Origin of the sequence: Streptomyces sp. NRRL S-455, assembly GCF_000717875.1 — a bacterium.
In the GTDB taxonomy this organism is placed as follows: domain Bacteria; phylum Actinomycetota; class Actinomycetes; order Streptomycetales; family Streptomycetaceae; genus Streptomyces.
In genome coordinates this window covers 114,834-171,787 of sequence record NZ_JOCT01000018.1, presented here as the reverse complement: position 1 = coordinate 171,787, position 56,954 = coordinate 114,834, and the positions used below count along the sequence as shown (strand labels likewise).

General features: G+C 71.4%; 55 protein-coding genes (1 of these 55 only partly in view). 44 read left to right on the top strand and 11 right to left on the bottom strand.

Annotated elements, in window-relative coordinates:
- Positions 1 to 227 precede the first annotated feature (227 nt).
- The 5 genes from dop to prcA all read left to right on the top strand — a co-directional run bounded on the left by dop (position 228) and on the right by prcA (position 4,154).
- Positions 228 to 1,739: a depupylase/deamidase Dop gene (gene dop / locus IE97_RS0123570; protein ID WP_420706131.1), complete on the top strand. Its 1,512-nt coding sequence runs from the start codon at positions 228 to 230 to the stop codon at positions 1,737 to 1,739.
- Positions 1,740 to 1,928: 189 nt separating this feature from the next.
- Complete coding sequence (locus IE97_RS0123565; protein ID WP_030244016.1) at positions 1,929 to 2,147, top strand: ubiquitin-like protein Pup; 219 nt, start codon at positions 1,929 to 1,931, stop codon at positions 2,145 to 2,147.
- Between the two features lie 167 nt (positions 2,148 to 2,314).
- Entirely contained in the window at positions 2,315 to 2,530 is a 216-nt protein-coding gene (locus IE97_RS43640; protein WP_324605880.1) for an endonuclease domain-containing protein, read from the top strand.
- Positions 2,482 to 3,327: a proteasome subunit beta gene (gene prcB, locus IE97_RS0123560; protein ID WP_037836658.1), complete on the top strand. Its 846-nt coding sequence runs from the start codon at positions 2,482 to 2,484 to the stop codon at positions 3,325 to 3,327. The genes IE97_RS43640 and prcB overlap by 49 nt, the downstream gene beginning before the upstream one ends.
- A 68-nt stretch (positions 3,328 to 3,395) precedes the next feature.
- A complete protein-coding gene (gene prcA / locus IE97_RS0123555) occupies positions 3,396 to 4,154 on the top strand; it encodes a proteasome subunit alpha (protein WP_030244010.1) in 759 nt (252 codons plus the stop codon).
- A 322-nt stretch (positions 4,155 to 4,476) separates the two neighbouring features.
- Here the strand turns inward: prcA and IE97_RS0123550 are convergent, their stop codons facing one another.
- On the bottom strand, positions 4,477 to 5,496 hold the full coding sequence (locus tag IE97_RS0123550; protein ID WP_030244007.1) for a LacI family DNA-binding transcriptional regulator: 1,020 nt from the start codon (positions 5,494 to 5,496) through the stop codon (positions 4,477 to 4,479).
- A gap of 94 nt (positions 5,497 to 5,590) precedes the next feature.
- Between IE97_RS0123550 and IE97_RS0123545 the strand changes: the two genes are divergently transcribed.
- The 16 genes from IE97_RS0123545 (at position 5,591) to IE97_RS0123470 (ending at position 22,099) form a co-directional block, all read left to right on the top strand.
- The gene (locus IE97_RS0123545; RefSeq protein WP_030244005.1) at positions 5,591 to 6,844 is read left to right on the top strand and encodes an MFS transporter; all 1,254 of its coding nucleotides are present in this window, start codon (positions 5,591 to 5,593) and stop codon (positions 6,842 to 6,844) included.
- Positions 6,845 to 6,853: 9 nt separating this feature from the next.
- Positions 6,854 to 8,215, top strand: coding sequence for a Pup--protein ligase (pafA, locus tag IE97_RS0123540; RefSeq protein WP_030244001.1), 1,362 nt, complete (start codon positions 6,854 to 6,856; stop codon positions 8,213 to 8,215).
- Positions 8,216 to 8,344: 129 nt separating this feature from the next.
- Positions 8,345 to 9,346 (top strand): FKBP-type peptidyl-prolyl cis-trans isomerase, encoded by a 1,002-nt coding sequence (locus IE97_RS0123535; protein WP_030243998.1) that lies wholly within the window; start codon positions 8,345 to 8,347, stop codon positions 9,344 to 9,346.
- 61 nt (positions 9,347 to 9,407) lie between these two features.
- The gene (locus IE97_RS0123530) at positions 9,408 to 9,779 is read left to right on the top strand and encodes an FKBP-type peptidyl-prolyl cis-trans isomerase (RefSeq protein WP_030243994.1); all 372 of its coding nucleotides are present in this window, start codon (positions 9,408 to 9,410) and stop codon (positions 9,777 to 9,779) included.
- 127 nt (positions 9,780 to 9,906) lie between these two features.
- Positions 9,907 to 10,884 (top strand): helix-turn-helix transcriptional regulator, encoded by a 978-nt coding sequence (locus IE97_RS0123525; protein WP_030243990.1) that lies wholly within the window; start codon positions 9,907 to 9,909, stop codon positions 10,882 to 10,884.
- A 19-nt stretch (positions 10,885 to 10,903) separates the two neighbouring features.
- A complete protein-coding gene (locus IE97_RS0123520; RefSeq protein ID WP_078603356.1) occupies positions 10,904 to 11,992 on the top strand; it encodes a helix-turn-helix transcriptional regulator in 1,089 nt (362 codons plus the stop codon).
- A gap of 94 nt (positions 11,993 to 12,086) precedes the next feature.
- Entirely contained in the window at positions 12,087 to 12,380 is a 294-nt protein-coding gene (locus IE97_RS0123515; RefSeq protein ID WP_030243985.1) for a hypothetical protein, read from the top strand.
- 44 nt (positions 12,381 to 12,424) lie between these two features.
- The gene (locus IE97_RS0123510) at positions 12,425 to 12,619 is read left to right on the top strand and encodes a hypothetical protein (protein ID WP_030243983.1); all 195 of its coding nucleotides are present in this window, start codon (positions 12,425 to 12,427) and stop codon (positions 12,617 to 12,619) included.
- Positions 12,620 to 12,879: 260 nt separating this feature from the next.
- Positions 12,880 to 13,164, top strand: coding sequence for a Sec-independent protein translocase subunit TatA (gene tatA / locus IE97_RS0123505; RefSeq protein ID WP_030243981.1), 285 nt, complete (start codon positions 12,880 to 12,882; stop codon positions 13,162 to 13,164).
- A gap of 48 nt (positions 13,165 to 13,212) precedes the next feature.
- Positions 13,213 to 14,166: a twin-arginine translocase subunit TatC gene (gene tatC / locus IE97_RS0123500; RefSeq protein WP_030243978.1), complete on the top strand. Its 954-nt coding sequence runs from the start codon at positions 13,213 to 13,215 to the stop codon at positions 14,164 to 14,166.
- A 147-nt stretch (positions 14,167 to 14,313) separates the two neighbouring features.
- Positions 14,314 to 17,163 (top strand): DEAD/DEAH box helicase, encoded by a 2,850-nt coding sequence (locus IE97_RS0123495; protein WP_030243975.1) that lies wholly within the window; start codon positions 14,314 to 14,316, stop codon positions 17,161 to 17,163.
- 278 nt (positions 17,164 to 17,441) lie between these two features.
- Entirely contained in the window at positions 17,442 to 19,085 is a 1,644-nt protein-coding gene (locus tag IE97_RS0123490; RefSeq protein ID WP_078603355.1) for a sensor histidine kinase, read from the top strand.
- Complete coding sequence (locus tag IE97_RS0123485) at positions 19,082 to 19,489, top strand: roadblock/LC7 domain-containing protein (protein WP_030243970.1); 408 nt, start codon at positions 19,082 to 19,084, stop codon at positions 19,487 to 19,489. Before IE97_RS0123490 ends, IE97_RS0123485 begins: the two co-directional genes overlap by 4 nt.
- A complete protein-coding gene (locus tag IE97_RS0123480) occupies positions 19,486 to 19,890 on the top strand; it encodes a DUF742 domain-containing protein (protein WP_030243968.1) in 405 nt (134 codons plus the stop codon). The genes IE97_RS0123485 and IE97_RS0123480 overlap by 4 nt, the downstream gene beginning before the upstream one ends.
- On the top strand, positions 19,871 to 20,491 hold the full coding sequence (locus IE97_RS0123475) for a GTP-binding protein (RefSeq protein ID WP_030243964.1): 621 nt from the start codon (positions 19,871 to 19,873) through the stop codon (positions 20,489 to 20,491). The genes IE97_RS0123480 and IE97_RS0123475 overlap by 20 nt, the downstream gene beginning before the upstream one ends.
- A 69-nt stretch (positions 20,492 to 20,560) precedes the next feature.
- On the top strand, positions 20,561 to 22,099 hold the full coding sequence (locus tag IE97_RS0123470) for a cytochrome P450 (RefSeq protein WP_030243962.1): 1,539 nt from the start codon (positions 20,561 to 20,563) through the stop codon (positions 22,097 to 22,099).
- Here IE97_RS0123470 and IE97_RS0123465 read toward each other — a convergent pair.
- Complete coding sequence (locus tag IE97_RS0123465) at positions 22,093 to 23,082, bottom strand: RluA family pseudouridine synthase (RefSeq protein WP_030243960.1); 990 nt, start codon at positions 23,080 to 23,082, stop codon at positions 22,093 to 22,095. The two genes, IE97_RS0123470 and IE97_RS0123465, sit on opposite strands and share 7 nt — an antisense overlap.
- Before the next feature lie 80 nt (positions 23,083 to 23,162).
- On the opposite strand from IE97_RS0123465, the gene IE97_RS0123460 reads away from it, so the two are divergent.
- The gene (locus IE97_RS0123460) at positions 23,163 to 23,744 is read left to right on the top strand and encodes a GNAT family N-acetyltransferase (RefSeq protein WP_030243957.1); all 582 of its coding nucleotides are present in this window, start codon (positions 23,163 to 23,165) and stop codon (positions 23,742 to 23,744) included.
- A 21-nt stretch (positions 23,745 to 23,765) separates the two neighbouring features.
- Here IE97_RS0123460 and IE97_RS0123455 read toward each other — a convergent pair whose 3' ends face one another.
- Both IE97_RS0123455 and IE97_RS0123450 read right to left on the bottom strand, forming a co-directional pair.
- The gene (locus tag IE97_RS0123455) at positions 23,766 to 24,608 is read right to left on the bottom strand and encodes a siderophore-interacting protein (protein WP_030243954.1); all 843 of its coding nucleotides are present in this window, start codon (positions 24,606 to 24,608) and stop codon (positions 23,766 to 23,768) included.
- Positions 24,609 to 24,728: 120 nt separating this feature from the next.
- A complete protein-coding gene (locus IE97_RS0123450) occupies positions 24,729 to 25,658 on the bottom strand; it encodes a 5'-3' exonuclease (RefSeq protein ID WP_234310819.1) in 930 nt (309 codons plus the stop codon).
- Positions 25,659 to 25,830: 172 nt separating this feature from the next.
- Here IE97_RS0123450 and IE97_RS0123445 point away from each other — a divergent pair, with 172 nt between their 5' ends.
- From IE97_RS0123445 to IE97_RS0123425, 5 genes are all read left to right on the top strand, one after another.
- Positions 25,831 to 26,922, top strand: coding sequence for a quaternary amine ABC transporter ATP-binding protein (locus IE97_RS0123445; protein WP_030243948.1), 1,092 nt, complete (start codon positions 25,831 to 25,833; stop codon positions 26,920 to 26,922).
- Positions 26,915 to 29,530 carry an ABC transporter permease/substrate binding protein gene (locus IE97_RS0123440; RefSeq protein WP_030243945.1) on the top strand — a complete coding sequence of 872 codons (2,616 nt, stop codon included), beginning with the start codon at positions 26,915 to 26,917 and terminating at the stop codon, positions 29,528 to 29,530. The genes IE97_RS0123445 and IE97_RS0123440 overlap by 8 nt, the downstream gene beginning before the upstream one ends.
- 258 nt (positions 29,531 to 29,788) lie before the next feature.
- A complete protein-coding gene (locus IE97_RS0123435; RefSeq protein ID WP_030243943.1) occupies positions 29,789 to 30,364 on the top strand; it encodes a helix-turn-helix domain-containing protein in 576 nt (191 codons plus the stop codon).
- Positions 30,361 to 31,080, top strand: a complete 720-nt coding sequence (locus tag IE97_RS0123430) for a helical backbone metal receptor (protein WP_030243941.1) — start codon at positions 30,361 to 30,363, stop codon at positions 31,078 to 31,080. Before IE97_RS0123435 ends, IE97_RS0123430 begins: the two co-directional genes overlap by 4 nt.
- A 74-nt stretch (positions 31,081 to 31,154) precedes the next feature.
- On the top strand, positions 31,155 to 32,084 hold the full coding sequence (locus IE97_RS0123425) for a LysR family transcriptional regulator (protein WP_030243939.1): 930 nt from the start codon (positions 31,155 to 31,157) through the stop codon (positions 32,082 to 32,084).
- Between the two features lie 134 nt (positions 32,085 to 32,218).
- On the opposite strand, the gene IE97_RS0123420 is transcribed toward IE97_RS0123425, so the two are convergent.
- The 3 genes from IE97_RS0123420 to IE97_RS0123410 form a co-directional block, all read right to left on the bottom strand.
- Positions 32,219 to 32,905 (bottom strand): gamma-glutamyl-gamma-aminobutyrate hydrolase family protein, encoded by a 687-nt coding sequence (locus IE97_RS0123420; protein ID WP_037836664.1) that lies wholly within the window; start codon positions 32,903 to 32,905, stop codon positions 32,219 to 32,221.
- A gap of 34 nt (positions 32,906 to 32,939) precedes the next feature.
- Positions 32,940 to 34,382, bottom strand: a complete 1,443-nt coding sequence (gene eat / locus IE97_RS0123415; RefSeq protein ID WP_030243935.1) for an ethanolamine permease — start codon at positions 34,380 to 34,382, stop codon at positions 32,940 to 32,942.
- 147 nt (positions 34,383 to 34,529) lie between these two features.
- Positions 34,530 to 35,264, bottom strand: coding sequence for a FadR/GntR family transcriptional regulator (locus IE97_RS0123410; RefSeq protein WP_030243931.1), 735 nt, complete (start codon positions 35,262 to 35,264; stop codon positions 34,530 to 34,532).
- An 82-nt stretch (positions 35,265 to 35,346) separates the two neighbouring features.
- On the opposite strand from IE97_RS0123410, the gene IE97_RS0123405 reads away from it, so the two are divergent.
- From IE97_RS0123405 to IE97_RS0123390, 4 genes are read left to right on the top strand one after another with little or no spacing between them, the layout of a single operon-like run.
- Complete coding sequence (locus IE97_RS0123405) at positions 35,347 to 36,711, top strand: glutamine synthetase family protein (RefSeq protein ID WP_030243928.1); 1,365 nt, start codon at positions 35,347 to 35,349, stop codon at positions 36,709 to 36,711.
- Between the two features lie 8 nt (positions 36,712 to 36,719).
- Complete coding sequence (locus IE97_RS0123400; protein ID WP_030243914.1) at positions 36,720 to 38,093, top strand: aldehyde dehydrogenase family protein; 1,374 nt, start codon at positions 36,720 to 36,722, stop codon at positions 38,091 to 38,093.
- On the top strand, positions 38,090 to 38,875 hold the full coding sequence (locus tag IE97_RS0123395; protein WP_030243911.1) for a 3-oxoacyl-ACP reductase: 786 nt from the start codon (positions 38,090 to 38,092) through the stop codon (positions 38,873 to 38,875). Before IE97_RS0123400 ends, IE97_RS0123395 begins: the two co-directional genes overlap by 4 nt.
- A 47-nt stretch (positions 38,876 to 38,922) precedes the next feature.
- Positions 38,923 to 39,825, top strand: a complete 903-nt coding sequence (locus IE97_RS0123390; RefSeq protein WP_030243909.1) for a DUF2510 domain-containing protein — start codon at positions 38,923 to 38,925, stop codon at positions 39,823 to 39,825.
- A gap of 19 nt (positions 39,826 to 39,844) precedes the next feature.
- Here IE97_RS0123390 and IE97_RS0123385 read toward each other — a convergent pair whose 3' ends face one another.
- Positions 39,845 to 41,047: an amino acid deaminase/aldolase gene (locus tag IE97_RS0123385; RefSeq protein WP_030243906.1), complete on the bottom strand. Its 1,203-nt coding sequence runs from the start codon at positions 41,045 to 41,047 to the stop codon at positions 39,845 to 39,847.
- A 1,382-nt stretch (positions 41,048 to 42,429) separates the two neighbouring features.
- Between IE97_RS0123385 and IE97_RS0123380 the strand changes: the two genes are divergently transcribed.
- The 3 genes from IE97_RS0123380 to IE97_RS0123370 are packed head-to-tail and all read left to right on the top strand — an operon-like array spanning position 42,430 to position 45,190.
- Positions 42,430 to 43,242 carry a hypothetical protein gene (locus IE97_RS0123380; protein ID WP_030243904.1) on the top strand — a complete coding sequence of 271 codons (813 nt, stop codon included), beginning with the start codon at positions 42,430 to 42,432 and terminating at the stop codon, positions 43,240 to 43,242.
- Positions 43,239 to 44,417, top strand: coding sequence for a type VII secretion-associated serine protease mycosin (mycP, locus tag IE97_RS0123375; RefSeq protein ID WP_030243902.1), 1,179 nt, complete (start codon positions 43,239 to 43,241; stop codon positions 44,415 to 44,417). The genes IE97_RS0123380 and mycP overlap by 4 nt, the downstream gene beginning before the upstream one ends.
- 44 nt (positions 44,418 to 44,461) lie before the next feature.
- Positions 44,462 to 45,190: an SseB family protein gene (locus IE97_RS0123370; RefSeq protein ID WP_030243899.1), complete on the top strand. Its 729-nt coding sequence runs from the start codon at positions 44,462 to 44,464 to the stop codon at positions 45,188 to 45,190.
- A 40-nt stretch (positions 45,191 to 45,230) separates the two neighbouring features.
- Here the strand turns inward: IE97_RS0123370 and IE97_RS0123365 are convergent, their stop codons facing one another.
- Positions 45,231 to 45,587 (bottom strand): DUF1844 domain-containing protein, encoded by a 357-nt coding sequence (locus IE97_RS0123365; protein ID WP_030243897.1) that lies wholly within the window; start codon positions 45,585 to 45,587, stop codon positions 45,231 to 45,233.
- 407 nt (positions 45,588 to 45,994) lie between these two features.
- On the opposite strand from IE97_RS0123365, the gene infC reads away from it, so the two are divergent.
- The 9 genes from infC (at position 45,995) to IE97_RS0123320 (ending at position 55,806) form a co-directional block, all read left to right on the top strand.
- Positions 45,995 to 46,633 (top strand): translation initiation factor IF-3, encoded by a 639-nt coding sequence (gene infC, locus IE97_RS0123360; RefSeq protein ID WP_234310820.1) that lies wholly within the window; start codon positions 45,995 to 45,997, stop codon positions 46,631 to 46,633.
- A 108-nt stretch (positions 46,634 to 46,741) separates the two neighbouring features.
- Positions 46,742 to 46,936 (top strand): 50S ribosomal protein L35, encoded by a 195-nt coding sequence (rpmI, locus tag IE97_RS0123355; protein WP_003989075.1) that lies wholly within the window; start codon positions 46,742 to 46,744, stop codon positions 46,934 to 46,936.
- A 94-nt stretch (positions 46,937 to 47,030) separates the two neighbouring features.
- The gene (rplT, locus tag IE97_RS0123350; protein WP_003989074.1) at positions 47,031 to 47,414 is read left to right on the top strand and encodes a 50S ribosomal protein L20; all 384 of its coding nucleotides are present in this window, start codon (positions 47,031 to 47,033) and stop codon (positions 47,412 to 47,414) included.
- Positions 47,415 to 47,507: 93 nt separating this feature from the next.
- Positions 47,508 to 48,362: a TrmH family RNA methyltransferase gene (locus IE97_RS0123345; protein WP_030243893.1), complete on the top strand. Its 855-nt coding sequence runs from the start codon at positions 47,508 to 47,510 to the stop codon at positions 48,360 to 48,362.
- A gap of 53 nt (positions 48,363 to 48,415) precedes the next feature.
- Entirely contained in the window at positions 48,416 to 49,567 is a 1,152-nt protein-coding gene (locus IE97_RS0123340) for a sensor histidine kinase (RefSeq protein ID WP_030243892.1), read from the top strand.
- Between the two features lie 137 nt (positions 49,568 to 49,704).
- On the top strand, positions 49,705 to 50,832 hold the full coding sequence (pheS, locus tag IE97_RS0123335) for a phenylalanine--tRNA ligase subunit alpha (protein ID WP_030243891.1): 1,128 nt from the start codon (positions 49,705 to 49,707) through the stop codon (positions 50,830 to 50,832).
- A complete protein-coding gene (gene pheT, locus IE97_RS0123330) occupies positions 50,832 to 53,345 on the top strand; it encodes a phenylalanine--tRNA ligase subunit beta (RefSeq protein ID WP_030243888.1) in 2,514 nt (837 codons plus the stop codon). Before pheS ends, pheT begins: the two co-directional genes overlap by 1 nt.
- A gap of 467 nt (positions 53,346 to 53,812) precedes the next feature.
- A complete protein-coding gene (locus IE97_RS0123325; protein ID WP_030243884.1) occupies positions 53,813 to 55,153 on the top strand; it encodes a hypothetical protein in 1,341 nt (446 codons plus the stop codon).
- Between the two features lie 107 nt (positions 55,154 to 55,260).
- On the top strand, positions 55,261 to 55,806 hold the full coding sequence (locus tag IE97_RS0123320; protein ID WP_030243882.1) for an NUDIX hydrolase: 546 nt from the start codon (positions 55,261 to 55,263) through the stop codon (positions 55,804 to 55,806).
- A gap of 11 nt (positions 55,807 to 55,817) precedes the next feature.
- Here the strand turns inward: IE97_RS0123320 and IE97_RS0123315 are convergent, their stop codons facing one another.
- The gene (locus IE97_RS0123315; protein WP_030243880.1) at positions 55,818 to 56,075 is read right to left on the bottom strand and encodes a hypothetical protein; all 258 of its coding nucleotides are present in this window, start codon (positions 56,073 to 56,075) and stop codon (positions 55,818 to 55,820) included.
- A 219-nt stretch (positions 56,076 to 56,294) separates the two neighbouring features.
- Here IE97_RS0123315 and IE97_RS0123310 point away from each other — a divergent pair, with 219 nt between their 5' ends.
- The gene (locus tag IE97_RS0123310) at positions 56,295 to 56,525 is read left to right on the top strand and encodes a hypothetical protein (protein ID WP_030243878.1); all 231 of its coding nucleotides are present in this window, start codon (positions 56,295 to 56,297) and stop codon (positions 56,523 to 56,525) included.
- A gap of 16 nt (positions 56,526 to 56,541) precedes the next feature.
- Here the strand turns inward: IE97_RS0123310 and IE97_RS0123305 are convergent, their stop codons facing one another.
- Positions 56,542 to 56,954: the 3' end of a 3-hydroxybutyryl-CoA dehydrogenase gene (locus IE97_RS0123305; protein ID WP_030243875.1), read on the bottom strand. The gene runs 460 nt beyond the window's last position; 413 of the gene's 873 nt are visible here — the last part of the coding sequence; its start codon lies beyond the right edge, outside the window; its stop codon occupies positions 56,542 to 56,544.

Here is a 56,954-nt window from a genome sequence, read left to right as displayed (position 1 = left end):
GGCGGCTGCGGGTGCCCTCGGCGGGTACCCGCAGCCGACTGTTTTTCAGGCCACGGCTGGAGCAACGCAATGACGCAAATGATCTCCCCACCAGCGCAAAGGCGTTCTAGGCTCTTGCGTACCGCCGAGTCGCGCAGTGCGGGGACGGGTACCGCACACGCAACCGAGCGCCAGCGGTATCTGAGCGGCGCCCACGACCGAGGGCGCCGCCGGGCAAGGAGGGCCGCATGACCGTACGGCGAGTAATGGGCATCGAGACGGAGTACGGGATCTCCGTCCCCGGCCACCCCAACGCCAATGCCATGCTCACCTCGTCCCAGATCGTGAACGCCTACGCGGCGGCGATGCACCGGGCCCGCCGGGCCCGCTGGGACTTCGAGGAGGAGAACCCGCTGCGGGACGCGCGAGGCTTCGACCTCGCCCGCGAGGCCGCCGACTCCAGCCAGCTCACCGACGAGGACATCGGCCTGGCCAACGTGATCCTCACCAACGGCGCACGGCTCTACGTCGACCACGCGCACCCCGAGTACAGCGCCCCCGAGGTCACCAACCCCCGGGACGCCGTCCTCTGGGACAAGGCCGGCGAGCGGATCATGGCGGAGGCCGCGGAACGGGCCGCCCAGCTGCCCGGTGCCCAGCCGATCCACCTGTACAAGAACAACACCGACAACAAGGGCGCGTCCTACGGCACGCACGAGAACTACCTGATGAAGCGGGAGACCCCCTTCTCGGACATCGTGCGCCACCTGACGCCGTTCTTCGTCTCCCGTCAGGTGTTCACCGGAGCGGGCCGCGTCGGCATCGGTCAGGACGGGCACGAGCACGGCTTCCAGCTGAGTCAGCGAGCCGACTACTTCGAGGTCGAGGTCGGCCTCGAGACCACGCTCAAGCGCCCCATCATCAACACCCGCGACGAGCCGCACGCGGACGCCGAGAAGTACCGCCGTCTGCACGTGATCATCGGCGACGCGAACCTGTCGGAGATCTCGACCTACCTGAAGCTGGGTACGACGGCCCTCGTCCTGTCGATGATCGAGGACGGCTTCATCGCGGTGGACCTGGCGGTCGACCAGCCCGTTCGTACGCTGCACCAGGTCTCGCACGACCCCTCGCTCAAGCGCCTCGTCACACTCCGCAGCGGCCGGACGCTGACCGCGGTCCAGCTGCAGATGGAGTACTACGAGCTCGCGCGCAAGTACGTGGAGGAGCGGTTCGGGGCGGACGCCGACGACCAGACCAAGGACGTGCTGTCCCGCTGGGAGGACACCCTCACCCGTCTGGAGCACGACCCGATGAGCCTGGCCGGCGAGCTGGACTGGGTCGCCAAGCGGGAACTCATGGAGGGCTACCGGCGCCGGGACGACCTGGACTGGGACGCGGCACGGCTGCACCTCGTCGACCTCCAGTACGCCGACGTGCGCCCCGAGAAGGGCCTGTACAACCGTCTGGTGGCCCGCGGGCGCATGAAGCGCCTGCTGGGCGAGGCGGACATCGAGCGGGCCCGTACGGCGCCTCCTGAGGACACGCGGGCGTACTTCCGCGGCCGCTGCCTGGAGCAGTACGCGGACGACGTCGCGGCGGCCTCCTGGGACTCCGTGATCTTCGACCTGCCGGGCCGGGACTCCCTGCAGCGCGTTCCAACCCTGGAACCGCTTCGCGGAACGCGTAATCACGTCAAGGAGCTCCTGGACCGCTGCCGCACCGCGGAAGACCTGGTCAGGGTCCTGTCCGGCGGGTGAGCGCGGTTCGCGGGTACTCGCGGGTACTCGGGAGAAGCCGGCCGGGCAGGGTGGAAAGTCCCTGGTCCGGGAATCATCGAGGTGGTCCCCGTACGTTGGAGAAACTGCGGGGCCATTGTCAGACCCGGCGAGTAGGGTCTGATCTTGACCGAGCAACTGTGTCGGGCGAAACCGAGCGGGGTGAGGGATATGGCGACCAAGGACACCGGCGGCGGACAGCAGAAGGCCACCCGGTCCACCGAGGAGGTCGAGGAGCAGGCCGCGGAGGCGCAGGCTTCGGAGGACCTCAAGGAGCGTCAGGAGAAGCTGAGCGACGACGTGGACTCCGTCCTCGACGAAATCGATGATGTGCTCGAAGAGAATGCCGAGGACTTCGTGCGCTCCTTCGTTCAAAAGGGTGGACAGTAAGGCGCCTGTGCCTTCATTCCGAAGGTGAATGGGTGCTTGGGTGACGGACGGGCGGAGCGTGGAGCGCTGTGCGCGGGGCATTCGGCGATTGACGCCCTCGTGCGCGGCGCTCCCGGCGTCAGCGGTAGTCCGTGCCCGGCGGCCCGCCGGTCGTGAGGGGCCGGTAAGTGCGGCGTCGCTCCGGCGGAGTTGGTGCCGCCGGGCATGTGGATCACCGCCGACGGACGGGTAGGGTCCGAGGCATACCGTGCCCCCGGTCGCAACCGGACCGGGGTTGTTCCAAGGATCGGCCCGACGTCACAGGGCGGGCTGTCACATACGTGGAAGGAATCGCGTGGAAGCCAACACTCGTAGCACCGGGCGTCTACCAGCTGCCTTCCTGACGCCAGGGTCCTCCTCCTTCATGGACTTCCTGTCCGAGCACCAGCCGGAGATCCTGCCCGGCAACCGGCAACTGCCTCCTACCAAGGGTGTGATCGAGGCACCGCACGGGACCACGATCGTCGCCGTGTCCTTCCCCGGTGGTGTCGTGCTCGCCGGTGACCGGCGGGCCACCATGGGCAACGTCATCGCGCAGCGGGACATCGAGAAGGTCTTCCCGGCCGATGAGTACTCGGCGGTGGGCATCGCCGGTACGGCGGGCCTGGCCGTGGAGATGGTGAAGCTGTTCCAGCTGGAGCTGGAGCACTTCGAGAAGGTCGAGGGCGCGCAGCTGTCGCTGGAGGGCAAGGCGAACCGGCTGTCGACGATGATCCGCTCGAACCTGGGGATGGCCATGCAGGGACTGGCCGTCGTTCCGCTGTTCGCCGGGTACGACGTGGACCGGGAGAAGGGGCGGATCTTCTCCTACGACGTCACGGGCGGGCGTTCCGAGGAGCAGGGCTACGCGGCCACCGGATCCGGGTCGATCTTCGCGCGCGGTGCGATGAAGAAGCTCTTCCGGGACGACCTGAGCGAGGCCGAGGCCACGACACTCGTGGTCCAGGCGCTGTACGACGCGGCAGACGACGACTCGGCGACCGGTGGTCCCGATGTCGCCCGCCGGATCTATCCCATCGTCACCGTGATCACCGAGGACGGCTTCCGCCGGCTCTCCGAGACCGAGGCGTCTGAGATCGCCCGCTCGGTCCTGGAGCGGCGACTGGAGCAGCCGGACGGTCCGCGGGCCGCGCTGCTGTAGGCGCCGGGCTGTCTCGTGAGGGTGGTCCAGTGAATCGACGGAATTCTGAAGAGAGGGACGGATAACCGGTGTCGACGCCGTTCTATGTCTCACCCCAGCAGCAGATGGCCGACCGGGCGGAGTACGCCCGCAAGGGCATCGCTCGTGGTCGCAGCCTGGTCGTGCTGCAGTTCGCCGACGGCATCGTGTTCGTCGGGGAGAACCCGTCCCGTGCGCTGCACAAGTTCAGCGAGATCTATGACCGGATCGGCTTCGCGGCCGCCGGCAAGTACAACGAGTACGAGAACCTGCGGATCGGCGGTGTGCGCTACGCCGACCTGCGGGGTTACACCTACGACCGGGACGATGTGACGGCCCGGGGCCTGGCGAACGTGTACGCGCAGACGCTGGGCACGATCTTCTCGAGTGTCGGGGAGAAGCCGTACGAGGTGGAGCTGGTCGTGGCCGAGGTCGGGGAGACCACGGAGCAGGACCAGATCTACCGGCTGCCGCATGACGGCTCCATCGTGGACGAGCACGGCTCGGTCGCGGTGGGGGGCAACGCTGAGCAGATCAGCAGCTACCTGGATCAGCGCCACCGGGACGACATGACGCTGGCCGAGGCGCTGAAGCTGGCGGTGCAGTCCCTGTCCCGCGACACGAACGGCAGTGAGCGGGAGATTCCCGCGGAGCGGCTGGAGGTGGCGGTGCTGGACCGTACGCGCCCGCAGAAGCGCAAGTTCAAGCGGATCAGTGGGCGTCAGCTGTCGAGGCTGCTGGAGGCGGACGGCGCGGGGTCGGCGACGGCCTCGGAGGCGGACGAGTCCGAGTCCGGAGACGACGAGTAGTCGCCTGTTGACGCGCGCCCCGGTCTTTCCTGGCCGGGGCGCGCGTCGCGCGTTGCGCCGGGTGGTGGGTCGGGGCCGCGCCGGGGGGTGTCCGTCCTCGGAACGGCGCGATGGGCTTGCCAACCAACCAACTGTCCGTTGACGCGCCAACCAGCTGCGGGCGGACACCCCCCGACACGTCCCCTTCCGTGCGTGCGCGGGTGCAGGCCGTCCTAGCTGCGGGCAGTCGTGCCGCTGGGGCGGCACGGGTGGGCGCAGCGGCACCCCGCTCCGCCGGGCTGCGGACCCACCCCCGGCCCCAGCACCAACACCGAGCACCTGCCTACGGCCGCGTCGGCGGCGCCGTAGAGCCCCGTACGACCAGCCGTACGGGAATGTCCCCACCCTCGGGCTCCCGGCCCTCCAGTACGGCCAGCAGCGCCCGCATACCCCGTTCCCCGAAGAGCTCCGCGTCCAGACGGACCGTCGTCAGTTCGGGATCGATCGCCGTGGCCAGGGCGAGGTCGTCCAGGCCCGTGACCGAGAGGTCGTCCGGGATGCGCAGACCGAGACGGCGAGCCGCCTTGTACGCCCCGGCAGCCAGTTTGTCGTCGTCGCAGACGAGGGCGGTGGGGTGGTGGGGGGCGGCCTCGGACAAGGCGCTCTCGGTCGCGGCGACGGCGCCCTCGATGGAGATCGGTGCGCGCACCGTACGGATCGACGTACCCGGCACCTGGTCCAAGCGCGCCGCCAGCTCTCGGGCTCGTACCTCGAAGGTCCAGGACGGCACGTCCGCCGCCAGGTGGAGGAAGTGGCGGTGGCCGAGGGAGAGCAGGTGTTCCGCGACCTGGCGGACACCGTCGGCGATGTCCAGGTTCACCGTGGCCGCCCCCAGGCTCCCCTCCGGGTCGCTGTCCAGCATCACCAGTGGCAGCTGGTCGCCGCGGATCGCGGTCAGTGCGTCGGCGGCCATGGACGAGGCGATCACGCCGTCCAGCGCGGCCTGGGCGGAGGCGAAGGGGTCGCGCGCGGGGCCGATGCCCTCGGGGGAGGGGTAGAGGACCACGCCGAAGCCGTGCTCGGCGGCGACGCGGGCGGCGCCGGTGTAGACGCCGGCGAAGAACTCCGTGGTGAGGGCGGGGACGACCAGGAGGACCGTGCGGGTGCGGCCCAGGCGCAGGTTGCGGGCGGCCAGGTTCGGGCGGTAGCCCAGGTCGCGGGCGGCCTCGCGGACGCGCTCGGCGGTCGTCTCCGAGACGCGTCCGCGCCACTTGTCCCCGAGGACCAGGGAGACCGCCGCCTGGGAGACGCCGGCGGCCTGGGCGACGTCCCGGCTCGTGGGTCGGGTGCTGCCTCGTGCCACCGTCGGCCTGCTCCTTCGTCTGGACTCCCGAACAGCGGACATGGTACGTATGGGAGCCGACGTTATACGTAAAACTTAGGGCGGGGGCACGGTTGTGGGATACCTGGAGATCCTTCGGGCGCGACACGCCGCCCGGCTGCTCGTCGGCACGCTGGTGGGCCGGCTGCCCAACGCCACGGCGGCCATCGCGATCCTGCTGTTCGTCCGGGCCGAGGGCGGTTCGTACAGTCTCGCGGGGGCGCTCGCGGCCGTGTACGGCGTCGCCAACGCCGTGGGGCAGCCGGTGCTGGGCAGGCTCGTGGACCTGCGTGGGCAGCCGCGTGTGCAGTTGCCCGCGGCGGTCCTGTCGGGGCTGGCGATGGCGGCCTTCGCCTTCGCCGGTATCGGGTCGCTGCCCCTCGCGTATGCCGCCGTGGCGGCTGCCGGGCTCTTCACGCCTCCCCTGGAGGGCGGGCTGCGGGCGCTGTGGCCCTCGGTCCTCCGGAAGGAGAACCAGGTGCACACCGCGTACGCCATGGACGCCGTGGCGCAGGAGGTGATGTTCACCGTCGGGCCGTTGCTGGTGACGCTGTGCGTGTCCCTGTGGTCGGCCCAGGCCGCGCTGCTGGTGCTGAACGTGGTCGGGGTGCTGGGGGCGCTGTCCGTGGTCGTGTCGCCGCCCTCGCGCGCCTGGCGGTCGGCGCCGCGCGAGGCGCACTGGCTGGGTGCGCTGCGCTCGGCGGGGCTGCTGGCGCTGCTGGCGGCGTTCCTGTTCGTGGGGATGGCGCTCGGGTCCATCACGGTCGCCTCGGTGCCCTACGCGGACGAGCACGGCGGTGACGTGGTGTACGGCTGGCTGATGGCGGCGCTGGGGTTCGGGGCGCTGGTCGGCGGCACCGTCTACGGGGCCCGGCAGTGGGCCGGTGAGCCGGCGCGGCGACTGACGGTGCTGGTCGCGCTTCTGGTGGTGTGTTACTTGCCGCTGATGCTGATGCCGGAGGCGGTGCCCATGGTGGCGCTGACGGCGCTGGCCGGGGTTTTCCTCGCCCCCGCCATCGCCTGTGCGTTCGTCCTGGTCGACCGGCACGCGCCGCGCGGCACGGTCACCGAGGCGTTCTCCTGGCTGGTGACGACGTTCACCGTGGGCCACTCGGTCGGAACGGGTGTCGCGGGGACCGTCGTCGAGGCGGGCGGGGCCCTGTGGGGCTTCGCCGTGCCGGGTGCCGCCGGTGGCGTGTCCCTGCTGGTTTTGATCGCCACGGCACGGGTACTCGCAGCTCCCGGCCAGGGTGCGGTCGTTGCGGCCGGTTCGGAAAATGATCCGAACCGTGCCCTCGAACCCCGTTTCAGTTCAGGGGATCGGGCGTAATGTTCCCTCATGGACCGCCGCATTTTCGGGCTGGAGAACGAGTACGGCGTCACGTGTACGTTCAGGGGACAGCGCCGCCTGTCTCCTGACGAGGTGGCGCGGTACCTCTTCCGCCGTGTCGTGTCATGGGGCCGCAGCAGCAATGTCTTTCTGCGAAACGGCGCCCGCCTCTATCTCGACGTGGGCTCACATCCGGAATACGCCACTCCCGAATGTGACAACGTGATCGAACTGGTCACCCACGACAAAGCGGGCGAGCGCATTCTCGAAGGACTCCTGGTGGACGCCGAACGACGCCTGCACGAGGAGGGAATCGCGGGCGACGTCTACCTCTTCAAGAACAACACCGATTCGGCGGGCAACTCCTACGGGTGCCACGAGAACTATCTGGTCGCCCGGCACGGGGAGTTCTCCCGGCTCGCGGACATTCTCATTCCGTTCCTGGTGACGAGGCAGCTGCTGTGCGGTGCCGGCAAGGTGCTGCAGACGCCGCGCGGGGCCGTGTACTGCGTCAGCCAGCGGGCCGAGCACATCTGGGAGGGCGTCTCCTCGGCGACGACCCGCTCCCGGCCGATCATCAACACGCGTGACGAGCCGCACGCGGACGCCGAGCGCTACCGCCGGCTGCACGTCATCGTGGGCGACTCCAACATGTCCGAGACGACCATGCTGCTCAAGGTCGGTGCCACCGACCTGGTGCTGCGCATGATCGAGGCGGGCACGGTGATGCGTGACCTGACCCTGGAGAACCCCATTCGGGCGATCCGTGAGGTCAGCCACGACATCACCGGGCGGCGGAAGGTCCGCCTGGCCAGCGGCCGGGAGGCCTCCGCACTGGAGGTGCAGCGCGAGTACTACGAGAAGGCCCTGGACTTCTGCGAGCGCCGCGGCATCCGCACCGGCACCGTCGAGCGCGTGCTGGAGCTGTGGGGCCGGACGCTGGACGCGATCGAGACCGAGGATCTCGACCGCATCGGCACCGAGATCGACTGGGTCATGAAGTACAAGCTCATCGAGCGGTACCGCAGCAAGAACAACATGACCATGTCGCACCCGCGGGTCGCGCAGATAGACCTCGCCTACCACGACATCCACCGCCGTCGTGGCCTGTACTACCTGCTGGAGAAGAAGGGGCAGGCGGCGCGCGTCTGCGACGACCTGAAGATCTTCGAGGGCAAGTCCGTACCGCCGCAGACCACTCGGGCCCGGCTGCGCGGTGACTTCATCCGGCGCGCCCAGGAACAGCGCCGCGACTTCACGGTCGACTGGGTCCACCTCAAGCTGAACGACCAGGCCCAGCGCACGGTGTTGTGCAAGGACCCGTTCCGTTCCGTGGACGACCGGGTGGAGAAGCTTATCGCCGGAATGTGAGGAAACGCGCCGGCGCGGAAATCGCCGGAACGCCACACGGGCGCCGTACGTTACAAGTACGGCGCCCTGCTCACGCCGTAGAGTTGCGCGCACGCCATCAGAAGATCGATTGATTACGAGGCCCCCACAGTGCGCCGACGCTCACTTCTCATCGCCGTTCCCGCAGGACTGGCCACGCTCGCCGCATGCGGTGACGACAAGTCCGACTCGAGCAAGGCCAGCGACAGCCCGTCGCCCTCGGCGTCCGCCCCGTCCTCGGCCCCGCCGCCGAAGATCGTGGACGGTCCGCTGCCGGCGGTCACCGCGGGCACGAAGTTCGACGAGAAGCCGACGGTGGCCAAGGGCAGCGGCGAGCCGTCGAAGCAGCTGGCGGTGAAGACGCTGATCGCGGGCAGCGGCAAGGCCGTCGCGGAGAACGACTTCGTCGTGGCGAACTACCTGGGCCAGGTCTGGAACACCGCCAAGGTCTTCGACAACTCCTACGACCGCAAGGCCCGGCTGGCCATCCAGCTCACCCAGGGCCGGATCATCGACGGCTGGCGGTACGCGCTGGCGGGCAAGAAGGCCGGCAGCCGCGTCGAGATGGCCGTCCCGCCCACCTGGGGCTACGGCTCGCAGGGCAACCCGCAGGCGGGCATCAAGGGCACCGACACCCTGGTCTTCGTCGTCGACGTGCAGGACACCTTCAACGCCACCAGCTCCGCCAAGGGCGAGGAGGTCCCCCAGGAGAACGCGGACCTGCCCAAGGTGGGGACCAACACCGACGGCAAGGCGCCCTCCATCGAGGTGCCCGAGGCGACCGCCCCGAAGAAGCTCGTCGCGGAGTACGTCCTGGAGGGCGACGGCGAGAAGGTCGCCGCCGAGGACAGCGTCCTCGTGCAGTACAAGGGCGTGCTGTGGGACGGCGGCAAGGAGTTCGACTCGTCCTACGCCAACAAGCAGCTGGTGTCGTTCTCGCTGCAGCAGGTCGTCAAGGGCTGGGCGCAGGGCCTGACCGGCAAGAAGGTCGGCAGCCGGGTCCTCATCGTGATCCCGCCGAAGCTGGGCTACGGGGACAACCCGCCGCAGGGCAGCGGCATCAAGAAGGACTCCACGCTGGTCTTTTCGGTGGACATCCTCGCGAAGCTGTGACGCGCGTGGGATGTAAGACTGTGCGTGTTCGCCTTTTCGCAGACAAGCAGGAGCTAGAGACGTGAGCATCGACAAGCCCGAGATCGACTTCCCGGGCGGCGAGCCCCCGGCGGACCTCGAGATCAAGGACATCTGGGAAGGCGACGGCCCGGTCGCGCAGGCTGGCCAGACCGTCACCGTGCACTACGTGGGTGTCTCGTTCAGCACGGGCGAGGAGTTCGACGCCAGCTGGAACCGCGGCACCCCCTTCCGCTTCCCGCTGGGCGGCGGCCGGGTCATCAAGGGCTGGGACCAGGGCGTGCAGGGCATGAAGGTCGGCGGCCGCCGCCAGCTGACCATCCCCGCCCACCTCGCCTACGGCAACCAGAGCCCGACCCCGGCGATCAAGCCCGGCGAGACGCTGATCTTCGTGGTCGACCTGCTCGGGGTCTGAGCAAGGTCCGACAGACTCGATCACGTGGGGCCCATGCCTGTTCGGGCATGGGCCCTCGGCTTTGCCGCGCCCCCGCGGGGCGGTACGGTCAACGTCGTCAAGCACCATAGGGAGGCGAAGGGCGTCGATGGCCATTGCCAAGGCCGAGCGGCTGATGAACCTGGCGCTGTGTCTGCTCGGGACGCGACGTCCGCTCAGCAAGCGCGAGCTGCGCGACTCCATCGAGGCCTACGTCGAGGCCTTCGGGCCGGGCAACGGCGCGAGCGGCAACGACGACTCCTTCAACCGCATGTTCGAGCGTGACAAGGACGACCTGCGGGAACTCGGACTGGTCATCGAGACCGTCGAGAGCCTCGAGGGCGAGATCGGCTACCTGGCCCGCCGCGACAGCAACCGCCTCCCGCCCATCACCCTGGACGCCGAGGAAGCCGCCGCGCTGGGACTCGCCGCCAAGGTGTGGCAGCAGGCCCGGCTCGCCGGCGCGGCCAGCGGCGCCCTGCAGAAGCTGCGCGCCGCGGGGCTGCCGGAGGACGTCGACCCGTACGGGCCGCACGGCGCGCTGGAGCCGCGCATCCCCGTGCACGAGGCGGCGTTCGAGCCGCTGATGCTCGCCTGCCGGGACCGCCGGCCGGTCGTGTTCGACTACCGCAAGGCCACCGCCGCACGTCCCGAGCAGCGGCACGTGGAGCCGTGGGCGCTGGAGTGCTGGCGGGGCCACTGGTACCTGGCCGGGTGGGACCGCGACCGTGGCGCCGAGCGGGTCTTCCGGCTCTCCCGGATCACCGGCAAGGTCCGCTCGCGGGGCGGCCGGTACACGGCCCCAGTGCCGGACGTCGTCACGGTCCGTGAGACCGTCGCGAGCTGGGCCGGGGAGATCGCCGACCGGTCGGCCCGGATCCGGCTGCGCTCGGACGCGGGTTACCCCCTTCGGGCGAAGGCCACCGCTGTCCGGGAACTCGGCAACGGCTGGGACGAGTTGGAGATTCCGTACGGCCACGGGCTGGACGCCTGGCTGGTGGAGTTCGGGCCGGACGTGGTCGTCCTGGAGCCCGCCGAGCTGCGGGCCGACGTGGTGGACCGGCTGCGGGCCGTGGCCAAGGGCTGAGGGGGAGCGGAGCAAGACAGTGGCAGGCAAACCGGTCAGGCCCGTGAACGCCATCGACCAGACCCGGCGGATGCTCTCCTTGGTGACCTATCTGAGGGAGCGGCCCGGGGCGCGGGTCGAGGACGTCGCGCGCGCCTTCGGCATCACCGAGGACGAGCTGGTCTCCGACCTGGACGTGCTGCCCATGTGCGGTACCAGCTTCCGCGGCGGCGACCTGCTCGACATCGACACCGACGGTGAGCGCATCTGGTGGCACAACCCGGCCGCCCTCGCGGCGGAAGCGGCCGAGCCGCTCAGACTCGCCGCCGACGAGGCGACCGCCCTGCTCGTCGCCGCCCGGGCGGTGGCCACGCTGCCCGGACTGCGCGAGAGCGACCGGCAGGCGCTGCTGCGGGCGACGGCCAAGGTGGAGACCGCGGCCGGCGAGGCGGCGGGTGCCAGCTCGCGCCTGTCGGTGACCTTCGAGTCCGAGGGCGGTGTCTTCGCGGACGTCGACCGGGCGATCGCGGAGCGCCGTCGCCTGTGGATCCGCTACTACTCGCCCGCGCGCGACGAGGTCACCGAGCGGGAGATCGACCCGATCCGCCTGGTCAGTGTCGGCCACACCTACGTGGAGGCCTGGTGCCGCCGCTCCGAGGCGCGCCGCACCTTCCGGCTCGACCGGGTCGCCGAGATCAGGATCCTGGACGAGCCGTCGGCGCCGCCGGAGATCGAGCTGCGGGATCTGTCGGAGGGGCTGGTGCAGCCCGCGGCCGAGGACCCGGAGGTCGTGGTCGAGGTCGGACCCGGCGGCCGCTGGGTCGCCGAGTACTACCCGCACGACAGTGCGGATGAACTCGCGGACGGCGGGCTGCGTATCACTCTGCGGACCCCCGACCCGGCATCGCTGCGGCGTCTGGCGCTGCGGCTCGGGCGGGACGGCCGCATCGTGTCGCCGCACGAGCTCGCCGACAGCGCCCGGCAGGCGGCGCGTGAGGCGCTCGCGGCGTACGACGGGATCGAGTCGGCCGCGGCGGCCGACACCGTGGAGGCGGCCGGGGCAGCCGGGCCGCACGCGCCGCGTTCGGCGCACACCACTCCGGCCGGGCCGAACGGCGGGCGTGCGTGAGCCGTCGCGGCGGGCGGTGCCGCGGGGCCGGCCGTTCCGCGTCCGGACTCTGGCGTCCCGGGGGCGGATCACCCGAGGATGAGGAGCGAGGGCTGTGAGCGAGTCGGTGACGTCCGGTGCGCGGGGCTTGACGGTGGAGTCGGCGTTCGCCGGGATGAGGAGCGTGCCCCCGGTGGTGTTCCGGGCGGGCTGCCCGGACTGCCGTGAGCGCTTCGAGCTCTCCGCGAGCGCTCTGCGCCTCGCCATCGGCGCCACGAGCCGCACCACCTTCTACTCGTTCACCTGCCCGGAGTGCGGCGCGTCCGTCCGCAAGCCCGCCGGGGAGCGAATCGTGGAACTGCTCACCGGCGGCGGCGTACGGACCCTGCGGCTGCACTCGACCCTCTGAGGGTCTGGTCTTCGGCCGCACCGGGACGGTCTAGGCTCGGCGTCATGTTCTGGCCGATGTTCGCGATTGCCGTGGGGTTTGTGGGACTCGCCGTGCTGGGGGTGCTGTCCGTGCGGGTCTTCATCGAGGCGCAGCGTCTGGGCAGGCAGGTCACGGACTCGGCGCGGCGCATCAACCGGGCCGCCGAGGACCTGGAGCGGGCGGCGGAGAGCGCGGCCCGGTCCGTTGACGCCCTGTGAGCCGCCCAGGCGGGAGGCTGTGAGTCGTGCTTTGGGCCGGTTCGCCCTGTCACCTCGGTGGTTTCGACAGGTACTCTGCTGGTCGCGGCCCGGTTAACGAGGCACTGGCCGCGGACGGGAGTACGCACAGGGGATGCAGAGGGATTGCCTCACGTTTACCCCTGAGCGTTACGATCGCTGTCAGCACGATCGTTCGGACACTTGTCCGACCGGTCGGACAGCACCCCACCACAGCCGCCTCGGTGAGAAGGTAAAGACTTATGTTCGGAAGGCTCGGAGCCCCCGAGATCATTCTCATCCTCGTCGTCATCATCCTGCTGTTCGGCGCGAAGAAGCTTCCGGACATGGCGCGGTCGCTCGGCAAGTCCGCCCGCATCCTCAAGAGCGAGGCCAAGGCGATGAAGGACGACGGCAAGTCGTCCACGACCCCGGCCGGCCCGCCCAACAACGACGAGCAGCCCGCGCAGCGCACCATCCAGGCCGCGCCCGGTGACGTGACCAGCTCCCGCCCGGTCAACGAACCGACGGACACGACCAAGCGCTGACGCAGGGCCGGTGACCTCCCGGCCCGCCGCACGAGATGGGAACGTGGGTTGCTGAAGTCTGCCCGCAAGCAGGAGAAGGATCCCGAGGGGCGGATGCCCCTTGCGGAGCACCTTCGCGAGCTCCGCAACCGGCTCGTGAAGAGTCTGCTGGCGATCGTTGTCACGACGGTCGTCGCCGCCTTCTTCTACAAGGACATCATCCAGTTCTTCACGGATCCCATCCTTGAGGCGGTGGGATGCCAGTACAGCTTCGCCGAACTGGCGAAGGGCACCGAAGAGACCCAGTGCGCGCGAATCGTCCAGAACGGTCTGCTGAGCCCGTTCACGCTCGCTCTGACGGTGTCGCTGTCCGCCGGTGTGGCCCTTGCGGCTCCGGTGTGGCTGTACCAGTTGTGGGCCTTCGTGGCGCCAGGCCTGCACCGGCATGAGAAGAAGTACTCACTCGCCTTCGTGGCCGCGGGGTTCCCGCTGTTCCTCACGGGGGCGTACTTCGCGTACTGGTCGCTGCCCAAGATGGCGTCCGTGATGCTCGAGTTCTCGATCATCGGCAGCGACAACCAGCTTCCCCTCGACGATCTCCTGCAGCTGGTCATGCGGATGATCATCGTCTTCGGCCTCTCCTTCGAGCTGCCGCTGTTGCTGGTCATGCTGAACTTCGGCGGCGTCCTCTCCGGCAAGAGGATGGCCGGCTGGTGGCGGGGCATGATCATGGGCATCACGTTGTTCGCCGCGATCGCCACCCCCAGCACCGACCCGATCTCCATGCTTGCCCTGGCAGGCCCCATCTGGATCATGTACTTCGGCGCGAGCGCGATCGCCCTCGCGAACGACAGGCGGCGTGCCCGTCGTGAGGCGGAGGAGCCCGCCGACGACGAGGCCTCGGAGCTCGATCTCACCCCGGAAAGCGTCGGCGAGGTTGAAGCGGTGACGGCTGGCCCCGCCCTTCCGAAGCAGGCGGACACCGCCCGGGATCGTGTGAACGGCTACGACGACGTCACATAGCCGTCGAGGCAGGGGCGGGTCGAGACAAGAACGCAGCGGTAACGAGCAGGTGCCCCACCCAGCGAAGGTGGGGCACCTGCTCGTGAGTCGGGTGAAGCGGTTTCTGGTCGGTTGTGCATGGCTGACTGCCGCGCAGTGATCCGGATAATGATCGTCCTGTTGTCAGCGCGGCCCGGTACGCTCGAAAGCACGATGACAGAGGATCTCTCACCGGCCGAGCGGTACGCGGCAGCCCGTAGGCGCGCTGCCGAGCAGGCCACCGCGCTCGCCTCCTTCCGCGAGATGTACGACTTCGGCCTCGACCCCTTCCAGATCGAGGCCTGCCAGGCGCTCGAAGCGGGGAAGGGCGTGCTGGTCGCCGCGCCCACCGGTTCCGGCAAGACGATCGTCGGCGAGTTCGCCGTCCACCTCGCCCTCCAGCAGGGCAAGAAGTGCTTCTACACGACGCCCATCAAGGCGCTGTCGAACCAGAAGTACGCCGACCTGTGCCGCCGTTACGGCACGGAGAAGGTGGGCCTGCTCACCGGCGACAACAGCGTCAACTCCGACGCCCCCGTGGTCGTGATGACCACCGAGGTGCTGCGGAACATGCTGTACGCCGGTTCCCAGACCCTCCTCGGCCTCGGCTACGTGGTCATGGACGAGGTGCACTACCTCTCCGACCGGTTCCGGGGAGCCGTCTGGGAGGAGGTGATCATTCACCTTCCCGACTCGGTCACCCTGATCTCGCTCTCGGCGACCGTGTCGAACGCCGAGGAGTTCGGTGACTGGCTCGACACGGTCCGCGGGGACACCGAGGTGATCGTCTCCGAGCACCGGCCCGTGCCGCTGTTCCAGCACGTGCTGGCGGGGCGGCGGATGTACGACCTGTTCGAGGAGGGCGAGGGCCGGAAGAGGGCCGTCAACCCCGATCTCACGCGCATGGCGCGCATGGAGGCGAGCCGGCCGTCGTACCAGGACCGTCGGCGCGGCCGGTCCATGCGCGACGCCGACCGCGAGCGTGAGCGCAGGCAGCGGTCCCGGGTGTGGACACCGAGCCGGCCCGAGGTCATCGAGCGGCTCGACGCCGAGGGGCTGTTGCCCGCGATCACCTTCATCTTCAGCCGCGCCGCCTGTGAGGCCGCCGTCCAGCAGTGCCTGTACGCGGGGCTCCGGCTCAACGACGAGGAGGCCCGCGAGCAGGTGCGCTCGCTGGTCGAGGAACGCACGGCGTCCATCCCGGCCGAGGACCTGCACGTCCTCGGCTACTACGAGTGGCTGGAGGGCCTGGAGCGCGGCATCGCCGCCCACCACGCGGGCATGCTGCCGACCTTCAAGGAGGTCGTCGAGGAACTCTTCGTGCGCGGCCTGGTGAAGGCCGTGTTCGCCACCGAGACCCTCGCCCTCGGCATCAACATGCCCGCCCGCTCGGTCGTGCTGGAGAAGCTCGTCAAGTGGAACGGCGAGCAGCACGCGGACATCACGCCGGGGGAGTTCACACAGCTGACGGGGCGTGCGGGGCGCCGCGGTATCGACGTCGAGGGCCACGCCGTGGTGCTCTGGCAGCGCGGTATGAACCCCGAGCACCTGGCGGGGCTCGCGGGCACGCGCACGTACCCGCTGCGCTCCAGCTTCAAGCCGTCGTACAACATGGCGGTCAACCTGGTCGAACAGTTCGGGCGGCACCGTTCGCGCGAGCTGCTGGAGACGTCCTTCGCACAGTTCCAGGCGGACAAGTCGGTCGTCGGCATCTCCCGTCAGGTGCAGCGCAACGAGGAGGGGCTCGAGGGCTACAAGGCCTCCATGACCTGCCACCTCGGTGACTTCGAGGAATACGCGCGACTGCGCCGCGAACTGAAGGACCGGGAGAACGAGATCGCCCGGCAGGGCGCGGCACAGCGGCGCGCCGAGGCCGCCGTCGCGCTGGAGAAGCTGAAGCCCGGTGACGTCATCCACGTGCCCACCGGCAAGTACGCGGGCCTGGCGCTGGTGCTGGACCCGGGCCTGCCCGCGGGCCGTTCCAACGGACACCGCGGTTTCGAGCACCACGACGGGCCGCGCCCGCTGGTGCTGACCGCCGAGCGGCAGGTGAAGCGGCTGGCGTCCATCGACTTCCCGGTGCCGGTCGAGCCGCTGGAGCGGATGCGGATCCCGAAGTCCTTCAACCCCCGTTCCCCGCAGTCCCGCCGGGACCTCGCCTCCGCGCTGCGCACCAAGGCCGGGCACATCCCGGCCGAGCGGCATCGCAAGCGGCGCTCCCAGGCGGCCGACGACCGCGAGATCGCCCGGCTGCGCACCGCGCTCCGCGCCCACCCGTGCCACGGGTGCAACGACCGGGAGGACCACGCCCGTTGGGCCGAGCGGTACCACCGGCTGCTGCGGGACACCTCGCAGCTGGAGCGGCGGATCGAGGGCCGTACGAACACGATCGCCCGGACCTTCGACCGTATCGTCGCGCTGCTGACCGAGATGGACTACCTGCGCGCCGACGAGGTCACCGAGCACGGCAAGCGGCTCGCGCGGCTGTACGGCGAACTGGACCTGCTCGCCAGCGAGTGTCTGCGCGAGGGCGTCTGGGAGGGGCTGGCGCCGGCCGAACTCGCCGCATGCGTCTCGGCGTTGGTGTTCGAGTCGCGCGTCGCGGACGACGCGATGGCGCCGAAGCTGCCTTCGGGGAAGGCCAAGGCCGCGCTGGGCGAGATGGTGCGGATCTGGGGCCGGCTGGACGCGCTGGAGGAGGAGTTCCGGATCACCCAGACCGAGGGCGTCGGGCAGCGCGAGCCGGACCTCGGTTTCGCCTGGGCCGCGTACATGTGGGCCTCCGGGAAGGGGCTCGACGAGGTGCTGCGCGAGGCGGAGATGCCGGCGGGGGACTTCGTGCGGTGGTGCAAGCAGGTCATCGACGTCCTGGGTCAGATCGCGGCGGCCGCGCCGCAGGGGTCCTCAGTGGTGAAGAACGCCCGCAAGGCCGTTGATCTGTTGCTGCGGGGTGTTGTCGCCTACTCGTCGGTGGGGTGAGCGGCAGAACAGCGCTGTACTGAAGCCCATTCACCCGTTGTGGTGAGTGGGCTTTCGTACGCTCGTCCGCTGTTACGTAAAGCATTCGATCAGTGTCGCAGCGTATAAACGGCCGAGCGTACTATCCCTCCGCGTCCGGTTTCCGGCGGATGCTGAATATGACACGGCGATGATCCGGTCGGACTAAGCTCGCCCGCAGCGCACCGGCTTGAGGTGAATTCGTGCGCTTGTTCCCCAATGTGCGGAAGCCCCCAGTTGACTCCTGTCAGAAGGCCTACATGGTGAGTGTCCAATCCCCGCCCGGTCGCGGTGAACTTCCCTACGCCCGCGTGCTGTTGCTGCCGGCCATAGTGATGGCGGCGGCGACCGGCGCCGCCGTCGCCCTGGTGACGGCGCCGGCCCGGCTCGCCGTCGGCTGGTGCGGTGGCCTCGCCACCGTGCTGGTGATCGCGACGGCGGCCGAGGCGGTGCGCCGTGGCCGTGCCCTGCGGCGGCAGCGGGGCGAGCACGCCCGGCACAGCGCGTATCTGGAACAGCGGATCGCCGCCCACGAACACGAGTTGGTCCGCTTCTCGAGGGAGATCATCCCCGCTGCGCTCGATCTGCTGCGCGCCGGAGAATCCCCCAGGGAGGCGATCCGCAAGCTCGGCCTGGCCAACCCCGCCTACCGGGATCTCCCCGCTCCGCAGCACGAGACGCTGCTGAAGCTGCTCAAAATCGTCGACTACGAAGTCACCATGCGGGACGCCGCCGCGCGCTCCTTCGTCAGTGTCGCCCGTCGCGTCCAGGCGATCATCCATCAGCAGGCCGAGGAACTGAGGGAGATGGAGGAGGACCACGGCCGTAACCCCGAGGTCTTCGACGACCTGCTGCGCATCGACCACGGCAACGCCCTGATCGGCCGTCTCGCCGACTCCGTCTCCGTCCTCGGCGGCGGGCGTCCCGGACGGCAGTGGCCCGAGCCGGTGTCCCTTTACAGCACGCTGCGCGGCGCCATGTCCCGCATCCTGGAGTACCGGCGCATCCAGCTGTCCTCCATCGCCAAGGTCAGCGTGAAGGGCATCTACGTCGAGCCGGTCATCCACGCCGCCGCCGAACTCCTCGACAACGCCACGCGCTACTCGCCGCCGCAGACCAAGGTGCACGTCACGGCCACCGAGGTGCAGACCGGCGTCTGCATCGAGATCGAGGACGGCGGTGTCAACCTCAACGAGGAGGCACGGACCCGGATCGAGGGCATGCTGGAGGCCGCCAAGGCGGGCGTCGACCTCCAGGACATCGGTGAGCACCCGCGCCTGGGCCTGGCCGTCGTGGGCCGCCTCTGCACGGCGTACAACATGCAGGTCTCGCTGCGCGCCTCCGCGTACGGCGGCGTCCGCGCCATCCTCATCGTGCCGAGCGAGATGATCACCCACGAGCCCGGCGTCGGACTCGCCCACGGCATCGGGGCCACCGGCATCCCCATGACGGTCGGCATCCCCGAGGGACCGAAGCGCGCCCCCAAGCGGCGCCGCCCCACCAGCCCGAAGATCCCCGCGACGGTCTCCCTGGAGGACGACGACGTCCCCGAGGTCACCGAGTGGACGGCGAACGGCCTGCCGCAGCGCCGCAGCCGCGTGAAGACGCCGCTCGCCGAGCGGCTCGCCCAGCAGGCCGCGAACGAGAAGGCCGACCGGGAGGCCGCCGAGCGCGGCGAGTACAACCCGTGGGCTGCGACACAGGAACCCGAGACCAAGCCCCTGCGCGACATGTCGGCGCCCGACGCCCCCGGCAAGGGCCTCGAAGCCTTCTGGGAGGGACTGAAGCAGGGCATCGAACCCGGCACGCACCCGACCGACTTCATCCGGAACCCGACCAAGTACCTGCACCTGCTCAACGACCCGGCCCCCACCGAGGCCGACGACGAGGGGGACCTCAAGTGATCCAGCAGCGAGGCAACTTCGACTGGATGCTCAAGCAGCTCGCCGACGGCGTGCCGGGCATCGAGATGATCGTGGTGCTCTCGGCCGACGGACTGCGCATCGCCCGCCACGGCGGCGAGCCCGACGCGGCCGACCGCGTGGCCGCGGCCTGTGCCGGCCTGCAGTCCCTCGCGAGCAGCATCTGCCAGGAACTCACCGTCGGCGACGGCGAGATGAAACTGGTCATGATCGAGATCGACCGCGGCTACTTCTACCTGATGAACGCCGGAGCCAACGCCTTCCTCGCGGTGCTCTCCGACGTGCGGTGCGAACCCGGCCGGATGAGCGCCATGATGCGCGATCTGGTCGTCCGGATCGGCGGCCATCTCACCAGTCCGCCGCGGCGGAACGGGCAGACCGTATGACGCCTCCGCAACGCCAGAGGCGCAGCTCCGCACCGGAATCGCCTCCCCAGCCCTCCCAGGAGGGCGAAGGCCACGTCAGGAACCCGGAGCGGATGTACGTGGTGGCCGGCCCGGACGGGGAGCGGGCCGAGCTCGACCTGGTGACTCTGATCGTGGCACGTGTCGCGGACCCGCCGCCCTCCGCCTCCCCCGAGCAGGCGGCGCTGCTCCGGCTCTGCGCCGCCCCCCTGTCCGTGGCCGAGCTGTCGGCCTACCTCCACCTGCCGTTCAGCGCGATGGGCGTCCTGCTCACCGAACTGCTGACGGCGGAACTGGTGCAGGCGCGCGCCCCGATCGTCCGCCAGTCACGCACCGACCGTTCCCTTCTCGAAGCGGTGATGAATGGACTTCAACGGCTCTGACACCATCCCGGGCCCCCGGGCCGAGGACCAGCTGCCCCACACGGCGCAGTCCGCGGCCAAGATCGTGATCGTGGGAGGCTTCGGCGTCGGCAAGACCACCATGGTCGGCTCGGTCAGCGAGATCACACCGCTGACCACCGAGGAGACCATGACGCAGGCCGGCATCGGTGTGGACGACAACTTCGGCTCCGCGTCCAAGACGGCCACCACCGTGGCCATGGACTTCGGCCGGATCAGCATCACCGAGCAGCTCGTGCTGTACCTCTTCGGCACGCCCGGCCAGCAGCGCTTCTGGTTCCTGTGGAACGGCCTGTTCGAGGGCGCGCTCGGCGCGGTGGTGCTGGTCGACACCCGCCGGCTGGAGGTCAGCTTCGACGTCATGGGGCGACTGGAGGAGCGCGGCGTGCCGTTCGTGGTCGCCGTCAACTCCTTCCCCGACGCGCCCCGTTACGCCGTCGAGGAGCTGCGCACGGCCCTCGACCTCACCCCGGACATCCCGATCATGGAGTGCGACGCGCGGCGCCGGGCCTCCAGCCGTGACGTGCTGATGACCTTGATGCGCTTCCTGCACTCCCTCGCGATGACCGGCAGGCGCGCCTGATCCCGGGCCCGCGCCCGCCCCACCCTCTCCCCCCATACACCGATCCACCTCAGTTTCGGAGCGACCACTGTGACGCCTGAATCCCACGCCCCGCCCCCCGCCTGCCCCGCGCACGGCCTCGGGCCCGGAGGACTGCACCGGCTGCACGAGTCGGAGGACCTGGGAGCGCTGTACGAACAACTGCGGGAGGAGCACGGCCCCGTCGCGCCGGTGCTGCTCCACGACGACGTGCCGATGTGGATCGTCCTCGGCCACGCCGAGAACCTGCACATGGTGCGCTCGCCCTCGCAGTTCTGCAGGGACAGCCGTATCTGGACGCCCCTGAGGGACGGCCTGGTCAAGCCCGACCACCCGCTGATGCCGCACATCGCCTGGCAGCCCATCGCCTCGCACGCCGAGGGCGACGAGCACAAGCGGCTGCGCGGCGCCGTCATGGGCGCCATCTCGACCATCGACTTCCGCAGCCTGCGCCGCTACATCAACCGCAGCTCGCAGGCCATCGTCAACCGCTTCTGCGAGGAGGGCGAGGCCGACCTCGTCAGCCAGTTCACCGAGCACCTGCCGATGGCCGTGATGTGCGAGATCCTCGGCATGCCCGACGATTACGACGACCGTCTGGTCGAGGCCGCCCGCGACGCGCTCAAGGGCACCGAGACCGCCATCGCCAGCCACTCCTACGTCATGGACGCCCTCAGCCGGCTCACCGCCCGGCGCCGCGCCCAGCCCGAGGAGGACCTCGCCAGCTACCTGATCAGCCACCCGGCCCGCCTCACCGACGACGAGGTCAGGGAGCACCTGCGCCTGGTGCTCTTCGCCGCCTACGAGGCCACCACCAACCTGCTGTCCAACGTGCTGCTCACGGTGCTGATCGACCCGCGCTTCAGAGCCCAGCTCAACGGCGGCCAGATGACGGTGCCGGAGGCGGTGGAGCAGTCGCTGTGGAACGAGCCGCCGTTCAGCACGGTCTTCGCCTACTTCGCCAAGCAGGAGACCGAGCTCGGCGGGCAGCGCATCCGCCGGGGCGACGGGCTCCTCTTCGCCCCGCTCCCGGCCAACGTCGACCCGCGGATCCGGCCGGACCTGTCCGCCAGCATGCAGGGCAACCGCTCCCACCTCGCGTTCGGCGGCGGCCCGCACGAGTGCCCCGGGCAGGACATCGGCCGCTCCATCGCCGACGTCGGTGTGGACGCGCTGCTGATGCGGCTTCCGGACGTCGAACTCGACTGCGACCAGGACGAGTTGCGCTGGACGGCGTCCATCGCCTCCCGCCACCTCGTGTCCCTGCCGGTGCAGTTCTCGCCCAAGCCACCGCAGGACGTGTCGGAGACGCCCCACCACAACGCCGTCCCCAAGCAGCGCGACTGGCAGATCGGCGCCGGGCCGGCGCAGCCCCGGCCCGCGCCGGCTGCCGCGCGGGTGCCGCAGCCGACCCCTGCCCAGCCGCAGCCGACCCCTGCCCAGCCGCAGCCGACCCCTGCCCAGCCGCAGCCGACCCCTTCCCAGCCGCAGCCGGTCCCCGTGCACCCGCAGGCGCAGCCGGCGGCGGAGGAGCCCGTCCGCCGCAGAGGCGTCTGGCAGCGCTTGCTGCGCTGGTGGCAGGGCTACTGACGGCCGGTCGGGCCGTCGTACGTTCCGGCGGCCCACCGGTCGTACGACGTCCACGCGGCGAGCTCCCGGCCGCTGCGGAACCGGCGCTCCCCGCCCGTGACCGGGTCGGTGAACTCCAGGGCCCGTGCCAGCAGCTGCAGCGGGCGCCGGAAGTCACCGGCCGGCACGGGGCCGGTCACCTCCGGGTAGAGCGGGTCGCCGAGGATCGGCACGCCCAGCGCGGCCATGTGGACGCGCAGCTGATGGGTCTGCCCGGTGCCGGGTGCCAGCCGGTACCGGGCGAGACCGCCGTTCCCGTCGGAGCGGTGCTCGACGAGCTCGACGCGGCTGACGGCGTTGGGCTCGCCCGCCACCTCCCGGGCCGTGAGCACCCCGCGCTCCTTCACGATCCGGCTGCGTACGGTCCGGGGCAGCTCGAGCCCTGGATCGTACGGGGCGACGGCCTCGTACTCCTTGCGCACCCGCCGGTCGCGGAACAGCGTCTGGTACGCGCCGCGTTCCTCAGGGCGCACGGTGAACAGCACGAGTCCGGCGGTGAGCCGGTCCAGGCGGTGGGCGGCGGTGAGCGCCGGGATCTCCAGCTCCCGGCGCAGCCGGGCCAGCGCGGTCTCGGCGACATGGCTGCCGCGCGGGGTGGTGGCGAGGAAGTGGGGCTTGTCGACGACGACGATGTGCTCGTCCCGGTGCACGACCTCCAGCGGGAACGGCACCGGTACCTCGTCGGGCAGGTCCCGGTGGAACCACACGAACATCCCCGGCACGTAGGGCGCGTCGGCGGCCACGGCCCTCCCGTCCGCCCCGACGATCAGCCCCGCGTCGAACATCCCGTCGACGACCCCGTCACCCGCCCCGGTGAGCCGTTCCACCAGATGCTCACGCACCGTGGCCCACGCGCCCTCGGCGGGCAACCGCACCCGCACCGGATCCACCCCGTGGCGCTGCGGCAGGGGAGAGGGCGGGAGCACGGTTCTGCGTCGTCTCATCGCGGCCCAGCGTACGAGGCGGTCACACCCCGGTGGAAAACCACTGGGACCGCCCACCGGGCCCTTGCCAGGATGCGGGCATGCCTTTTCTCACCAGCCCGGTCCTGAGCGACGGGACCCTCGCCGGCCGCCCGCAGCCCACCGTGCCCACCGGCGACGGGCTCCTCCTGCGCCCCTGGCGCGACGCGGACGCGCCCGCGGTGCACGAGGTCTTCCAGGATCCCGTGATGCACCAGTGGCACGCCCGCTCCGCCGACACCGTGGCGGAGGTCGCCGGCTGGATCGGTGACTGGCGGCGGGCGTGGCAGGAGGAGCGTGCGGCGCAGTGGGCCGTCGTCGGCGCGGACACCGACTCGCTGCTGGGGCGGGTGGCGCTGCGCGAGATACGGCTCGTCGACGGCAGTGCGGAGATGGCCTACTGGACCGTCCCGGCCGCCCGGGGCCGGGGCATCGCCGTCCGGGCCGCGGACGCCCTCGCCCGCTGGGCCCTCGACGAAGTCGGTTTCCACCGGCTTGAGCTGCTGCACGCCGTGCGGAACGAGGCGTCCTGCCGGGTGGCGACCAGGACCGGCTTCGTCTTCGAGGGCATCAAGCGCAAGGCCGTTCTGCACCCGGACGGCTGGCACGACATGCATCTGCACGCGCGCCTGCGGGGCGACTGAGGGGCCTCCTCACGGCCGGGCTCAGGCGGCCGGCGTGTTCTCCTGCTCGGCCTCGATACGGGCGTTCCACTCGCGCTTCGAGGCCTGCCAGCCGTCCTCGTTGTGGCCGAGCCGCCAGTAGCCGGAGATGGACAGGTCCTCGCGTGCGATGTGGCGCTCGACCCGGAGCAGATGACGCAGTTCCTTCACGAAGTGCGCCTCGCCGTGGACGAAGGCGTGCACCCGGCCCTCGGGGAACTCCAGGTCCCGTACGGCCTCGACCAGCGCCTCGCCGAGGGGCCGGTCACCGCGGTGCAGCCAGACGACCTCCACATCCGAGTCGATCTTCTGTTCCTCCTCGGGCCCGGAGACCTCCACGAAGGCGTGCGCCCTGGCCCCGCGCGGCAACGTCTCCAGGGCGCGGGCGATCGCGGGCAGCGCGCTCTCGTCGCCGGCCAGCAGATGCCAGTCGGCCTCCGGATCGGGCGCGTACGCCCCGCCGGGCCCCATGAACCGGACGGTCTCGCCCGGCTGGACCCGCGTCGCCCACGGGCCGGCCAGGCCCTCGTCACCGTGGATGACGAAGTCCAGCGTCAGCTCGCGGTGCTCGGCGTCCCACTGGCGCACTGTGTACGTCCGGGTCACCGGCCACTGTTCGCGCGGGAACTCGTCGCGGACGCGCTGCAGGTCGAAGGGTTCCGGATAGGTCACGCCCGCCGGCGGGAACAGCAGCTTCACATAGTGGTCGGTGCAGGTGTCCGCCGCGAAGTCGGCGAGGCCCTCGCCACCGAGCACCACGCGCTGCATGTGCGGGGTCAGCCGCTCGGTGCGGACGACCTGAGCGGAGCGCGTTCTGCGCGGCTGGCGTCCCGGTCGCTCTGCCATGAGGACCTCCCGGTTCACATAGTTAGGGTTACCTAAGTTAGCACCTCGGGCCCAGTGAACACCTCTTGGGTAAGAGGTTCATGAGAGCCCGTGTCCTCAGGAACCCGCCGGCCCCGCCCGTCACACTCCCAGTGTCGCGAGCAGCCGCTCCAGCGACCCGCCCAGTCCCCACCGGACCGCCAGCGTCTGAAGCCCCGCCGGGTCACGCGGTGCCCCGGGCAGCGCCGTCGAGACGTCCGGCAGCGGGACGTCGTCCGCGACCCGGACCACCTTCGGCGCGACCGCGAGGTACGGGCGCGCCTCGTCCAGCCTCCTGCGCTGCGTCGGTGTCAGCTTCGACCGCCGGTCCTCGACCGCCGCCATGATCCCGGCCAGGTCGCCGTACTCGGCCAGCAGCTTGGCGGCCGTCTTCTCGCCGATGCCCGGCACGCCCGGCAGGCCGTCGCTCGGGTCACCGCGCAGCAGTGCCAGATCCGCGTACCCGCTGCCGTCGACCCCATACTTCCCCCGCAGCACGGCCTCATCGGTGAGCTGCAGCGTGCCCACGCCCTTCAGCGGGTACAGCACGCGCACGCCGCGCGCGTCGTCGACCAGCTGGTACAGGTCGCGATCGCCCGTGACGATGTCGACCGGGCCCTTCGCCCGTGCCGTGAACGTGCCGATCACGTCGTCCGCCTCGTAGCCCGCGACGCCCACGCGCGCGATGCCCACCGCGTCCAGCACCGCCTCGATGGCCGGCACCTGCGGCGACAGCGTGTCGGGAACCACCTCCTCGTCCGGGCCGGCCGCGTGCTCCTCGGCGACGCGGTGCGCCTTGTAGGAGGGGATCAGCTCGACCCGCCACTGGGGCCGCCAGTCGGCGTCCATGCAGGCCACGAGGTGGTCCGGCCGGTGGTCCCTGACCAGCCGGTCGATGAAGTCGAGCAGCCCGCGCACGGCGTTCACCGGAGTGCCGTCCGGTGCCCGGACCGACTCGGGCACCCCGAAGTAGGCGCGGAAGTACAGGGAGGCGGTGTCGAGGAGCATCAGTCGTCCGGTCACGTCACGCATCATGCCGTACGCCACCGACAGTGACGCGTCTTGGATGTGACGCACCCCACTTGTGCGTTTGAGATCCGGGTTCGGGGGGAGGTGCCGCCCCGGATCGAGGCTGATTGCGCATTTCAACTGTTTTTTGCGCCCTGTCCTCGCTCTGTTCTATTCGTCGAAAACAGAGGTGCACGTGTCAGCGACGCTTGAGGCAGAGAGCCTGTACAAGGTGTTCGGCAGAAGACCGGACCGGGCGGTCGAGCGGCTCCGTGACGGAGCCGACCGGGAGGAACTGCGCGCCGAGGGCACGACCGCCGCCGTCATCGACGCGTCCTTCACCGTGGAGCCCGGCCAGATCTTCGTCGTCATGGGCCTGTCCGGCTCCGGCAAGTCCACCCTGCTGCGCATGCTGAACGGCCTGCTCGAGCCGACCGCCGGACACGTCCGCTTCGACGGCCAGGACCTGACCACGCTGAGCGACCGCGAGCTGCGCCAGGTCCGCTCCCGGAAGATCAGCATGGTGTTCCAGCACTTCGCGCTCTTCCCGCACCGCAGCGTGCGCGAGAACGCCGCCTACGGTCTGGAAGTGCAGGGCGTGCCCCGCGCCGAGCGCGTACGCCGCGCCGACGAGGCGCTCGCCCTGTGCGGGCTGGCCGGCTGGGAGAAGTCCTGGCCCGACGAGTTGTCCGGCGGCATGCAGCAGCGCGTCGGACTCGCCCGCGCGCTCGCGACCGACGCCGACCTGCTGCTGATGGACGAGTCCTTCAGCGCCCTGGACCCGCTGATCCGCCGCGACATGCAGGACCAGCTGCTGGAGCTGCAGCGGAAGCTCAAGAAGACGATCGTCTTCATCACCCACGACCTGAACGAGGCCATGCGCCTGGGCGACCGCATCGCCGTCATGCGCGACGGGCGGATCGTGCAGACAGGCACCGCGCAGGACATCCTGCTGCGGCCGGAGAACGACTACGTCGCCTCCTTCACCCAGGACGTCGACCGCTCCCGCGTCCTGACCGCCGGCGAACTCATGGACACCTCGGTCACCGCCGACACCCCCGGCTGCCACTGCGAGACGGCCACGGCCGACACCCCCTTCGCCGAGCTGTGCGCGATCAGCGCCCGGCTCTCCCACCCGGTCCCGGTCGTGGACGAGGACGACAAGCAGATCGGCGTCGTCCCCCGGCAGCGCCTGGTCGGCTTCCTCGGCGACGCGCAGGACGCGACCCCGCAGCCGTGCGACTCCCCGCGGGACAAGGGCGGAGAGAAGGTGACCGCCCGTGCCTAGGATTCAGCTCGGCACCTGGGTCAATGACGCGGTCGACTGGCTCACCACCCACATGGCGTGGCTGTTCGACTTCTGCAAGTCCGTCTTCCTCGGCCTCTACGACGGCATCAACGCCGTCCTCCAGGCCCCCGAACCGCTGCTCCTCGCGGGCATCTTCGCCGTGATCGCCTTCTGGCTGCGCGGCACCCTCGCCGGTGTCCTCACGTTCGCCGGGTTCGCGTTCATCGACTCCCTCGAACTGTGGGAGAACGCGATGATCACCCTGGCGCTCGTCCTGGTGGCGACCGTCATCGCGCTGGTGATCTCCATACCCGTCGGCATCTGGGCGGCCCGCTCGGACCGCGTCAGCGGGCTGGTCCGGCCCGTCCTGGACTTCATGCAGACGCTGCCCGCGATGATCTACCTCATCCCGGCGATCCTCTTCTTCGGCACCGGCGCCCCCGCGGGCATCGTCGCCACCCTGATCTTCGCGCTCGCCCCGGGCGTACGCATGACCGAGCTGGGCATCCGACAGGTCGACAAGGAACTGGTCGAGGCGGCCGAGGCGTTCGGCACCACACCCCGCAACACCCTGCTGCGGGTCCAGCTTCCGCTCGCCCTGCCCACCGTCATGGCCGGCGTCAACCAGGTCATCATGCTCGGCCTGTCCATGGCCGCCATCGCCGGCATGGTCGGCACCGGCGGCCTCGGCGGCGACGTCAACGAGGCCATCGGCCAGCTCAACGTCGGCCTCGGCTCCGAAGCCGGTGTGGCCATCGTGATCCTCGCGATCTACCTGGACCGCATGACCAGCGCCCTGGGCACCCAGGTCTCGCCGCTCGGCCGCCGCGCCGCCGCCAAGCTGCGCGCCGCGCAGGGGCTGAAGGTCTGGTCGTACCGGCCCCGCCCGGCCGTCGCCGTGATCGGCGTCGTCGTCCTCGCGCTCACCGCAGGCGGCATGGGCGTCTTCGGCAGCGGCACCACCACCTCCACCGCCGCGGCCGGCGGCAAGAACGTCGGCCAGGGCAAGAAGATCAGCATCGGCTACATCCCCTGGGACGAGGGCGTCGCCTCCACCTTCCTGTGGAAGGAGGTCCTGGAACAGCGCGGCTACCAGGTCGAGGCCAAGCAGTTCGACGCCGGCCCGCTCTACACCTCGCTCGCCCAGGGCGACGTCGACTTCCAGACGGACGCCTGGCTGCCCACCACCCACGCCCAGTACTGGAAGAAGTACGGCAATCAGCTTGACGACCTCGGCGCCTGGTACGACAAGACGTCCCTGGAGCTGAGCGTGCCCTCCTACATGAAGGGCGTCGACTCCCTGGAGGACCTCAAGGGCAGGGCGTCCGAGTTCGGCGGCAGGATCACCGGCATCGAGTCCAGCGCCGGCGAGATGGCCCTGCTCAAGAGCAAGGTCCTCAAGGACTACGGCCTGGACAAGGAGTACCGGGTCGTCGACAGCTCCACACCCGCGATGCTGGCCGAGCTGAAGCGCGCCTACGCCCAGAAGAAGCCGATCGTCGTCACGCTCTGGTCGCCGCACTGGGCGTACAACGACTACGACCTCAAGAAGCTCAAGGACCCCAAGGGCGCCTGGGGCGAGGGCGACGGGGTGCACACCCTGTCCCGCGAGGGCTTCAAGGACGACGACCCGACGGTCGCCGGCTGGCTGAAGAACTTCCGGATGGGCGAGAAGGAGCTCACCAGCCTCGAGGCCGAGATCAACAAGGCGGGCAAGGGCAACCAGCAGCAGGCCGTCCGCGCCTGGCTGAAGCAGAACCCCGGCTTCGCCGACAAGATGGCCCCGGTGAAGAACGCCGGCGGCACCCCTGCCGAGGCCGAGCGGCCGCTGGACGTGGCGTGGTTCCCCTGGGACGAGGACATCGCCGTCACCTACCTGTGGAAGAACGTCCTGGAGCGGCGCGGCTACAAGCTGAACCTGAAGCAGATGGACGTCGGCCCGGTCTACACGGGGCTGGCCTCGGGGGATCTCGACCTCAACTTCGACGCCTGGCTGCCCTACGCCCAGAAGAACTACTGGGACAAGAACAAGGACCGGCTCAAGGACCTCGGCACCTGGTACGAACCCACCTCCCTGGAGATCGCCGTACCGTCCTACGTGAAGGGCGTCGACTCCCTGGAGGACCTCAAGGGCAAGGCCGATACCTTCAAGGGGAAGATCATCGGCATCGAGCCGGGCACCGGCGAGATGGACCTGCTGAAGAACAAGGTGCTGCCCGGCTACGGCCTCGACAAGGAGTACGAGGTCGTCGACGGGTCCACCCCGGCCATGCTGGCCGAGCTGAAGCGTGCCTACGCCAAGAAGGAGCCGATCGCCGTCACCCTCTGGTCGCCGCACTGGGCGTACAGCGACTACGAGCTGACCAAGCTGAAGGACCCCCGGAAGGCCTTCGGTGAGGGCAACACGATCCGCACCATTTCCAACGAGAAGTTCCCCGAGCAGTACCCCCGGCTCACGAAGTGGATCAAGAACTTCAGGATGAGTGAGGACGAGCTCGGCTCGCTGGAGAGCGAGATCAAGGACCGCGGTCAGGGCCATGAGGAAGAGGCCGTCGCCGCGTGGCTCGAGGAGCACCCCGGCATGGCGGAGCGCATGACGCCGCAGTGACTCCGCAGTAGGGTTCCGGGGTGGGACGCGCGACACGCGCGTGCCACCCCGCACCTGTTTCCACGAGACGAGCGGATCCGGACAACCGCAGCGCACCAGGCCGTCCCCGACCCCCTCTCCCTCGTATGACGTCGATGTGACGGGCACCGGAAACGGTTTGCCGGACATGCGTAGGGTGCAGACAACTCAACATGGACAGTGCGCCGGGGCAGCGGCGCACAGGGAGCGGATCGACGGGCGAAGGAGGGAGCCGGAGCGATGGGCGACCACAAAGAGCAGCCCCTTCGGGTGGGCGCGGCCGTACGTCGGCGGCGCCGCGCGCTGGAGCTCACCCTCGCCGTCGTGGCCGAGCGCAGCGGCCTGTCGGTGCCGTTCCTGAGCCAGGTGGAGAACGACCGGGCGCGGCCCAGCACCAGCTCCCTGGAGAAGGTCGCCGACGCCCTGCGCACCACCGCCGTGGAGCTCCTCGCCGCGGCCGACCCGGCGTGCAGTGTGGACGTCGTCCGCGGCGAGGACACCGAGCCGCTGCCGCTGCCGCAACCCCGAACCCGGTCCCTGGTCCGCGGTCATCACCAGATGCACGCCTCCGAGTTCACCGGCGAGCACGACGCGGGCCGTGAACTCCAGTGCCGCAACGACCAGTTGATGTATGTCGCCGACGGCGCCGTGGAGGTCGAGGCGGAGGGCCGCGCCTACCGGCTCGGCCGCGGTGACACGCTGTACCTCACCGGCGGCGTACGGCACCGCTGGCGGGCGGCGGAGCCGGACACCCGCGTGATCGTCGTCGCTGTGGCGGATCACATCGAGGCGGTCCGGGACCGGCCACGCGGGTGAGGGTCGTCTCGCTGGTGCCTTCGCTGACCGAGGCCGTGGCCCGGTCCGCGCCCGGCGCCCTGGCCGGCGCCACCGACTGGTGCACGCATCCGGCCGGCCTGGACGTCGTCCGCGTCGGAGGCACCAAGAACCCCAGGACCGACCGGATCGTCTCCCTCGCTCCCGACCTGGTGATCGCCAACGAGGAGGAGAACCGCGAACCCGACCTCGCCGCCCTGCGCGCCGCGGGGGTCGCGGTCCTGGTGACGGAGATCCGCGACGTTCCGCAGGCCTTCCGCGAACTGGCCCGCGTCCTGGACGCCTGCGGGGTCGCGTCCCGTCCACGCTGGCTGGACGAGGCGGAGGAGACGTGGTCGTCCCTGCCGCGGCCGGAGAGCCGCCGCACGGCGGTCGTGCCGGTCTGGCGCCGGCCATGGATGGTCCTGGGCCGCGACACCTTCGCGGGTGACGTCCTCGGCCGCCTCGGCGTCGACCACCTGCACGCGACGCACCCCGACCGCTACCCCCGCATCCCGCTCGACGACCTCCGGGCCGCCGAGCCGGACGTGGTGGTCCTCCCCGACGAGCCGTACCGCTTCACCGCCGTCGACGGCCCCGAGGCCTTCCCGGGCCTGTCCTGCGCGCTGGTCAGCGGACGGCACCTGACGTGGTACGGGCCGTCGCTGGCGGAGGCCCCGCGGGTGCTGGGCCGGGCCCTGCGAGCAGCTCGCGGCTGAACAGGCGACCGCGTCCCGGGCCGAGCGGTCCCGGCACCGGGGGATACGCGCGGATGGCGGCATAAGCTGGATTTATGAGCAACACGGATGAGCAGGCCGGTGCGCCGTCGGCCGGGGCCCTGGCACACCGGGTGCCCGATCTGGGTGCCCTGGAACTGCTGCTGGCGGTGGCGCGGCTCGGCAGTCTGGGCGGGGCGGCGCGGGAACTCGGCATCACTCAGCCCGCGGCCAGCAGCCGGATCCGGTCGATGGAGCGGCAGCTCGGCGTGGCGCTGGTCGACCGTTCGCCGCGTGGCTCCCGGCTCACGGACGCCGGTGCGCTGGTGACGGACTGGGCGCGGCGGATCGTCGAGGCGGCGGAGGCGTTCGACGTGGGTGCGCAGGCGTTGCGCGATCGCCGTGATTCCCGGCTGCGGGTGGCGGCGAGCATGACGATCGCCGAGTACCTGCTGCCGGGCTGGCTCCTCGCGCTGCGCGCCCAGCGGCCCGACACGGCGGTGTCGCTGCACGCCGGCAACTCGACGGTGGTCGCGGAGCGTCTGCTGTCGGACGAGGCGGATCTGGGCTTCGTGGAGGGGCTGACGCTCCCGACCGGGCTCGACTCGGTGGTCATCGCCCACGACCGCCTGATCGTCGTGACCGCGCCGGGGCACGCCTGGTCCCGCCGCCGGCGCCCGCTGGAGGCGTCGGAGCTGGCCGCGACGCCGCTGATCCTCCGCGAGAAGGGCTCGGGCACGCGGCAGGTCCTGGACGTGGCGCTGGGTGGGCTGGCCCGGCCGTTGATCGAGTTGTCCTCGACGACGGCGGTGAAGGCCGCGGCGGTGAGCGGGGCGGGGCCGGCGGTGCTGAGTGAGCTGGCGGTCGGGGAGGAGCTGGCGATGCGCCGTCTGGTCCGCGTGCCGGTGGAGGGGGTGGCCTTGGCGCGGGATCTCAGGGCGGTGTGGCCTACGGGGCATCGGCCCACTGGTCCGGCCCGGGACCTGCTGTCCCTGACGAGGGGCTAGCCGGCCACCGTGCCCAGGGGCTCCACCCCCTGGACCCCCGGCCGGTGCCCGCCGGGCCCCGGATCAGCCGGCCAAGGAGCCGGGCTCGAGACCAGAGGACGGGACGGCCGGGGGCGGCGGAGGCCAGAAGTCCGTCAGCGGGAAGCCGCCTCCACCAGCGCCCGCATCACCCGCACATCCTCACCCATCTCCGGATGCCACTGCACCCCGAGCACCCACCCCTCGTGGCCCGGCAGCTCCACCGCCTCCACCGTCCCGTCCACCGCGTACGCCGAGGCGACGAGCCCCTCACCCAGCCGGTCCACGGCCTGGTGGTGATACGACGGCACGGACGTCTCCTCCGGAACGACACCCGCGTACAGACTTCCCGGCACCGGCTTGACGGCATGCTCGCCGAAGACGCCCACAACGTCCGCGTGCCCGTCGAGGTGCTGGACCAGCGTCCCCCCGAGGGCGACGTTCAGCAGCTGCATCCCGCGGCAGATGCCCAGCAGCGGAACCCCCGCCGCCAGCGCCGCGTCGATCAGCGCGAGCTCCCACGCGTCCCGCTCCCGCGCCGGCGGACCGGTCCGCGGCTCGGGCTCCGCGCCGTAACGGACCGGCTCCACGTCCGGGCCACCCGCGATGACCAGCCCGTCCAGCCGGGCCACGGCCGCCGCCGCGACCTCGGGGTCGTCCGGCGGCAGCATCGCGGCGAGACCGCCCGCCCGCCGCACCAGTCGCGGATAGCCGGCCGGCAGCAGTGCCGCGTCCAGCTCCCACACGCCCCAGCGCGCACCGGACTCCAGATAGGTGCTGACACCGATCAACGGCCTGGTCACAGAAACTCCCTCACGGTCGACGCCTCAGTACACCTCAGTCCCTCGCCAACTCTGCCTCGGCCGCCGCCAGCGCCGCGAACTCCTCCTCAGGCGCCTTCGCCACCAGCCGCTTCCGGCTGTAGAGGCCGAAGTACGCGACGGCCACGGCGTACACCACCAGCGCGATGAACGCCGCCGTCACGTCCACCAGGAACGTCGCCACCAGCGCCGCGCAGGCCAGGACCAGCGCGACCGAGGAGGTCAGCACGCCGCCCGGCGTACGGTACGGGCGCGGCAGCTCCGGCTCGCGGCGGCGCAGCACGATGTGCGACAGGGACATCAGCGCGTAGGAGATGGTCGCGCCGAACACCGCGATGTTGAGCATGCGGGCGCCGTCGCCCGACACCGCCGCCAGCAGGAAGCCGACCGTGCCGGGCACCAGCAGGCCCAGGTACGGGGCCTTGCGGCGGCTGGTGAGGGACAGGAAGCGGGGCAGGTAGCCCGCGCGCGAGAGGGCGAAGAGCTGCCGCGAGCCCGCGTAGATCAGGGAGAAGAACGACGCCACCAGGCCGGCCAGCCCGGCGTAGTTGACGATCCGGCTCAGGGTCGTCGCCTCGCCGTCCGGCTGGAGCGCCTCGACCAGCGGGTTGCCCGCCTCCTGGATCGCGTTCGAGCCGCGAGCGCCGGCCGCGGCGAAGAACGTGACCACGGCCAGCACCACCAGGATGGCCATGGACCAGCGGATGGCCTTCGGCAGCGTACGGGCCGGCTCCCTGGTCTCCTCGGCGGCCAGCGGCACCCCCTCGACGCCCAGGAAGAACCACATGCCGAAGGGGAACGCCGCCCAGATGCCGAGCAGGCCGAAGGGGAGCCAGGAGTTCGACCCGGAGGCCGACGTGTCGACCGGGATGTCGTCCAGCGAGCCGAAGGAGAAGTCGGGCAGGGCCGCCAGCGCGAACACGATCAGGGCCACCACCGCGATGCCGGTGACGACGAAGCTGAAGCGCAGTGCCTCGCCCACGCCCCACAGGTGGATGCCGAGGAAGATCGCGAAGCAGGCCAGGTACACCGGCCAGCCGGACTCCAGACCGAACAGGCCGAGGGACTCGACGTAGTCACCGATGAAGATGACGATCGCGGCGGGCGCGAGGACGTACTCGATGAGGATCGCCGTACCCGTGAGGAAGCCGCCCCACGGGCCGAGCGCCCGGCGGGCGAAGCCGTAGCCGCCGCCCGCCGTCGGCAGGATCGAGGACAGCTCGGCGAGGGCGAAGACCATGCACGCGTACATCGCGCCCATGAGCACCATCGCGATCGCGAGGCCTCCGAAGCCGCCCTCGGCGAGGCCGAAGTTCCAGCCCGAGTAGTCACCGGAGACGACGTAGGCGACGCCGAGACCGGTCAGCAGCACCCAGCCGGCGCTGCCGCGGCGGAGCGCACGGCGCTCCAGATAGTCGTCCGCCTCCGCGGCGGGTGTTCTGGTGGATTCCTGGGACATGGGCAGACTCCCCACGGGAGGCGGACACGGTGTCGAGCACGGGTCGAGCGGGGCCCGGCTCAATGGAATGGATCCATACCTTTGCCGTGTCCGTCGCGGGAAGGCAATACCCGTGCGTTAATCACCCGTAAATCCTCACCGCTCCGCTCAGCCGAGGAACCCGCGCAGCAGCGCCGCCGTGCCCCCGCAGTGCTCGCGCATGATCTCCCGCGCCTGGTCGGCGTCGCCCTCGATCACGGCCTCCACCACCGCGGTGTGCTGCCGCTGCGAGTGCTCCAGGTTGCGCACCAGCAGCGGGATGCAGTCCAGCAGGTCGTTGACGGTCGCCCGGACGGCCGCGTACTGGGCGGTGAGCGTGGGCGAGCCGGACAACTCGGCGAGCGTGAGGTGCAGCAGCGTGTCCAGGCGGCGGTAGTCGGCGAGCGGGGCGTCGTGCGTGCGGGCCAGCGCCTCGCGGAGCCGCTCCGCCTGCTTCTCGTCCAGCCCGTGCGCCGCGCACAGCCCGGCAGCGCCCACCTCCAGCACCTCGCGGAACCGCAGCACGTCCTCCAGGTCGACCTCGGCCATCCGGCGCCGCAGCTCGTCCTCGCCGCCGGCGTCCGCGCGCGGCAGCACGAACGTGCCGCCGTAACGCCCGCGCCGCGACTCGACCAGCCCCTGGTCCTGGAGCACCTTCAGCACCTCGCGCAGCGTCACCCGGCTGATGCCCAGCCGCTCCGCCAGCTCCCGCTCGGCCGGCAGCCGCTCGCCCCCCGGCACCAGGCCCAGCCGTACGACCTGGAGGATCTGCTCCAGCGCCTCCTCGAAGCCGTTGCCCGCGCGCACCGGCCGCAGCACCGGCGCCAGCCCGTCCGGCACCCCGCCGCCCGCTTCCTCCGGCATGTGGCCGTACCCCCTTCCCAAGCAATGGTTCTCCGCAATACCTTATGGCTCCCGGCGGACCAAGAGCCAAGGAGGCCCACCCGTGGCAGACCGCACACCCCCGCTGAGCGTCGAGGAGCTGCACGCCCTCGTCGCGGGCGGTGAGATCGACACTGTCGTCCTGGCCTTCCCCGACATGCAAGGGCGGCTCCAGGGCAAGCGGTTCGCCGCGCGCTTCTTCCTCGACGAGGTCCTCCACCACGGCACAGAGGGCTGCAACTACCTGCTCGCCGTCGACACCGAGATGAACACCGTCGACGGCTACGCGATGTCCTCCTGGGACCGCGGCTACGGCGACTTCGCCATGCACCCCGACCTCGCCACCCTGCGCCGCGTCCCCTGGAACGAGGGCACGGCCATGCTCCACGCCGACCTCGCCTGGAGCGACGGCTCCCCGGTCGTGGCCGCTCCCCGCCAGATACTGCGCCGCCAGCTCGAGCGCCTCGCCGAACTCGGGTACACCGCGCAGGTCGGCACCGAGCTCGAATTCATCGTCTTCAAGGACACCTACGAACAGGCCTGGGACGCGAACTACCGAGGCCTGACCCCGGCCAACCAGTACAACATCGACTACTCGGTCCTCGGCACCGGCCGCATCGAGCCCCTGCTGCGCCGCATCCGCAACGAGATGGCGGCCGCCGGCCTCGTCGTCGAGTCCGCCAAGGGCGAGTGCAACCCGGGCCAGCACGAGATCGCCTTCCGCTACGACGAGGCCCTCGTCACCTGTGACCAGCACGCCGTCTACAAGACCGGTGCCAAGGAGATCGCCGCCCAGGAGGGCATGTCGATCACCTTCATGGCCAAGTACAACGAGCGCGAGGGCAACTCCTGCCACATCCACCTCTCGCTCGCCGACGCGGACGGCGACAACGCCATGGCGGGGGACGGCGAAGGCGGCATGTCGGACGTCATGCGGCACTTCCTCGCCGGACAACTCGCCGCCCTGCGCGACTTCTCCCTGCTGTACGCCCCCAACATCAACTCCTACAAGCGGTTCCAGCCCGGCTCCTTCGCCCCGACCGCCGTCGCCTGGGGCCACGACAACCGCACCTGCGCGCTGCGCGTGGTCGGCCACGGCCGCTCCCTGCGCTTCGAGAACCGGCTCCCCGGCGGCGACGTCAACCCCTACCTCGCCGTGGCCGGGCTGGTGGCCGCAGGACTGCACGGCGTCGAGCAGAAGCTGGAACTGCCCGAGCCCTGCCCCGGCAACGCCTACACCGCCGACTTCGCCCACGTCCCCACCACCCTGCGCGAGGCCGCCGAGCTCTGGGAGAACAGCCCCATCGCCAAGGCCGCCTTCGGCGACGAGGTCGTCGCGCACTACCGCAACATGGCGCGCGTCGAACTGGACGCCTTCGACGCCGCGGTGACCGACTGGGAGCTGCGCCGCTCCTTCGAACGCATGTGAGGTCCCTTGTGTCTTCCGAGCACCTTCTGGAAGTACTGAACCCCGCGACCGAGGAGGTCGTCGCCGCCGTCGCCGGGGCGAGCCCGGCCGACGTCGACGAGGCCGTCACCTGGGCCGCCAGGGCACAGCGGACCTGGGCCGCCCTCGCCCCCGCGGACCGTGCCCGGCTGCTGCGCCGCTTCGCGGCCACCGTCGACGAGCACCTGGAGGAACTCGCCCGCCTGGAGGTCCGCGAGGCCGGACACCTCATCGGCAACGCCCGCTGGGAAGCCGGCAACGTCCGTGACCTGCTGGACTACGCCGCCGGGGGAGTGGAGCGGCTCACCGGCCGTCAGATCCCGGTCCCCGGTGGCCTGAACGTCACGATCCTCGAACCGCTCGGTGTCGTCGGCGTGATCGCGCCCTGGAACTTCCCCATGCCGATCGCCGCCTGGGGCACCGCCCCCGCCCTCGCGGCCGGCAACGCGGTCCTCCTCAAGCCCGCCGAGACCACCCCGCTCACCGCGCTGCGCCTCGCCGAACTCGCCCTGGAGGCCGGGCTCCCGGAGCACCTTTTCCAGGTCCTGCCGGGACGCGGTGACATCACGGGCGACGCTCTGGTCAGGCACCCCGGAGTCGCCAAGATCGTCTTCACCGGCTCCACCCGCACCGGCACGCGCGTCGCCGCACTCGGCGCCGAGCAGGTCAAGCCGGTCACCCTCGAACTCGGCGGCAAGAGCCCCAACATCGTCTTCGCCGACGCCGACCTCAAGACGGCCGTCGATCCCTTCTCCTTCCTCGACAACTCCGGCCAGGACTGCTGCGCCCGCACCCGCGTGCTGGTCCAGGAGCCGGTCTACGACGAGGTCCGCGAGCTGCTCGCCGACGCCCTGTCCGCCGTGGTGGTGGGCGACCCGGCCGACGAGAAGACCCAGATGGGCCCGCTGATCTCCCGGCAGCAGCTCGACCGGGTCCGCAGCTTCGTGCCCGACACCGCCCCGGCCCTGCGCGGCAGCGCACCCGACGGCCCGGGCTTCTGGTTCCCGCCCACCGTCCTGACCGGCGAGAGCCCCGACTCGGCGGCTGCCCGCGAGGAGATCTTCGGCCCCGTCGCCGTGCTCCTGCCGTTCTCCGACGAGCAGGACGCGATCCGCCTGGCCAACGACACCCCGTACGGCCTCTCCGGTTCCATCTGGACCCGGGACGTCGGCCGGGCCCTGCGCGTCTCCCAGGCCGTCCGCGCCGGCAACCTGTCCGTCAACTCCCACGCCAGCGTCCGCTACTGGACCCCGTTCGGCGGCTACAAGCAGTCGGGCGTCGGCCGCGAGCTCGGCCCCGACGCCCTGGCCGCCTTCACCGAAACCAAGAACGTCTTCATCAGCACGGAGGGCCCCGCACAGTGACTGCTCAGGACACCATCTGCCGCCGTCTGGTCGGCCGTACCGCCGTCGTCACCGGAGCCGGCAGCGGCATCGGTCTCGCCGCCGCCCGCCGCCTCGCCTCCGAGGGCGCCCACGTCGTCTGCGGCGACGTCGACGAGGTCCGGGGCAAGGCGGCCGCCGAAGAGACCGGCGGCACCTTCGTGAAGGTCGACGTCACCGACCCCGAGCAGGTCGAGGCCCTCTTCAAGACCGCCCACGACACCTACGGCAGCGTCGACATCGCCTTCAACAACGCGGGCATCTCCCCGCCCGACGACGACTCCATCCTGGAGACCGGCCTGGAGGCCTGGAAGCGCGTCCAGGAGGTCAACCTCACCTCCGTCTACCTGTGCTGCAAGGCCGCCATCCCCTACATGCGGCAGCAGGGCAGGGGCTCGATCATCAACACCGCCTCCTTCGTGGCCCGCATGGGCGCCGCGACCTCCCAGATCTCGTACACGGCCTCCAAGGGCGGCGTCCTGGCCATGTCCCGCGAACTGGGCGTGCAGTTCGCCCGCGACGGCATCCGCGTGAACGCCCTGTGCCCCGGTCCGGTCAACACCCCCCTCCTGCAGGAGCTGTTCGCCAAGGACCCGGAGCGCGCCGCCCGCCGCCTGGTGCACATCCCGGTCGGCCGGTTCGCCGAGGCGGAGGAGATCGCCGCCGCCGTGGCCTTCCTCGCCAGCGACGACTCCTCCTTCGTGAACGCCACCGACTTCCTGGTCGACGGCGGGATCGCGGGGGCGTACGTCACACCGCTGTAAGGCGTGTCCTGGCGGCCGGGATCCCGCCCTACAGTGCCGGGATGAGCATGACGCCACCGCCCGGCTGGTATCCCGATCCGCACGGCCCGCACCTGGAACGCTGGTGGGACGGCACGGCCTGGACCGAGCACCGCCGCACACCCGGGGGCGTCGCCGGCCCGGTGCCCCCGCCTCCGGGCGGCGGCGCCGGACGGGCGAGGACCGTCGCCCTCGTCGCGGCCGGGGCCGTCCTCGTCGCGGCGGTCGCCACCGGTGCCGTGGTCCTGGGCGACGACGGCGGCGCCGGGACGGCAAAGGCCCCGACGTCCGCGCCCGCGGCCACGACCGGTCCGCCCGAACCGACTCCGGAGGCGTCCACCTCCGAGCCGTCCGCCGACGACCCGGCGGTCGTCGAGGACCAGCTCAACGGCGTCACGTTCCCGCTGCTCGACGGCTGGGTCCGTCCGCAGTACGTGGCCCAGGACGACGTCGTCATGACGACGGACGGCACGTACGACTGCCCCGGCGACGGCACCAGCTGCCGCCACGGCCTCGTCATCTCCCGCACGGTGACCGCGAACGACGAGAAGTCCCCCGAGGTCCTCGCCAAGGCCGACATCTCCGAGGCGGCCGAGGAGGCCTTCGACCGCGACCGGATCGGCCGCAAGCCCTACGGCGGCATGGAGTCCCACGAGGTCGTCGGGTCCGGGCCGGTCGCGGTGGCCGACCGCGCCGGGTACTTCGTGCGCTGGCGGGTCCGGACGGCCGAGGGACCGGGCGGCTACGTCCAGTCGCTCGTCTTCCCCTCCAGCATCGGCACCGAGGCCCCCGTCCTCGTCCGCTACGTCTTCGACGCCGGCGAGGACGCGCCGCCGCTCGCCGACATGGACCGCATCACCAAGGACATCAGGCCGTTCGGCGACGCGGACACGGGCGGTGGCGTGGGCAGCAGCACCGACCCGCCGGACTGACCCGCTTACGGCCGGTGGGCTACAGGAACGTGTGGCCCTCGCCGCGGTAGGTCGGCACCGTCGCCGTCACCGCGTCGCCCTCGACCAGGTGCAGCGCGTCGAACCGCTCGCACAGCTCACCGGCCTTCGCGTGCCGGAACCACACCTTGTCCCCGATCAGCAGATCGTCGGCGGGCGAGCCGAGCAGCGGCGTCTGCACCTCGCCGGCCCCCTCCTGAGGGTCGTAGCGCAGCCCCTCGGGCAGGTACGGCACGGGCGACCGGTCGGCCCCGGCCGCCCCGGAGGCGGGATACCCGCCACCGAGCACGGTCACCACTCCCACCCCCGGCCGCCGTACGACGGGCTGCGCGAAGAGCGCCGCCGGACGGCCCCTGAACGACGTGTAGTTGTCGAACAGCCGCGGCAGGTACAGCCCCGACCCGGCGGCGATCTCCGTCACCGCGTCCTCGGCCGCCGTGTGCTGCACCGAGCCGGTGCCGCCACCGTTGACGAACTCCAGCCCCGGCACCACGGCCCGCACGGCCCGCACCACCTCCGCACGCCGGGCGGCGAGTTCACGCTTGGCCGCGGCCTGCATCAGCCGGACGGCACGGGACCGCAACGGCCGGCCCGCCACCGCGTCCCCGACACCGGCGACATGACCCTCGTACGCCATGATGCCCACGACCTCGAAACCCGGCCGCCGGGCCACCGCCCGGGCCACCTCGGCGACCTGGGCGGGGGAGTGCAACGGCGAACGCCGGGCCCCGACCCGCACCCGCCCGCCGAGCAGCTTCAGGGACGTGTCCAACTCCAGGCACACACGGACGACTTCACGGCCACCGCCCCGGGACGCGTCGATGAGATCGAGCTGGGCGACATCGTCGACCATCACCGTGACGGCGGCGGCGAGCTTGGGATCAGCGGCCAGTTCGGCGAAAGCGGCGCGGTCGGCGGACGGGTAGGCGAGCAGCACGTCGTCGAACCCCGACCGGGCCAGCCACAGCGACTCGGCGAGGGTGAACGACATGATCCCCGCGAAACCGTCCCGGGCCAGGACGCGTTCCAGCAGCGCCCGGCACCGCACGGACTTGCTGGCGACCCGGATCGGCTTGCCCCCGGCGCGGCGGACCAGATCGGCGGCGTTGGCGTCGAAGGCGTCCAGGTCCACGATCGCGAGGGGGGCGTCGAGATGGGCGGTGGCCCGGTCGTAACGGGCCCGGTCGGCGGCGCGCGCAGTCATGGACGCAGCCTGCCAGACGGGATTACCGCAGGGTAGGGGGACGTTCCGGGCAGATGCCCCGGCGTCGTGGACTGGTTCCCGTTCGCGCAGGAACACGCCGTAGAGTGACGCGCACGTACGTCGGAACGACACCGGCCGGAAGTCCGCGCCGGGATGACGCTCCGTCCGTACGGGTATGTGTGCCCGGGACGACTGTGTGCCGGGCCTCGGGCAGGACGACACGGCCCGCGCAGCACGAAGCGGCCCGGGCACGAGGAAACGGGGGGTGCATGAGCACGGAAGCACAGCGTGCCTCTGTCCCTCCTCGTCCCGGCGTCCCGCCGCGCCCCGCACACCCACCGGCCCGACCGGAGGGACCCCGGGCGGACCGCCCGGACCCGTCCGGGCGAGCCGAGTCCCCCGCGTCCCGGCCTGCCGAGCCCGTCGCGCCCGGGCGGACCGAGCCCACCGCGTCCCGGCCCGGCGAGACCGTGGCGCCCGGGCGGATGGAGTCCCCCGCGTCCCGGCCTGCCGAGCCTGTCGCGCCCGGGCGGACTGAGCGCACCGCGTCCCGGCCCGTCGCGCCCGGGCGGACCGAGTCCCCCGCGTCCCGGCCCGCCGAGCCCGGGTATACCGAGACCTCACCGTCCCGGCCTGCCGAGCCCGTCGCGCCCGGGCGGACCGAGCCCTTCACGTCCCGGCCCGCCACACCGCCCCCGCCCCGCGCCTCCAGCCGCTTTCCGGACGCGCCGCCCGGCGCCGGGCACGTGACGCGGTCCGAGCCGGACAGGCCGACCGCAGCACCTGACGCCCCTCCGTCTCCGCGTCACCTCCCCGCACCGGGCCGCCGCGCCGACACCTCGGCCGCGTCGGAACCGTCCGACCGGTCGGCGCGTCCGGACGCTTCGGCCGGGGCGTCGCCGCAGACGCCCGGTCGGCCGTTCCGCCTCGCCACGCCCCGCCGCGTCGCCGCCCCCGGCGAGAACTCGTCCGAGACCACCACGCGCCTGCGCCCCGTCCCCCCGGACCCGTCACCGGCCGGGCTCGATGCGTCCCCCGGCCGCTCTGCTGCGCCGGGGGCGGCTGCCGCGTCCGCGTCGCAGGCAGGCCGTCCCGGTACCGCGCCCCCCGGCGCCCCGCCGCGCCCCGCGCACGCCCCTCAGGTCGGTGCCCGGGCGGGCGCTGGTGCCCCAACCGGTGCCGGGACGCGCCTGCCTTCGCCGCCCGCCGGGCCACCCCACCCAGCCGCTCCCGCACAGCGGCCCCATTCCGCCATGCCCACCCAGCGACCTGCCCCCGCCACCCCGCCGCCCCCGGCGTTCGCTCCCGTCTCTCCCGACCCCGCCCTCTCCTGGAGCGCCCCCCTCAGCCCCGGCGGCACCCCCGGCGCCACGCGCCCCCTCGTGTCGTTCGGGGAGCCCGAGCTGTACGACGGCGACGCACGGCCCAGGCCGCTCGGACGGCGCCGCGCCTCGCAGGCCGCCGCGGCCACCGTCTGTCTCGTGCTCGGGCTGGGGCTCCTCTCGGGCGCGGTCACCGGAAGCTGGCTGGTCGGGGACTCCGGGGAGGAGGGCTCGCCCGGCACCTTCGCCGCCGCCGGGAGCCTGTGGCACAGCATTCCCGTCGACCAGCTCTTCCCGCCCACCGTGGAGGGCCGGGGCGCCGGACCCGGCGGAGCCGACCGCACCTGGACCCGTATCGCCGTCGCCCCCGACAGCGGCTGCGAGAACGCCTTCGACCCCCTGCTGCGCAAGGCCCTCGCCCCCGCCGGCTGCGAGCGGCTCCTGCGCGCCACCTACACCGACGCCACCCAGAGCTACGTCACCACCGTCGGCCTGCTCTTCACCACGGCCGACGCGCCGGGCATGACCTCCCTCGCGAACCGTTTCCGCAAGGAGCGCCTGGACCGCCGCAGCGACCTGATGCCCCTGCCCTACGCCGCGAAGGGCACGGCCGCCGCCCACTTCGGAGCAGAACAGCGCGCCTCCTGGACCGTCTCCGTACTGACCGAGGCGCCGGTCGTCGTCTACGCCGTCTCCGGCTGGGCCGACGGCCGCACCGTCGACGACCCGCAGCCCGCCGAGGACGCGATGCAGTCCGGCGCCACCACCGCCCCGGCCCAAGCCGGCCTCGGCAATGAGGCGCAGGGCCTCGCCGACCGCGTCGAACGAGGTCTGCGCAAGAACGTCCGCCCGGCCTCGGAGCCGCCGTCGTGAAAGCCACCAGGACACGTCGCTCCGCGGCGCTGAGCGTCCTGCTCGCCGCGGGCCTCGTCCTCCTCCCGGCCACCTCCGCCCACGCCGACGGCATCCGCGCCCAGCAGTGGGCCCTGGAGGCCATGCACACGCAGGAGGTTTGGCAGACCACGAAGGGCGAGGGCGTCACCGTCGCCGTCCTGGACACCGGCGTCGAGCCCGGCCACCCGGACCTGATCGGCAACGTCCTCACCGGCAAGGACCTGGTCGGCTTCGGCGCCGAACCCGGCGACCGCGCCTGGGCCCGGCACGGCACCGCCATGGCCGGGATCATCGCCGGCCACGGACACGGCCCGGGCAACGACGACGGCGTCCTCGGCATCGCCCCCGAGGCGAAGATCCTCCCCGTCCGCGTGATCCTCGAGGACGGCGACCCCTCCCGCGCCAAGGCCCGCAGCACCCGCGGCAACGCCCTGGCCGACGGCATCCGCTGGGCCGCCGACCACGGCGCCGATGTCATCAACCTCTCCCTCGGCGACGACTCGGCCTCCGCGCACCCCGAACCCACCGAGGACCAGGCCATCCAGTACGCCCTGAAGAAGGGTGTGATCGTCGTGGCCTCCGCCGGCAACGGCGGTGAGAAGGGTGACCGCATCTCCTACCCGGCCGCCTACCCGGGCGTCATCGCCGTCACCGCCGTCGACCGCTCCGGGACCCGCGCCCCCTTCTCCACCCGCCGCTGGTACGCCACCGTCAGCGCCCCCGGGGTCGACGTCGTCATCGCCGACCCCGACGAGAAGTACTACGAGGGCTGGGGCACCAGCGCCGCCGCCGCCTTCGTCTCCGGAGCCGCCGCCCTGGTCAAGGCGGCCCACCCGGACCTGACCCCGGCCCAGGTCAAGACGCTCCTGGAGGACACGGCCCGCAACGCGCCCGTCGGGGGCCGCGACGACTCCCGCGGTTTCGGCTTCGTCGATCCGGCCGCCGCCCTCAAGGCCGCCGGCCGGGTCAAGCCGGGGGGCCTGCACTCGGCGGGGTACGGCCAGGAGTACTTCGGCAGCGGCCCGGACGCCGCCGAGTCCGGCGACGACACCGCCGACTGGGCCGCCCCCCTCGCGGGCGGCGCGGGCGGCGTCCTGCTCGTGGCGGCCGTGGTCCTGTGGCGCGGCCGCCGTACCGGCCGCGACGACACCTGAGCCGCCGCCTGCGGCGTGGCACCCGGCCGATAGGGTCGACGACCGTGGCGAACAAGAACATCCCCGACCCCGGATTCTCCGACGACGACGGCTCCGCCGACCCCCGGCTGAGCGCGGCTCTCGCCGCCTGGTCCGAGAACCGCGGCGCCGTGGGCCCGGTCCTGGACGCCCTCAAGGGCGCCCGGCTGCTCGTCCCCGTCGTGGCCGTGCTCGGCGAGGTGGAAGAGGACGCAGGGGGACTGCGCCGCGAGAAGACCAGTGACATGGCCGTACCGACCCTGAAGGCCGGAAACCGCACCGCCCTGCCCGCCTTCACCTCCACGGACTCCCTCGCCCGCTGGGATCCAGCGGCGCGCCCCGTCGCCGTGCCGCTGCACCAGGCCCTCCAGGCCGCGGCGCACGAGAAGGCGGACACGGTCGTGCTCGACCTGGCCGGGCCGGTGCCCTTCGAGCTGACCGGACCCACCCTGCTCGCCCTCGCGGAGGGCCGCACGAGCACCGATCCGCTCGCCGACCCGGCCGTCGTCGGGGCCGTACGCGGCGCCGTGGCCGCCGAGCCCGCCGTCCTGCGCGCCCACCTCGGTCCGGGCCAGGCCGACGGCACGCTCGCCCTGGTCCTGGCCCCGTCCGCGGACCCGGCCGAGGCCGCGCGGGCCGTCGCCCGGCGGCTCGCCGCCGACGAGACACTGAGGGCCCGCCTGGTGCGCGGCCTCGACCTGGCACTGCTGCCGGCCGGGGCGACGCCACCGGGCGAGCCCTTGTACGAACGCTGAAGCTGACGCGGGAGCCGGTCCCGGCGGGAACCAGCGGGAGCTAGCCGTAGACCGGGCCGGTGTACTTCTCGCCCGGCCCCTTGCCCGGCTCGTCCGGGACGAGCGAGGCCTCGCGGAACGCCAGCTGGAGCGACTTCAGACCGTCGCGCAGGGGCGCCGCGTGGAAGGAGCTGATCTCGGTCGCGGTCGCGTCCAGCAGACCGGCGAGCGCGTGCACCAGCTTGCGGGCCTCGTCCAGGTCCCTGTGCTTGTCGCCCTCCTCGGTCAGACCGAGCTTCACCGCGGCGGCGCTCATCAGGTTGACGGCGACCGTCACGATCACCTCGACCGCGGGGACCTCGGCGATGTCGCGGGCCATGGCGTCGAAGTCGGGGGACTCAGGAGGGGTCTCACTCATGCCCCACACGATAGGCGCAGGGCGGGTGGACTCCGCGGCCGGGCACCGTACCGGACCTCGGGGCGCGCAATTGGCCGTTCCTGGCCATTGCTGGTAACCTCGTGTAACGACCGGCTGGACACGTATGCCTCGCGGCCCGCGAGTCCGGCCCACAAGTGGAGGCTTTTCGAACTCCCACCCGACCGCCCCCAGGGCGGCGGGTCACCGGTCAGACGGTCCCGTCCCAGCGGCGGCGATCCGTCCGAAATCGCGCCCCGCGGCCCCCGCGGCGGTGCTCCGGTAGTTCGAGGAGCCCGCCTGGGAATCGTCCGGGGCATTTTTCTTGCTTCGGCGCGGTTAGGTCTATCGAAAAGAGACGTTACGCGGCCGTCCGCCAGACCGTCGCGTGGTGCTACCGAGGAGGATCCATCAGCGCCGAGCCCCGCATCAACGACCGGATTCGCGTTCCCGAGGTGCGACTTGTCGGTCCCAGTGGCGAGCAGGTGGGCATCGTCCCGCTGGCCAAGGCACTGGAGCTTGCGCAGGAGTACGACCTGGACCTGGTCGAGGTCGCGGCGAACGCCCGTCCGCCCGTGTGCAAGCTCATGGACTACGGGAAGTTCAAGTACGAGTCGGCCATGAAGGCCCGTGAGGCGCGCAAGAACCAGGCGCACACGGTCATCAAGGAGATGAAGCTCCGGCCGAAGATCGACCCGCACGACTATGACACCAAGAAGGGTCACGTCGTCCGGTTCCTCAAGCAGGGCGACAAGGTCAAGATCACGATCATGTTCCGTGGTCGCGAGCAGTCCCGGCCCGAGCTGGGCTACCGACTGCTGCAGCGTCTCGCGGAGGACGTCCAGGACCTCGGTTTCGTGGAGTCGAACCCGAAGCAGGACGGCCGGAACATGATCATGGTCCTCGGTCCGCACAAGAAGAAGACCGAGGCGATGGCCGAGGCTCGCCAGGCGCAGGAGGCCCGCAAGGCGGAGGCGAAGGCCCACCCCGGCCGTTCGCAGAACGCCGCGGAAGCCGAGGCGCCGGCCGAGGAGCCCGCCGAGGCGTGACTCCCGGGACGCGAGTCCCAGGAAGCAATCGAAACAAGACGACGCTCCACCGTGCCCGGTTTTCGCGACCGGGCACCGGAGCGCCACCGACGAGGAGAGTACGGCGCTATGCCGAAGAACAAGTCGCACAGCGGGTCCAGCAAGCGCTTCAAGGTCACCGGCTCCGGCAAGGTGCTCCGTGAGCGCGCCGGCAAGCGCCACCTGCTCGAGCACAAGTCGTCCCGTGTGACGCGTCGCCTCACCGGCAACGCCGAGATGGCCCCGGGCGACGCCAAGAAGATCAAGAAGCTTCTCGGCAAGTGACGCCCGGCGCGTGAGCGCCGTACGTCAGGACCGGGACCCAATCGATTTCGGGCCGTGTGAGGACCACCGCGGCCCCGCTACAAGGAGTTAAGAAGTGGCACGCGTCAAGCGGGCAGTCAACGCCCACAAGAAGCGCCGGGCGATCCTCGAGCAGGCCTCCGGCTACCGCGGTCAGCGTTCGCGCCTGTACCGCAAGGCCAAGGAGCAGGTCACCCACTCGCTGGTCTACAACTACAACGACCGCAAGAAGCGCAAGGGTGACTTCCGCCAGCTGTGGATCCAGCGCATCAACGCCGCTGCCCGCGCCAACGGCATGACCTACAACCGCTTCATCCAGGGTCTGAAGGCCGCGAACGTCGAGGTCGACCGCAAGATCCTGGCCGAGCTGGCCGTCAACGACGCCGGCGCGTTCGCCGCGCTCGTCGAGGTCGCCCAGAAGGCGCTGCCGAGCGACGTCAACGCCCCCAAGGCGGCGTGACGCCTCCGGCTCTCAGCCGACGTGACTGAAGGACCCGCAGGTGGAAACGCCTGCGGGTCCTGCTGTGTCCGAGTTAGTGACAAGGTGAAACGCATGCCCACCCCCGAGCTCATCTCCCCCCGCTCCTCCCGTGTCTCGGCGGCGCGTCGGCTGGCCAAGCGGAACTTCCGGGGGAAAGAGCGGCTGTTCCTCGCGGAAGGTCCGCAGGCCGTGCGGGAAGCGGCCGGGCACCTGGCCGGGGGCGCGGCCACCCTCGTGGAGCTCTTCGCGACGCTGGAGGCCGCCGAGCGGTACGCCGACATCGTGGGGGCCGCCCGGGATGCCGGGGCCCGGGTGCACCTCGCCTCCGAGCAGGTGATCGCCGACATCTCCACCACCGTCACCCCGCAGGGCCTCGTCGGCGTCTGCCGGTTCCTCGACACGCCCTTCGACGAGGTCCTGGCGGCACGCCCCCGGCTCGTCGCCCTGCTGGCGAACGTCCGTGACCCCGGCAACGCCGGGACCGTGCTGCGCTGCGCCGACGCCGCCGGTGCCGAGGCCGTGGTGCTGACCGACGCCTCCGTCGACGTGTACAACCCGAAGGCCGTCCGCGCCTCGGTCGGTTCCCTGTTCCACCTGCCCGTCGCCGTCGGCGTCCCCGTCGAGCAGGCGGTCGCGGGCCTGCGGGACGCCGGCGTCCGGGTCCTCGCCGCCGACGGTGCCGGCGACCGCGACCTCGACGACGAGCTCGACAAGGGCGCCATGGGCGGGCCGACCGCCTGGGTGTTCGGCAACGAGGCCTGGGGCCTGCCGGAGGAGACCCGCGCCCTCACCGACGCCGTCGTCCGCGTCCCGATCCACGGGAAGGCCGAGAGCCTGAACCTCGCCACCGCCGCCGCCGTATGTCTCTATGCGTCGGCGCGTGCACAGCGCGCCGCCGGAGGGTGCCGTTCCGTCACCGGGAACTAGTAGGGTGACCAGCTCAGGGACCCCTCTGCGAGCCTTGGAGGTGGGGTACGGGGATGAGCGCCGGCACGAGCAGCGCACCGGGAGCCCAGGACGCCGGGGACCCGCCCGCCGCGTCCCGGCCGTCCGGTGATCCCGCCGACCTCGGCATCGACCCCGACCACTTGCCCGACGGGCTCGTCGTCGCCGACGAACAGGGCCGCGTCATCTGCTTCAACACCGCCGCCGAGCGCATCACCACCGTGAGCGCCCGCGACGCCCTCGGGCAGCGCCTGGAGAAGGCCCTGCCGTTAGAGGACCTGGAGGGCCGGCGCTGGTGGCAGCTGACCGACCCGTACGGCGGCCTCGCCATCCGCGTCGGCCAGCCCGAGCGCAATCTCCTTCTGCCCGGCGGCCGCGAGGTACTGGTCTCCGCGCGTTACGTCCGCGTCCACCCCACCGGCCCCGTCCGCCGTCTGGTCGTCACCCTGCGCGACACCGAGGCCCGCCGCCGCACCGAGCGCAGCCATGCCGAGCTGATCGCCACCGTCGCCCACGAGCTGCGGTCCCCGCTGACCTCCGTCAAGGGCTTCACCGCCACGCTGCTCGCCAAATGGGAACGGTTCACCGACGACCAGAAACGGCTGATGCTGGAGACCGTCGACGCCGACGCGGACCGGGTCACCCGGCTCATCGCCGAGCTGCTCGACATCTCCCGGATCGACTCCGGCCGTCTCGAGCTGCGCCGCCAGCCCGTCGACATAGCCGCCGCCGTAGGACGGCACATCCAGGCCTACGTCGCCGCCGGGCAGCCCGCCGACCGCTTCCTGCTCCGCGTCCAGCAGCCGCTGCCCGACCTGTGGGCGGACCCCGACAAGATCGACCAGGTGCTCAGCAACCTCCTGGAAAATGCCGTGCGGCACGGCGAGGGAACTGTCACGATCGACATCACGGCCACGGCGTCTCCCCGCGAGGGCGAGTACTCCGAGCACGCAGCCACCTCGGTCACAGTGAGCGACGAGGGGCCAGGCATCCCGGAGGAGTCCATGAACCGCGTCTTCACCCGCTTCTGGCGGGGCAGCAAGCGCGGCGGCACGGGCCTCGGGCTCTACATCGTCAAGGGCATCGTCGAGGCCCACGGCGGCACCATCACGGTCGGCCGCGCCCCCGGCGCAGGCGCCGAGTTCCGATTTACCTTGCCCGTGAGCGCTCCGGCCTATCTCGCCTGAGCAGCCCGCGGGCGCATTCGTACACCTCCGCCCCGTTAGACTCGGCCATTGGCACCTTTGCGTCCAGTTCCGTAGACGAAACGTCTCCGGACCGTAGACGGGGCGTTCCAGCCAGCCAACCGGAAGCACGGGAAGAGATGTCGGCACCCAATAAGTCGTACGACCCTGTCGAGGTCGAGGCACTGAAACCGGAAGAGATCGAGCGCATGCGGGACGAGGCGCTCGCCGCCTTCGCCGCCGCGGACTCCCTGGACGCGCTCCACGAGGCGAAGGTCGCCCACACCGGCCCCGCCTCCCCGCTGGCCCTCGCCAACCGCGAGATCGGCGCCCTGCCCCCGCACGCCAAGGCCGACGCCGGCAAGCGTGTCGGCCAGGCCCGCGGCGCCGTGAACAAGGGCCTCGCCGCCCGCCAGACGGAGCTGGAGGCCGAGCGGGACGCCCGCGTTCTGGTCGAGGAGGCGGTGGACGTCACGCTGCCCTACGACCGCGTGCCGGCCGGCGCCCGGCACCCGCTGACCACCATGATGGAGCGGGTCGCGGACGTCTTCGTGGCCATGGGCTACGAGGTCGCCGAAGGCCCGGAGGCCGAGGCGGAGTGGTTCAACTTCGACGCCCTGAACTTCCTGCCCGACCACCCGGCCCGGCAGATGCAGGACACCTTCTTCGTGCAGGGGCCAAAGGGCACCGAGGAGTCCGGTTCCGGCGTCGTCCTGCGCACCCACACCTCCCCGGTGCAGGCCCGGGCACTGCTCGACCGTGAGCTGCCCGTCTACATCGTCTGCCCCGGCCGGGTGTTCCGCACCGACGAGCTGGACGCCACGCACACGCCCGTCTTCCACCAGATCGAGCTGCTCGCGGTGGACGAGGGCCTGACGATGGCCGACCTCAAGGGCACCCTCGACCACATGGTCCAGGCCCTGTTCGGCGAGGACATGAAGACCCGGCTGCGGCCGAACTACTTCCCCTTCACCGAGCCGAGCGCCGAGATGGACATGCTCTGCTACGTGTGCAAGGGCGAGTCCGTCGGCAACCCCGACCGCCCCTGCCGCACCTGCTCTTCCGAGGGCTGGATCGAGCTCGGCGGCTGCGGCATGGTCAACCCGCGGGTGCTCACCGCCTGCGGCGTCGACCCCGAGAAGTACAGCGGGTTCGCCTTCGGGTTCGGCATCGAGCGGATGCTGATGTTCCGCCACAACGTCGAGGACATGCGAGACATGGTCGAGGGTGACGTCCGGTTCACCCGGCCGTTCGGGATGGAGATCTGATGCGGGTCCCGCTTTCTTGGCTGCGGGAGTACGTCGACCTGCCGGCGACGGAATCCGGCCGCGACGTCCAGGAGAAGCTCGTCTCGGCGGGGCTCGAGGTCGAGACCGTCGAGCAGCTCGGCGCCGACCTCAAGGGCCCCCTGGTCGTGGGCCAGGTGGCGACGATCGAGGAGCTGACGGAGTTCAAGAAGCCGATCCGCTTCTGCACCGTCGACGTCGGCCAGGCCAACGGCACCGGCGAGCCCCAGGAGATCATCTGCGGCGCCCGCAACTTCGCCGTCGGCGACAAGGTCGTCGTCGCCCTGCCCGGCGCCGTCCTGCCCGGTGACTTCCAGATCGCCGAACGCAAGACGTACGGCCGGATGTCCCGCGGCATGATCTGCTCCAGCGACGAGCTGAACATGGGCGACGACGGCACCAAGGGCATCATCGTGCTGCCCCCGGAGACCGAGGTCGGCAAGGACGCCGTCGAGCTGCTGGAGCTGGTGGACGAGGTCCTCGACATCGCCGTCACCCCCGACCGCGGCTACTGCCTGTCGATGCGCGGCGTCGCCCGCGAGACCGCCATCGCCTACGGCCTGCCGCTGCGCGACCCGGCCCTGCTCGACGTGCCCGCCCCGAACGCCTACGGCTACCCGGTGCGGATCTCGGACCCCACCGGCTGCGACCGCTTCACCGCCCGCACCGTGACCGGTCTGAGCGCCGAGGCCCGCTCCCCGATCTGGCTCCAGCGCCGCCTGCAGAAGGTCGGCATGCGCCCGATCTCGCTCGCCGTCGACGTCACCAACTACGTGATGATGGAGCTCGGCCAGCCGCTGCACGCCTATGACCGCGGCCTGGTCCAGGGCACCATCGGCGTGCGCCGGGCCGAGCCGGGCGAGAAGCTCACCACCCTCGACGGCGTGGAGCGCACGCTGGACGCCGAGGACCTGGTGATCACCGACGACCGCGGCCCCATCGGCCTCGCGGGCGTCATGGGCGGCGCCAACACGGAGATCGCCGACCACGACAACGTCGAGAATGCCACGGCGGACGTCGTCATCGAGGCCGCGCACTTCGACGCCACGTCGATCGCCCGCACGGCCCGCCGCCACAAGCTGTCCTCCGAGGCGTCCCGGCGCTTCGAGCGCGGCGTCGACCCGCAGGCCGCCGCTGCCGCCGCGCAGCGCACGGTGGATCTGCTGGTCCTGCTGGCCGGCGGCACCGCCGAGGCCGGCGTCACCGAGGTGATCGCGCCGACCGCGCCGCGCACCATCACCATCCCGGCCGACCACCCGGACAAGGTCGCCGGCGTCGCCTACGGCCGCGAGACCGTCGTACGGCGGCTCCAGGAGATCGGCTGCGACGTGTACGGGCAGGACGAGCTGATCGTCACCGTGCCGTCCTGGCGGCCCGACCTCACCGACCCGAACGACCTCGCCGAAGAGGTCATCCGCCTGGAGGGCTACGAGAACCTGCCCTCCACGCTGCCCAAGCCGCCCGCCGGCCTCGGCCTGACGGACCGGCAGCGGCTGCACCGCCGCGTCGGCCGGGCCCTCGCTGGTGCCGGGTACGTCGAGGCGCTGAACTACCCGTTCATCGGCGAGCAGGTCTTCGACCAGCTCGGCCTCGAGGCGGACGACCCGGCCCGCCGTGTCGTCAAGCTCAGCAACCCGCTGAGCGACGAGGAGCCGGCGCTGCGCACCTCGCTGCTCCCCGGCCTGCTCGCCGCCCTGCGCCGCAACGACGGCCGTGGCTCGCACGACCTCGCGCTGTTCGAGACCGGCCTGGTCTTCCGGCCGCGTGAGGAGCGGCGGATCGCCGCGGTGCTCCCCGTCGACCGCCGCCCGACCGACGAGGAGCTCGCCGAGCTGAACGCGGCGCTGCCCGAGCAGCCGCGGTACGCCGCGGTCGTGCTCGCCGGCGCCCGTGAGCAGGCCGGCTGGTGGGGCAAGGGCCGGCCGGCCGACTGGGCCGACGCGGTCGAGGCGGCGCGGGCCGTCGCCCGTGAGGCGGGTGCCGAGCTGATCATCCGCAACGGGCAGTACGGGCCGTGGCACCCGGGGCGGTGCGCCGAGCTGGCGATCACCGTGGACGGTGCCGAGCGGGTCGTGGGACACGCGGGTGAACTGCACCCGCGGGTCGTGAAGGCGCTGGGGCTTCCGGCGCGGACCTGCGCGATGGAGATCGACCTGGACGCGGTGGAGTCGGCCGGTGACGCGACCGTGAAGGCGCCGCGTATCTCCACGTTCCCCGTCGCCACGCAGGATGTCGCCCTGGTCGTCGACGCGGTCGTTCCGGCGGCGGAGGTCGAGGAGGCGCTGCGTGACGGGGCCGGGGAGCTGCTGGAGTCGATCCGGCTGTTCGATGTGTACGAGAACGCCGAGCAGTTGGGTGAGGGCCGGAAGTCGCTGGCGTACGCGTTGCGGTTCCGGGCGGCTGACCGGACCCTGACCGTGGATGAGGCTTCCGCGGCTCGGGATGCGGCGGTCGCGCTCGCCGGTGAGCGCGTGGGGGCCGTGTTGCGGAGTTAGCGCCGTGGGGGCTGCGCCCTGTCGCCGACTGCGGGGTCGCGGTGGCTTGCCGCGCAGTTCCCCGCGCCCCTGAGAGGGACAGAATCGGACCGGTCATTTTGGGCCGGTCCGGTTTTGTGTTGTACGGCCGGTGCGCGCACGTCCCTCAGGGGCGCGGGGAACTGCGCGACAAGCCACGGGGCACCAGCAGCCGACACCCCACCGATGACGCAACGGAGATGGGCCGGCGGAGCCGTCCGCCCCGCCACGGAGTGTCGGGCAGGCAGCCGGGCGGACGGCGGGTGCGGGCCGCCGCACTGTACGAGGGGGAGCCGGCGGCCCGGCCGGCCTCTTGCGAGGCATTTCAGTCAACCGGTCGGCGACTGTGAGCGACAGTGTGCACACAGTCCGGATTCGGGCACTCCGTTCACACCCCGTGTGAAGGCGGAACCACTAATCTGTCCGCACCGAGCCACCGGGGGGCCCAGATGCAGCCCAACACTCTGCTCGACGCGATCCTGGACGAGGCCGGGGTCTCGCACGCGGGGCTGGCCGCACACGTCAATCAGGCGGGACGGGCCCGTGGTCTGTCCCTGAGGTACGAACACACCGCCGTCGCCCGGTGGTTGAAGGGGCAGCGCCCGCGCGGCCAGGTGCCCGACCTGATCTGCGAGGTGCTCGCCGCCCGGCTCGGGCGGCAGGTCACCCTCGACGACATCGGCCTCGGTGTGCCCGGCGAGCCGTCCGCCCCGCACACCGGCTCGCTGTCCGGGTTCGTCGAGCGGGCCACCGCCCTGTGGCGCTCCGACCAGCAGCAGCGCCCTCACATCCTCGGCGCGCCCGCGCTCACCGGCACGCCCGCCGTCATGCCGGTGTGGGAGTGGGAGAACCCGCCCGAGGACGTGGACGTCTCCCGCGGCGGCAGACACCGGGTCACCCCGGGCGATCTGGAGATGCTGCGGGCCGCCCGTACGCACTACGAGCAGATGTACCGCAAGGCCGGAGGCATCGTGACGCGCGCCCGCATCGTCGGGTTCCTCAACGCCGAGGCCGCCCCGCTGCTGCGCGGCAGCTACACCGACGAGACGGGCCGTCAACTGCACCGGGCCACCGGAGGGTTGGTGGCCGTCGCCGGGATCTGTGCCTACGACTCCGACGCGCACGGCCTCGCACAGCGCTACTTCCACCAGGCGCTGCGGCTCGCGAAGGCCAGCGGGGACCGCGGACTGGGCGCGTATGTGATCGCGTTGCTCGTCAACCAGTCGCTGTTCATGCGGGAGTACCGGCAGGCCGTCGCCTTCGCGGAGGCCGCGCTGCGGGCCGCCGGCAAGCACATCACCCCGGCGCTCGCCTCCGACCTGTACGCGATGCAGGCCAAGGCGTACGCGCACCTCGGCGACGGCACCAGCGCCCTGTCGTGCATCCGGCGGGCCGAGCAGGCAGCCGAGCGCATCCGGCGTGGTCACGAGCCGGACGAGACCGGTTATGTCCAGCCCGGGCTGGTCAACGTCCAGGTGGCGGAGGCACTGCTCAGCCTCGGGGAGATCGCGGCCGCCGGGGAGCATGCCGCGGCCGCCGTCGACAACCCGGCGCACGACCGCGGCCGGGTGCACCGGCTGGCCATGCTGAGCACCATCGAACTGCGCCAGGGCAACGCCGACAAGGCGGTGGCCATCGCCGTGCAGATGGCCGAGCAGGCCCGCGGCATGGAGTCCCAGCGGCTGCGCGACCGGCTGCGCGCGGTGCGCGACCACCTGGTACGCAGCGGGTGCGGGGGCACGGGCGAGGCGGCCGAACTCATCGACGGGGCGCTGCGCGTACCGTTGTAGATGCCGGACAGCGGCACCCGCCTGATCCCGAGCCGCTTCCTGTGCGCCTGCTGTCAGCACGTCCCTGCTGCGATATTGCCACTTACTCGACGGAAGGTGGCAGAACCGTGCAGTGGACGAAACACAACGAACAAGGTGTGTACTCAAACCGCTGGTTCAGCGTCAATCTCGCTGATGTCGAACTGCCGGACGGCCGGCACCTCGACCACTTCCTCATCCGGCTGCGGCCCGTAGCCGTGGCCACGGTGGTGAACGAGGCCAACGAGGTGCTGCTGCTCTGGCGGCACCGTTTCATCACGGACAGCTGGGGGTGGGAACTCGCGGCGGGCGTCGTCGAGGACGGCGAGGACGTGGCCCGCGCGGCCGCCAGGGAACTGGAGGAGGAGACCGGCTGGCGGCCGGGACCCTTACGCCACCTGATGAGCGTGGAGCCGTCCAACGGGCTCACCGACGCCCGGCACCACGTGTACTGGGCCGACCGGGGCGAGTACGTCGGGCACCCCGTGGACGACTTCGAGTCGGACCGCAGGGAATGGGTCCCCCTCAAGCTCGTCCCCGACATGGTCGCCCGCGGCGAGGTCCCGGCCGCCAACATGGCGGCCGCGTTGCTTCTGCTGCACCATCTCAGGCTCGGACAGGACACGTTGCCCTGACACGACGTGACCTAGCGTCCGAGTGCCTGCCAGATCGCCATGACGAGGGCACCCACGGCGGTGAGGGCGGCGACCGCCGGCAGCGGCCAGCGCGCGTGTTCGAGCGTGTGGATCCGGGTGTTGAGTTCCTCGATCTCCTTGGCGGTCTCCTCGGTGCGGTGGCTGAGCAGAGCCAGCCCGCCCTCGACGCGGGCGTACGCCACATCGAGGCGGCGTCGTAACTCTGCGAGTTCTCCATGGACGACGGGATGCTCGGGATCGGCGGTCACAAGTCCGCTCCTTTCCGTAGTCGTTTCACATCCCTGGTGTGCGCAGTGGAGTCAACTCGCCTGGTGGGCGCCTGGGGAGAGTGTGCGACGGGCATATGCGAGCCCGACGCGCACACGGTGTGTGAATGCCGCGAGCCCGGCACCAGAGCCGGTGCCGGGCCCGCGGGTTGGCCGAAATCTGACCGTCCGTAACCGGCCTCCGGGGGTACCCGGGCCACCATGACGAAGTGGCAGAAGAACGCGGCGTTCGCGCTGGCGCTCTATGCGCTGTTGGTCGTGGTGTTCCGGTTCTCATCCGGTGGCGCCGGGTGGGGTACGGCGCTGCTGATCGCTCTCGTGGCCACTCCGCTCGCCCTCTGGATGGGCTGGCTCCGCAGCCGCCTCAACGAGCAGGCGCAGGAATGGGGACGCCGCCGGTTCCGGCCGTGGCCGGAGGAGCGGCGGCGTTGAGCGTGGCCCGGGGGGCTCAGTAGGCGTAGAAGCCCGAGCCCGTCTTGCGGCCCAGGCGGCCGGCGTCGACCATGCGCTGGAGCAGTGGGGGAGCGGCGTACAGGGGCTCCTTGTACTCCTCGTACATCGACTGGGCGACCGAGGCGACCGTGTCCAGGCCGATGAGGTCGGAGAGCTTCAGGGGGCCCATCGGGTGGGCGCAGCCCATCTCCATGCCGTTGTCGATGTCCTCGCGGCTGGCGATACCCGTCTCGAACATGCGGATCGCGGAGAGCAGGTACGGGATCAGCAGCGCGTTCACCACGAAGCCGGACCGGTCCTGGGCGCGGATCGCGTGCTTGCCCAGCACCTTCTCGGTGAACAGCTGGGCCCGGCTGAGGGTGCCCTCGGACGTGGTGAGCGCCGGGATCAGCTCGACGAGGTTCTGCA

Bases quoted from the DNA above. Each gene is read 5' to 3' on its own strand.
- dop (WP_420706131.1), top strand. From the start codon at position 228: ATGACCGTACGGCGAGTAATGGGCATCGAGACGGAGTACGGGATCTCC.
- pafA (WP_030244001.1), top strand. From the start codon at position 6,854: ATGGACCGCCGCATTTTCGGGCTGGAGAACGAGTACGGCGTCACGTGT.
- tatA (WP_030243981.1), top strand. From the start codon at position 12,880: ATGTTCGGAAGGCTCGGAGCCCCCGAGATCATTCTCATCCTCGTCGTC.
- eat (WP_030243935.1), bottom strand. From the start codon at position 34,382: ATGTCCCAGGAATCCACCAGAACACCCGCCGCGGAGGCGGACGACTAT.
- IE97_RS0123490 (WP_078603355.1), top strand. From the start codon at position 17,442: ATGGTGAGTGTCCAATCCCCGCCCGGTCGCGGTGAACTTCCCTACGCC.
- IE97_RS0123450 (WP_234310819.1), bottom strand. From the start codon at position 25,658: ATGCGTGACGTGACCGGACGACTGATGCTCCTCGACACCGCCTCCCTG.
- rpmI (WP_003989075.1), top strand. From the start codon at position 46,742: ATGCCGAAGAACAAGTCGCACAGCGGGTCCAGCAAGCGCTTCAAGGTC.
- IE97_RS0123510 (WP_030243983.1), top strand. From the start codon at position 12,425: ATGTTCTGGCCGATGTTCGCGATTGCCGTGGGGTTTGTGGGACTCGCC.
- IE97_RS0123310 (WP_030243878.1), top strand. From the start codon at position 56,295: ATGACGAAGTGGCAGAAGAACGCGGCGTTCGCGCTGGCGCTCTATGCG.
- pheS (WP_030243891.1), top strand. From the start codon at position 49,705: ATGTCGGCACCCAATAAGTCGTACGACCCTGTCGAGGTCGAGGCACTG.
- IE97_RS0123385 (WP_030243906.1), bottom strand. From the start codon at position 41,047: ATGACTGCGCGCGCCGCCGACCGGGCCCGTTACGACCGGGCCACCGCC.
- IE97_RS0123475 (WP_030243964.1), top strand. From the start codon at position 19,871: ATGGACTTCAACGGCTCTGACACCATCCCGGGCCCCCGGGCCGAGGAC.
- IE97_RS0123425 (WP_030243939.1), top strand. From the start codon at position 31,155: ATGAGCAACACGGATGAGCAGGCCGGTGCGCCGTCGGCCGGGGCCCTG.
- IE97_RS0123340 (WP_030243892.1), top strand. From the start codon at position 48,416: ATGAGCGCCGGCACGAGCAGCGCACCGGGAGCCCAGGACGCCGGGGAC.
- IE97_RS0123495 (WP_030243975.1), top strand. From the start codon at position 14,314: ATGATCGTCCTGTTGTCAGCGCGGCCCGGTACGCTCGAAAGCACGATG.
- IE97_RS0123435 (WP_030243943.1), top strand. From the start codon at position 29,789: ATGGGCGACCACAAAGAGCAGCCCCTTCGGGTGGGCGCGGCCGTACGT.
- pheT (WP_030243888.1), top strand. From the start codon at position 50,832: ATGCGGGTCCCGCTTTCTTGGCTGCGGGAGTACGTCGACCTGCCGGCG.
- IE97_RS0123565 (WP_030244016.1), top strand. From the start codon at position 1,929: ATGGCGACCAAGGACACCGGCGGCGGACAGCAGAAGGCCACCCGGTCC.
- IE97_RS0123365 (WP_030243897.1), bottom strand. From the start codon at position 45,587: ATGAGTGAGACCCCTCCTGAGTCCCCCGACTTCGACGCCATGGCCCGC.
- IE97_RS0123525 (WP_030243990.1), top strand. From the start codon at position 9,907: ATGGCCATTGCCAAGGCCGAGCGGCTGATGAACCTGGCGCTGTGTCTG.
- IE97_RS0123325 (WP_030243884.1), top strand. From the start codon at position 53,813: ATGCAGCCCAACACTCTGCTCGACGCGATCCTGGACGAGGCCGGGGTC.
- IE97_RS0123455 (WP_030243954.1), bottom strand. From the start codon at position 24,608: ATGGCAGAGCGACCGGGACGCCAGCCGCGCAGAACGCGCTCCGCTCAG.
- IE97_RS0123390 (WP_030243909.1), top strand. From the start codon at position 38,923: ATGACGCCACCGCCCGGCTGGTATCCCGATCCGCACGGCCCGCACCTG.
- IE97_RS0123480 (WP_030243968.1), top strand. From the start codon at position 19,486: ATGACGCCTCCGCAACGCCAGAGGCGCAGCTCCGCACCGGAATCGCCT.
- IE97_RS0123460 (WP_030243957.1), top strand. From the start codon at position 23,163: ATGCCTTTTCTCACCAGCCCGGTCCTGAGCGACGGGACCCTCGCCGGC.
- IE97_RS0123345 (WP_030243893.1), top strand. From the start codon at position 47,508: ATGCCCACCCCCGAGCTCATCTCCCCCCGCTCCTCCCGTGTCTCGGCG.
- IE97_RS0123465 (WP_030243960.1), bottom strand. From the start codon at position 23,082: ATGAGACGACGCAGAACCGTGCTCCCGCCCTCTCCCCTGCCGCAGCGC.
- IE97_RS0123410 (WP_030243931.1), bottom strand. From the start codon at position 35,264: ATGCCGGAGGAAGCGGGCGGCGGGGTGCCGGACGGGCTGGCGCCGGTG.